This is a genomic window from Clostridium sp. L2-50 (assembly GCF_000154245.1).
Classification (GTDB): domain Bacteria; phylum Bacillota; class Clostridia; order Lachnospirales; family Lachnospiraceae; genus Coprococcus.
Map to the genome: position 1 here is coordinate 57,672 of NZ_DS480321.1, position 57,671 is coordinate 115,342.

The 57,671-nt window shown below is 42.0% G+C and carries 40 protein-coding genes, 1 pseudogene and 1 other annotated feature (1 of these 42 only partly in view); of the genes and pseudogenes, 27 read left to right on the plus strand and 14 right to left on the minus strand.

Features of this window, described 5'->3' with window-relative positions:
- The 6 genes from trpA to CLOL250_RS07650 all read right to left on the minus strand — a co-directional run.
- On the minus strand, positions 1-69 hold the start of the coding sequence (trpA, locus tag CLOL250_RS07625) for a tryptophan synthase subunit alpha (RefSeq protein ID WP_008401720.1). It extends 702 nt beyond the left edge of the window; 69 of the gene's 771 nt are visible here — the first part of the coding sequence; it begins with the start codon at positions 67-69; its stop codon lies off the left edge, out of view.
- Positions 62-1,246, minus strand: a complete 1,185-nt coding sequence (gene trpB, locus CLOL250_RS07630; protein ID WP_008401721.1) for a tryptophan synthase subunit beta — start codon at positions 1,244-1,246, stop codon at positions 62-64. Before trpB ends, trpA begins: the two co-directional genes overlap by 8 nt.
- A gap of 95 nt (positions 1,247-1,341) precedes the next feature.
- The gene (trpC, locus tag CLOL250_RS07635) at positions 1,342-2,172 is read right to left on the minus strand and encodes an indole-3-glycerol phosphate synthase TrpC (protein ID WP_008401722.1); all 831 of its coding nucleotides are present in this window, start codon (positions 2,170-2,172) and stop codon (positions 1,342-1,344) included.
- 70 nt (positions 2,173-2,242) lie between these two features.
- The gene (gene trpD / locus CLOL250_RS07640; protein WP_044945535.1) at positions 2,243-3,253 is read right to left on the minus strand and encodes an anthranilate phosphoribosyltransferase; all 1,011 of its coding nucleotides are present in this window, start codon (positions 3,251-3,253) and stop codon (positions 2,243-2,245) included.
- Between the two features lie 295 nt (positions 3,254-3,548).
- On the minus strand, positions 3,549-4,115 hold the full coding sequence (locus tag CLOL250_RS07645; RefSeq protein ID WP_008401724.1) for an anthranilate synthase component II: 567 nt from the start codon (positions 4,113-4,115) through the stop codon (positions 3,549-3,551).
- Positions 4,112-5,599 carry an anthranilate synthase component I family protein gene (locus tag CLOL250_RS07650; protein ID WP_044945537.1) on the minus strand — a complete coding sequence of 496 codons (1,488 nt, stop codon included), beginning with the start codon at positions 5,597-5,599 and terminating at the stop codon, positions 4,112-4,114. Before CLOL250_RS07650 ends, CLOL250_RS07645 begins: the two co-directional genes overlap by 4 nt.
- A 150-nt stretch (positions 5,600-5,749) precedes the next feature.
- Positions 5,750-5,998, minus strand: a binding site (T-box leader).
- A gap of 236 nt (positions 5,999-6,234) precedes the next feature.
- Here CLOL250_RS07650 and pta point away from each other — a divergent pair.
- The 7 genes from pta (at position 6,235) to CLOL250_RS07685 (ending at position 15,295) form a co-directional block, all read left to right on the plus strand.
- Positions 6,235-7,248 (plus strand): phosphate acetyltransferase, encoded by a 1,014-nt coding sequence (gene pta, locus CLOL250_RS07655; protein WP_021944306.1) that lies wholly within the window; start codon positions 6,235-6,237, stop codon positions 7,246-7,248.
- A 324-nt stretch (positions 7,249-7,572) separates the two neighbouring features.
- Positions 7,573-8,742 (plus strand): hypothetical protein, encoded by a 1,170-nt coding sequence (locus tag CLOL250_RS07660; protein ID WP_008401729.1) that lies wholly within the window; start codon positions 7,573-7,575, stop codon positions 8,740-8,742.
- A 72-nt stretch (positions 8,743-8,814) separates the two neighbouring features.
- The gene (locus CLOL250_RS07665; RefSeq protein ID WP_274922259.1) at positions 8,815-9,669 is read left to right on the plus strand and encodes a DUF6734 family protein; all 855 of its coding nucleotides are present in this window, start codon (positions 8,815-8,817) and stop codon (positions 9,667-9,669) included.
- 10 nt (positions 9,670-9,679) lie between these two features.
- On the plus strand, positions 9,680-10,147 hold the full coding sequence (locus tag CLOL250_RS07670; protein WP_008401732.1) for a GtrA family protein: 468 nt from the start codon (positions 9,680-9,682) through the stop codon (positions 10,145-10,147).
- Positions 10,148-10,377: 230 nt separating this feature from the next.
- Positions 10,378-11,616, plus strand: coding sequence for a beta-ketoacyl-ACP synthase II (fabF, locus tag CLOL250_RS07675; RefSeq protein WP_008401733.1), 1,239 nt, complete (start codon positions 10,378-10,380; stop codon positions 11,614-11,616).
- A gap of 6 nt (positions 11,617-11,622) precedes the next feature.
- Positions 11,623-13,332, plus strand: coding sequence for an acetyl-CoA carboxylase carboxyl transferase subunit (locus CLOL250_RS07680; protein ID WP_008401734.1), 1,710 nt, complete (start codon positions 11,623-11,625; stop codon positions 13,330-13,332).
- 343 nt (positions 13,333-13,675) lie between these two features.
- The gene (locus CLOL250_RS07685; RefSeq protein WP_044945543.1) at positions 13,676-15,295 is read left to right on the plus strand and encodes a DUF2436 domain-containing protein; all 1,620 of its coding nucleotides are present in this window, start codon (positions 13,676-13,678) and stop codon (positions 15,293-15,295) included.
- A 375-nt stretch (positions 15,296-15,670) separates the two neighbouring features.
- Here the strand turns inward: CLOL250_RS07685 and CLOL250_RS07690 are convergent.
- A pseudogene (locus CLOL250_RS07690) lies at positions 15,671-16,078 on the minus strand (iron-containing alcohol dehydrogenase); the annotation flags it as partial.
- A gap of 17 nt (positions 16,079-16,095) precedes the next feature.
- The gene (locus tag CLOL250_RS07695; protein WP_008401737.1) at positions 16,096-16,965 is read right to left on the minus strand and encodes a DMT family transporter; all 870 of its coding nucleotides are present in this window, start codon (positions 16,963-16,965) and stop codon (positions 16,096-16,098) included.
- A gap of 262 nt (positions 16,966-17,227) precedes the next feature.
- Between CLOL250_RS07695 and dnaK the strand changes: the two genes are divergently transcribed.
- The 5 genes from dnaK (at position 17,228) to CLOL250_RS07720 (ending at position 24,010) form a co-directional block, all read left to right on the plus strand.
- Complete coding sequence (gene dnaK / locus CLOL250_RS07700; RefSeq protein WP_008401738.1) at positions 17,228-18,982, plus strand: molecular chaperone DnaK; 1,755 nt, start codon at positions 17,228-17,230, stop codon at positions 18,980-18,982.
- 105 nt (positions 18,983-19,087) lie between these two features.
- Positions 19,088-19,483 carry a hypothetical protein gene (locus CLOL250_RS07705; RefSeq protein WP_008401739.1) on the plus strand — a complete coding sequence of 132 codons (396 nt, stop codon included), beginning with the start codon at positions 19,088-19,090 and terminating at the stop codon, positions 19,481-19,483.
- Positions 19,484-19,497: 14 nt separating this feature from the next.
- Positions 19,498-20,409: a DUF5685 family protein gene (locus CLOL250_RS07710; protein ID WP_008401740.1), complete on the plus strand. Its 912-nt coding sequence runs from the start codon at positions 19,498-19,500 to the stop codon at positions 20,407-20,409.
- Complete coding sequence (locus CLOL250_RS07715; RefSeq protein WP_008401741.1) at positions 20,410-21,210, plus strand: J domain-containing protein; 801 nt, start codon at positions 20,410-20,412, stop codon at positions 21,208-21,210.
- 355 nt (positions 21,211-21,565) lie between these two features.
- Positions 21,566-24,010, plus strand: coding sequence for a glycogen/starch/alpha-glucan phosphorylase (locus CLOL250_RS07720; RefSeq protein ID WP_008401742.1), 2,445 nt, complete (start codon positions 21,566-21,568; stop codon positions 24,008-24,010).
- A gap of 717 nt (positions 24,011-24,727) precedes the next feature.
- Here the strand turns inward: CLOL250_RS07720 and CLOL250_RS07725 are convergent.
- Genes CLOL250_RS07725 through CLOL250_RS07735 form a run of 3 tightly spaced genes read right to left on the minus strand, consistent with a single transcriptional unit; the run spans position 24,728 to position 30,796 of the window.
- Positions 24,728-27,109 (minus strand): right-handed parallel beta-helix repeat-containing protein, encoded by a 2,382-nt coding sequence (locus tag CLOL250_RS07725; RefSeq protein ID WP_008401743.1) that lies wholly within the window; start codon positions 27,107-27,109, stop codon positions 24,728-24,730.
- A 36-nt stretch (positions 27,110-27,145) separates the two neighbouring features.
- Positions 27,146-29,824: a right-handed parallel beta-helix repeat-containing protein gene (locus CLOL250_RS07730; protein WP_008401745.1), complete on the minus strand. Its 2,679-nt coding sequence runs from the start codon at positions 29,822-29,824 to the stop codon at positions 27,146-27,148.
- Positions 29,825-29,845: 21 nt separating this feature from the next.
- Positions 29,846-30,796: a glycosyltransferase family 2 protein gene (locus tag CLOL250_RS07735; RefSeq protein ID WP_008401746.1), complete on the minus strand. Its 951-nt coding sequence runs from the start codon at positions 30,794-30,796 to the stop codon at positions 29,846-29,848.
- Between the two features lie 296 nt (positions 30,797-31,092).
- On the opposite strand from CLOL250_RS07735, the gene CLOL250_RS13370 reads away from it, so the two are divergent.
- Positions 31,093-33,744 carry a glycosyltransferase family protein gene (locus CLOL250_RS13370; RefSeq protein WP_008401747.1) on the plus strand — a complete coding sequence of 884 codons (2,652 nt, stop codon included), beginning with the start codon at positions 31,093-31,095 and terminating at the stop codon, positions 33,742-33,744.
- A gap of 120 nt (positions 33,745-33,864) precedes the next feature.
- Here the strand turns inward: CLOL250_RS13370 and CLOL250_RS07745 are convergent, their stop codons facing one another.
- Entirely contained in the window at positions 33,865-36,348 is a 2,484-nt protein-coding gene (locus tag CLOL250_RS07745; RefSeq protein ID WP_008401748.1) for a GH36-type glycosyl hydrolase domain-containing protein, read from the minus strand.
- 291 nt (positions 36,349-36,639) lie between these two features.
- Between CLOL250_RS07745 and CLOL250_RS07750 the strand changes: the two genes are divergently transcribed.
- On the plus strand, positions 36,640-37,404 hold the full coding sequence (locus CLOL250_RS07750; protein ID WP_044945546.1) for a hypothetical protein: 765 nt from the start codon (positions 36,640-36,642) through the stop codon (positions 37,402-37,404).
- Between the two features lie 299 nt (positions 37,405-37,703).
- Here CLOL250_RS07750 and CLOL250_RS07755 read toward each other — a convergent pair whose 3' ends face one another.
- Positions 37,704-38,705 carry an aldose 1-epimerase gene (locus CLOL250_RS07755; RefSeq protein WP_008401751.1) on the minus strand — a complete coding sequence of 334 codons (1,002 nt, stop codon included), beginning with the start codon at positions 38,703-38,705 and terminating at the stop codon, positions 37,704-37,706.
- 344 nt (positions 38,706-39,049) lie between these two features.
- On the opposite strand from CLOL250_RS07755, the gene CLOL250_RS07760 reads away from it, so the two are divergent.
- Both CLOL250_RS07760 and CLOL250_RS07765 read left to right on the plus strand, forming a co-directional pair.
- A complete protein-coding gene (locus CLOL250_RS07760) occupies positions 39,050-40,054 on the plus strand; it encodes a GDSL-type esterase/lipase family protein (protein WP_008401752.1) in 1,005 nt (334 codons plus the stop codon).
- 66 nt (positions 40,055-40,120) lie between these two features.
- Entirely contained in the window at positions 40,121-40,612 is a 492-nt protein-coding gene (locus CLOL250_RS07765) for a DUF4358 domain-containing protein (protein ID WP_008401753.1), read from the plus strand.
- A 106-nt stretch (positions 40,613-40,718) separates the two neighbouring features.
- Here the strand turns inward: CLOL250_RS07765 and CLOL250_RS13375 are convergent, their stop codons facing one another.
- Positions 40,719-41,066 carry a helix-turn-helix domain-containing protein gene (locus tag CLOL250_RS13375; protein WP_049941097.1) on the minus strand — a complete coding sequence of 116 codons (348 nt, stop codon included), beginning with the start codon at positions 41,064-41,066 and terminating at the stop codon, positions 40,719-40,721.
- Positions 41,067-41,278: 212 nt separating this feature from the next.
- Between CLOL250_RS13375 and recJ the strand changes: the two genes are divergently transcribed.
- From recJ to CLOL250_RS07825, 11 genes are all read left to right on the plus strand, one after another.
- Positions 41,279-43,156, plus strand: a complete 1,878-nt coding sequence (recJ, locus tag CLOL250_RS07775) for a single-stranded-DNA-specific exonuclease RecJ (protein WP_008401755.1) — start codon at positions 41,279-41,281, stop codon at positions 43,154-43,156.
- Positions 43,157-43,247: 91 nt separating this feature from the next.
- Complete coding sequence (locus CLOL250_RS07780; RefSeq protein WP_008401756.1) at positions 43,248-43,772, plus strand: adenine phosphoribosyltransferase; 525 nt, start codon at positions 43,248-43,250, stop codon at positions 43,770-43,772.
- Positions 43,773-43,909: 137 nt separating this feature from the next.
- The gene (locus tag CLOL250_RS07785) at positions 43,910-46,174 is read left to right on the plus strand and encodes a RelA/SpoT family protein (RefSeq protein WP_243104441.1); all 2,265 of its coding nucleotides are present in this window, start codon (positions 43,910-43,912) and stop codon (positions 46,172-46,174) included.
- A gap of 9 nt (positions 46,175-46,183) precedes the next feature.
- On the plus strand, positions 46,184-46,816 hold the full coding sequence (locus CLOL250_RS07790) for an MBL fold metallo-hydrolase (RefSeq protein ID WP_008401758.1): 633 nt from the start codon (positions 46,184-46,186) through the stop codon (positions 46,814-46,816).
- A gap of 24 nt (positions 46,817-46,840) precedes the next feature.
- Complete coding sequence (hemZ, locus tag CLOL250_RS07795) at positions 46,841-48,334, plus strand: coproporphyrinogen dehydrogenase HemZ (protein ID WP_008401759.1); 1,494 nt, start codon at positions 46,841-46,843, stop codon at positions 48,332-48,334.
- On the plus strand, positions 48,331-48,951 hold the full coding sequence (locus CLOL250_RS07800) for an HD-GYP domain-containing protein (protein WP_008401760.1): 621 nt from the start codon (positions 48,331-48,333) through the stop codon (positions 48,949-48,951). Before hemZ ends, CLOL250_RS07800 begins: the two co-directional genes overlap by 4 nt.
- Before the next feature lie 41 nt (positions 48,952-48,992).
- On the plus strand, positions 48,993-50,243 hold the full coding sequence (hisS, locus tag CLOL250_RS07805; protein WP_008401761.1) for a histidine--tRNA ligase: 1,251 nt from the start codon (positions 48,993-48,995) through the stop codon (positions 50,241-50,243).
- Positions 50,244-50,266: 23 nt separating this feature from the next.
- Positions 50,267-52,072 (plus strand): aspartate--tRNA ligase, encoded by a 1,806-nt coding sequence (gene aspS / locus CLOL250_RS07810; protein WP_008401762.1) that lies wholly within the window; start codon positions 50,267-50,269, stop codon positions 52,070-52,072.
- Between the two features lie 215 nt (positions 52,073-52,287).
- Positions 52,288-55,974, plus strand: a complete 3,687-nt coding sequence (locus tag CLOL250_RS13380) for a fibronectin type III domain-containing protein (RefSeq protein WP_008401763.1) — start codon at positions 52,288-52,290, stop codon at positions 55,972-55,974.
- 75 nt (positions 55,975-56,049) lie between these two features.
- Positions 56,050-56,853, plus strand: coding sequence for a hypothetical protein (locus CLOL250_RS07820; protein ID WP_008401764.1), 804 nt, complete (start codon positions 56,050-56,052; stop codon positions 56,851-56,853).
- A 111-nt stretch (positions 56,854-56,964) separates the two neighbouring features.
- Complete coding sequence (locus tag CLOL250_RS07825; protein ID WP_008401765.1) at positions 56,965-57,504, plus strand: DUF4342 domain-containing protein; 540 nt, start codon at positions 56,965-56,967, stop codon at positions 57,502-57,504.
- Positions 57,505-57,671 lie beyond the last annotated feature (167 nt).

Sequence of the window (57,671 nt, forward strand, 5' to 3'; positions counted from 1 at the left end):
AGGGTCACCACATGTAACAAATGGGATGAACGCCTTTCCGTTTTTGAATGCATTTTTAATATTACTCATAGAGATCCTCCCCTCTGTATCTGGCGATGGCGGCAACGTCTTTATCGCCTCGTCCTGAAATGTTAATAACCATGATCTGGTCTTTGTCCATCTGTGGTGCAAGCTTCATTGCATAGGCAACTGCATGAGCACTCTCGATCGCAGGGATAACACCCTCGATCTTGGACAGATATTCAAATGCATCAACAGCTTCATCATCTGTAACAGCGACATATTCTGCTCTGCCGATGTCATGCAGGTATGCATGTTCCGGTCCGATTCCCGGATAGTCAAGACCTGCGGAAATAGAATAAACCGGTGCGATCTGTCCAAATTCATCCTGACAGAAGTAGGACTTCATACCATGGAAGATACCAAGTCTTCCGGTATTGATCGTTGCAGCTGTCTCAAATGTATCAATTCCACGTCCGGCCGCTTCACATCCGATCAGGCGAACGCTCTTATCCGGAATAAAGTTATAGAATGCACCGATCGCATTGGAACCGCCGCCGACACAGGCGAGAACGGCATCCGGTAGTCTGCCTTCCTTCTCCATAAGCTGTTCCTTGATCTCCTTGCTGATAACAGCCTGAAAATCACGAACCATCTCAGGGAAAGGATAAGGTCCCATAACAGAACCCAGAACATAATGAGTATCATCGATTCTGGAAGTCCATTCACGGAAGGTTTCGGAAACGGCATCCTTTAATGTACCTGTACCGGTTTCTACCGGGTGAACCTTTGCTCCTAATAATTTCATACGGTAGACATTTAAAGCCTGACGGATGGTGTCTTCCTTGCCCATGAAGATTTCACATTCCATACCCATCATGGCAGCAACTGTAGCAGTTGCAACACCGTGCTGACCGGCTCCTGTCTCGGCGATAACTCTTGTCTTACCCATTCGTTTTGCAAGGAGCATCTGACCGATAACATTGTTGATCTTATGTGCTCCGGTATGGTTTAAGTCCTCGCGCTTCAGGTAGATCTTTGCACCGCCGAGATCCTCTGTCATTCTCTTGGCATAGTACAGACGGCTAGGTCTGCCGGCGTATTCATTTAACAGTTCTGTCAGCTCCCGGTTGAATTCCGGGTCATCTTTGTATTTCTTATATGCTTCTTCAAGCTCAAGCATGGCGTTCATCAGTGTTTCCGGTATGTACTGTCCGCCATGGATTCCAAAACGTCCTTTTGACATATATGTTTCCTCCTGTATGTGTTGTTTCTATATTATAAAATATCATTAATGCTTTCAAATAAAGTTCGTTGTTCCTGCAGAAACAGGATCCGGTTCTATCCTATAGCTTCACCCCGTAACCATGCAAATGCGGCTTTCTTATCAGGGCTTCGCATAAAGGTTTCTCCGATCAATACTGCATCTGTGCCATTTCCCTTTAAACGGTCGATGTCCTCCGGTGTGCGGATGCCGCTTTCGGATACATAGACGACCGGTTTTCCGTTTATCGAATCCGGGATCAACGTCCGAAGTCTTACACTGTTCATGATGTCAACGATGAAGGTTTTCAGATCACGGTTATTCACACCGATGATATCTGCACCGATCGCGATCGCACGTCTGACTTCCTCTTCATCGTGTGCTTCTACCAGAACGGACAGGCCAAGACTTGTTGCAAGCTCGTAATAGCTTTTGAGCTGTTCGTCGGTAAGGATCGCACAGATCAGAAGGATCGCAGAGGCACCGATCACTTTTGCCTCGTAGATCATATAAGGATCGACGGTGAAATCCTTCCGCAGGATCGGAGTGGATACTGCTTCATGGATCGCTGTCAGATATTCGTTGCTTCCCTGAAAATAAAATGGTTCGGTCAGCACGGATATGGCGGATGCACCGGCGGCTTCATATTCTTTCGCAATCTCGATATATGGGAAATCCGGTGCGATCAGTCCTTTGGAAGGAGAAGCCTTTTTTACTTCGCAGATAAAGGATATTCCCGGCTTTGCCAGATTGTCACGGAAAGGAAAAACGGTATAAGGTTTTGTTCCGTTCTCTGTTTCCTTTTCTACGATTGCAAGAGCTTTTGCCTTCATTTCTTCAAATGAGATCTGCTCTTTGCATCTGGCAATCCGTTCTTTTGTTTTTGCTGCTATTTCATCTAAGATCATATATATTCCTCCATAGCGGTCCGGAGATTAAAGGTTCCGGGTCGGTTATGTGTTTTGCTTTTACAAATAATTAAGCGTTTGTTGCTGCTATAAAGTCTTCCAGCTTCTTCAGACCGCTGCCATTTGCCAGAATATCGGCTGCAAGGGCGAAGCCTTCTTCAAGTGAGATCCGGTTTGTGATATGCAAAGCCGCACCGGCATTTAAGATAACGGCTGTACGCTTGCCATCTGTGATCTTGCCGGATAAGATATCCTTTGTGATCTGTGCATTTTCTTCCGGTGTACCACCGACCAGTTCGGCTTTGTCACAGAGGGTGAAGCCGTATGCGGTTGGGTCTAAGGTATAGGTGTTAAATGTGCCATCGTTGAATTCACATACAGTTGTTGTTGTAACCGCTGAGATTTCATCCAGACCGTCGTTTCCATGAACGACCATACCACGTTTTACACCGAGGTTGCTGAGTACTTTTGCAAGCGAATCAACGAGGGAGGCATCATAGACACCGAGTAACTGAAGATTTGCTTTTGCTGGATTTGCAAGAGGTCCTAAGATATTGAATACTGTAGGAATCTTGATCTCTTTTCTTGGAGCGCCGACAAATCGCATTGCTGTGTGATATTTCTGTGCAAATAAGAAGCAGGTACCAAGATCCTTCAGACAGGCTTCGCTGACTTTACAGTCTGCTGCGATGTTGACGCCAAGGGCTTCCAGGCAGTCGGCTGTTCCGCATTTGCTGGATGCTGCACGGTTGCCATGCTTTGCCACCTTACCACCGCCTGCGGCTGTTACTAATGAGGAAACAGTTGAGATGTTAAAGGTCCCTGCACAGTCTCCGCCGGTTCCTACGATGTCGATCTCCTCATCGACATCCGGTGTAAATTCACCACAGTGTTTTCTCATGATCTCAGCAAATGCTGTGATCTCATCGATTGTTTCACCTTTAATATGAAGGGCTGTTAAGAAGCTTCCAATCTGTGCCTGTGTTGCTTCTCCGCTCATAATTTCATCCATAACGGCCGCAGCCATTTCTTTGTCTAGATTTTCACCATTTACTACTGTTGCAATTGCCTCTGTAATCATATTCATTTCCTCCTTGATATTATCTTTTAATAAGACATTTGCAGGTTATGTATAGAATTGTTATGATTAAAGATTTTGACTTACCAAGACAGGGACATTTGAGTCCGCCGGTACTCACATTTCGTACTTAGTGAGTGCTTGCACGAGCTTAGAACGAAAGCGCACCCCTGTGGTGTGATGGTGCGTTAGCAGCATCTTAGTACCGCTGCAGGTCTCAACGAGCGGAAGCGTCCACTGGTTGGTAATGTCAGGAATGTTTAATCATAGAAATATAGTGCTGATTGCAAATGTTTGATTACGCCTCTAAAAAGTTTCGTAAGATGATCGTTCCTTTTGGTGTCAGAATCGATTCCGGATGGAACTGGACACCATATATTTCATAATCTTTGTGTTTGACTGCCATGATCTCATCATCATCGGTTCTGGCGATAACGGTAAGAACATCCGGGAAGTTTTCTTCGGAAGCGGCAAGGGAATGATATCTGGCAACCTCGATCCTTTTTTGAAGTCCCTTGAACAGTTTGCAGTTGATGTCGACATTTGCAACGGACATTTTGCCATGCATCAGCTTTTTGGCGTATGTGATCGTTGCACCGTAGGTTTCACAGATTGCCTGATGTCCGAGACAGACACCAAGGATCGGAACCTTGCCGGCAAAATAGGAGATGGCTTCTTCGCAGATACCTGCATCGGAAGGTCTTCCGGGACCCGGTGAAATGATGATCTTATCCGGATTCATTGCTTCAATCTCCTGACAGGTATATTCGTCATTTCGTATCACTTTGATGTCAGGATTGATCTTTCCTACAAGCTGATACAGATTGTAGGAAAAGCTGTCATAATTATCGATCAGTAATATCATGCTTCGTCACCTCGTATCTTCTGAGAATTAATCAATGCATCCGTTACGGCTTTTGCTTTGTTGATGCATTCCTGGAATTCGTTTGCCGGTACACTGTCGGCTACAATGCCGGCACCGGAACGGACAAATACTTTATGCCCCTTGCGGTATGCGATTCGGATCGCGATGCAGGTATCCAGATTTCCTGAAAAATCGATATAACCGATCGCGCCGCCGTAAATACCTCGTTTGTTATTTTCAAGCTCGTTGATGATCTCACATGCCCGGATCTTCGGTGCACCGGATAAGGTTCCGGCCGGAAGAACCGCATCGACAGCGGAGATCGCATCCAGATCCTCACGGAGTGTTCCGCGTACGGTGGAGCCGATACGCATAACGTGTGAATAACGCTGGATGGACATATATCGTTCGACTTCGACCGTTCCAAACTGACTGACCTTTCCGAGATCATTTCTTCCGAGATCCACTAACATATTGTGTTCTGCAAGTTCCTTTTCATCTGCCATCAGGCTCTTTTCCAGTTCCAGATCTTCGACCTTTGTCTTTCCTCTTGGTCTTGTGCCTGCCAGAGGAAATGTATGGAGAACGCCATCCTCTACCTTGACCAGAGTTTCAGGGGAAGCCCCGGCAACCTCGATCGTGTCACCGTCAAAGTAGAACATGTAAGGAGATGGGTTTGTGCTTCGGAGCAGCCGGTAGGTATCGAACAGGCTTCCTTCCATTTCGGCTTCCAGTCGGTTGGAAAGCACGACCTGGAAAATATCTCCTTCATATATATAGTGCTTTGCCTTTTCTACCATCCGGCAGTAGGCTTCTTTGTCAAATAATGGTTTGAATTCTGTCTTAAGAACGGGAGCAGGAATATCGGCTTCTGCGCCATGGAGAATGAGTTCTTTCATTTCTTTGATATCTTGTAAGGCTTTCTGATATCCTTCTTCGATATTTGCTGTGCCGGCATTGGCGATCAGGATCAGCTTGGATCTTACATTGTCAAATGCGATCACCTTGTCAAATAACATCAGGTCGACATCCTGAAATCCTTCCTCGTCCTTTGCATCAAGCACCAGCTTCTTTTCACTGTATTTCAGATAGTCATAAGAGAAATATCCAACCAGTCCGCCGGTGAAGGTAGGGAAGCCTTCGATCTTCGGACTCTTATAATCTTTTAAAACCTCACGGATAAAGACTTCCGGATGGATGCCGGAGGCCTCTTTGATGACTGCTCCGTTCTCATCCTTTAATGTCAGTGTTCCGTTCATACAGGTGATATCCAGTTTTGGACTGTATCCAAGGAAGGTGTATCTTCCCCAGAGCTCCTGATTCTCCACGCTTTCCAGAATGTAGCAATGCTCATTTTCCGCTTTCAGTTTCTTCAACAGATTGATCGGAGTGATGATATCAGAGAGCATCTCATAACAGACCGGAACCATGTGATATCCCTGTTTCGCATATTCTTTTGCTTCGTTAAGTGTTGGTCGTATCATATGTTTCACCTCGTTCATAAATAATAGTTTAATAAGTTATTTGAAATTGTTCATGTATGGTGAGGTGCGCTTTGCCTGATCTGCTTTTTATAAAAAGAAAAAGCACCATCAGAAGATTGTATAAAAAAATCTCATCCAAAAGCAAAACGCTTATAGGACAAGATACAAATACAACACTCCTGCGGTGCCACCTATATTCATCAAAATCTGATGCACTCAACCATATACTAACATATATGTACTTTCTATAACGGGAAGTCTCCGTCGCCCCTACTAGATTCGCTCGTTCGGTTTGCCCTCGCAAGTCCATTCACTTAAGAAATCATCACTGCAATCTCACCACCTGCAGTTCTCTGGACATGTTGTTCATAAGCTACTCTTCTTGCTCATTGGTTTGTTTTATTGTATTCATATTGCACTGGTATGATATATTTGTCAAGAGCTAATTTTAAAATTGTTCAAAAAAAGGTACAATTATTTCGATGGAAAACCTTGTTTATTCGTTAAAAATCAATATAATAAAAATAAGATGACTCGCTATGCGCAAGTATAGCTTTTAATACTGAAAATATACGAAACGTGTATATAATGCATGATATATGATTCGTATAAATAATCAATGGAGGACTATAATCGTGGAAGAACGTAAAAATTTTGGTTTCGGTGTATTGATCGATATTTTGAAGAAAAATCCAAAAACAATTGTTTTGACTGAAGGTACTGATCCCCGTATTCTGGAAGCATCTTCAAGACTTCTTGCAAGTAACTTCCTGCATCCGATTCTTGTAGGAGATCCTGATAAGATTTATGAAGTTGCAGAGGAAAGCGGTTTTAATATAAGAGGTTCCGAGATCATTAATCCAAGGAATTTTGATCGTATGGATGAGATGGTCGAGATGTTCTGTGAACTCAGAAAGAGCAAGGGCGTGACACCGGAACAGGCAAGAGAGATCCTGTATCAGAATAACTATTTTGGTACTATGCTTGTTAAGATGGGAATTGCAGATTCACTTCTTGGCGGTGCTACATATTCAACAGCAGATACAGTAAGACCTGCTTTACAGCTGATCAAGACCAGACCGGGCAACACACTGGTTTCATCCTGTTTCATTCTGGTACGTCCATTTGCAACAGGTGGTAATGAAGTGTTCGCTATGGGTGACTGCGGTATCAACATCAAGCCAAACGAAGATGAGCTGGTTGAGATCGCAGAGGAGACGGTTCGTTGTGCAAGAATCTTCGGTGTAGATCCAAAGGTTGCATTCTTAAGCTATTCAACCTATGGTTCCGGTAAGGGCGAAGATGTGGATAAGATGAGAAATGCAGCAAGAAAGACAAAGGAGCGTAACCCGGATCTTCCGATCTCCGGTGAGATCCAGTTCGATGCAGCCGTATCACCTAGAGTTGCAAAGAAGAAATGTCCACAGTCAGAGGTTGCAGGAAATGCAAATACCTTTATCTTCCCTGATATCAATGCAGGAAATATCGGTTATAAGATCGCACAGAGAATGGGTAACTTCTCAGCATATGGCCCGATCCTGTTAGGACTTAATTCTCCTATCAACGATCTGTCCAGAGGATGTACAGCAGATGAGGTTTATTCTATGGCGATCATCACAGCGGCATTAGCAGATAATAAAGATGCATAAATTGTAGATAGATAAAAGCCGGACACGATCTTTGGTTTAAAGAGATTGTGTCCGGCTTTTGTCTATTGTCTAAAGATGATTATTCTATTTGCAGGAATTCTGCGGCTGTTAATATTTGTGGCTTTTGAAGTCCTGATTCTGCTGATTTTTCAGTGCAAGAAAGTGTGATTTTTCTTGAAATAAATGGGTAAATGGTTTACCATAATATCATGAGTATTTAGTATGGGATTGTAGCGCTTTTTTAGCGTGAAGGGCGAACAAATGACGCCTGTGAGACAGAAAAATTGGGACAGCATATTTGTAGGTGTCAGAATGGAGATTTGAATGAGTTTCGTGTATTCATTGTTTTTGCAGAGAGCAGGAGAGGAACTTTCACAATTTGATAACAGAATTTCTAACATGCTTCCAGTGGCTGCCGGTCTGGTTTTTTTTGATATGCGAAACTATCGTAATGATAATGGGGAATTTAATGTTTATATAGAGTGGAATGAGGAATTGAATTCCGTTCTGAACGACAGACTGCCTTCGGGTGGTTATTTTATAAAGGCAACAGGAAAACAGGCAAGACAGTTGGAAGAAAAAACAGGTGGAATTCCTGTTTATATGAAGTTGATCGCGCATGAGGGCAGGCTGTATCCGTATCGCACATATGTGATGTGGAATGGCAGGCCTTTTAGTGTGGAATTTAACGGAAATATATTGATTCCGGTTGATTATAAAAAGAAAGCTGAGACTGTGAAAATACAGGGTTCTCAGAATGGCAGTAAAGGAAATCGTACGGATGTATCTGGCAGCCAGATGAGTAGCAGTCAACGAAGTTTATTCGGTACAAGCCAGAACAAATTGTTAGTAGTCAGTCAGCAGGGAGCTTTTGTTGGTGGTGAGCGTGAGTTTTTGACAGGCAGCAATCGAGAATTCTGGACGAGCAGCAATCGACCTTGGACATATGAGTGGGAATATGAGAATGGCAGCCAGAGAAGTTTATTCGGGGGCAGTCAGAGAAGTTTGTTTGGTACAAGCCAGAATGGATTCTTTTTTGGAAGCCAGAGAGAATTTTTGACAGGTAGTAACCGAGGCTATCTGACGGGCAGTAATCGAGAATTCTGGACGAGCAGCAATCGACCTTGGATGTATGAGTGGGAATATGAGAATGGCAGCCAGAGAAGTCTATTCGGTGGTAGTCAGAGAAGTCTGTTTAGTACAAGTCAACGTGGAAATTTCTTTGGAAGTCAAAGCAGACTTTTTGGCACAAGTCAGCAGAGTTTTCTTTTTGGCAGCCAGCGAGGATCTTTAACAGGCAGTAACCGGGGTTATCTGACAGGCAGCCGGTATACGCCGACTTTTTATCAGGCAACGGATGGCGGGGCAGATGATTATGATATTCCGCATTGGTATTACATGCCACCGGAATGGCAGCTTATAAACCGGTCAAAACGACCATGCAGCAGAAAAGGCGGAAACAGCACATTTGGCTATGGGCTGGATTTAATATAGAGCGGAAGCGTCCCTTGGCTGAGAAGGTCAAGAGCCTGCAGCTAATTAATATTTAGCTGGTTTTGAATTATCTTGAAAGGACAACATATGGACGGATTTCATTCCTTATGGTCAAAACCGTATATGGCGGGAAAACAAGCGGAAGAATATTGGATGCAGGACTATGAAGTCCTTACGATGATTCTTTCGGCATTGATGTGGAGAAAACACAATGGGGGGATCCGTTTGTGTGCGGATGCAGAGGCAAGAGTATTTATCGAGAAGCTGGGACTTGCGCACATCTGGAATCTCGGAATCGAGGAAATTACAGTGCCGGAAGCGGTACCGGAAAAGGTGTTCTGGGCAGCCGGCAAACTATATTCATTGAAAAAAATGCAGATGCCTGCGGTTATGGTGGATCTGGATCTGATCATCTGGAAGGATATACGGAATATTATAAAAGATACGGATATCTGTGCAATACACAGAGAAGGGATATTCCCTGATGTGTATCCGGGAAAAGAGTTTTTCCATATGAAGCAGGAGTATCGGTTTGACCCGGACTGGAGCTTTGAGGTTCTTCCGGTCAATACCTGTATGTTATATATCGCGGATGAAGCGTTTAAGAATTATTATGTTGACAGTTCGATCACATTTATGGAGAATTGTCTGGAGACAGAGGAGAATCTCTGCCATATGGTATTTGCGGAACAGCGGCTTCTTGCGATGTGCGCAGAGAAGCAGGGAAAGCAGATATCATCTTTTTTTCCCGGTTCGGCACAGATCGAGAACCAGGATATCTTCACACATTTATGGGGCTATAAGAACATTCTGAAATTCAATTATAAAGAAAGGGAAGCTTTTAACCATAAAATGTATGATCGCATCGTCCGGGAATTTCCGGAAGAAGAGACGACACTCAAGCAGCTTCCGATATCAGGACTATAGGGAGAATGGTATGAAACTTTTACGCAAAATACCAAAGGAAATATACATATATATCGCATGGGGCATACTCGTAGGGGCAGTGAACTTAGGGTCTGCCTGGTTTTTTATGTACAAATGCGGGATAAATGAGATCTATGCCAATTATATGTCGTGGATTTTGTACAACTATGTGTCATTTGCGACAAACCGCAAATCTGTATTCCACACAAAGGCAGCCACGGTAAAGGCATATTTTATCGAACTGGCATTATTCTATCTGAGCCGGGTATCTACACTTCTGATCGAAACAGGAATTATCTTTGCGCTTGTCACCGGACTGAAATGGAATGCGATGGGTGTTAAGGTGTTTACATCGATCCTTGTGATCTTTTTGAATTATTTCATCAGTAAGAAATTTATCTTTTCCATTCAATACGAAAAGAAAAATAGCGGAGAAATGTTGTCGGAAGACGAAGTATGCCGTGAAATCGTGAGATAATTAATAAAAACTTTACAAGATTTATTTCCATATTTTTGTAAAATGTAGTACAATATCGGCGTAACCATGCATTCTGTGCAGTATGTGTGGTTTATACATAAGCTGACAAAGTAAATTTTTATAGAATTTAACAATGCAGGATTTCTTCTATATCTTTCACAGATAATCTGGATGGTATATATATGGAAGAAAATGGAAATCATACTTTATATTAAGGAGAATTATTGAATATGAGTAGAAGAGTAGTGATTACAGGAATGGGAGCGGTTACTCCACTTGGCTTGAATGTGGATGAGTTCTGGAACGGCTTAAAAGAAGGCAGACATGGTTTTGGACCGATTACACAGTTTGATGCATCAGAATATAAGTGCAAGGTTGTAGGTGAAGTAAAAGGATTTGTAGCAAAAGATTATATTGATCCAAAGGCCGCAAGAAGAATGGCAAGATTTTCACAGTTCGCGGTTGCAGCAGCAAAGGAAGCAGTTGCAGATGCAAAGCTTGACATGACAGCAGAAGATCCATACATGGTTGGTACCTGTGTCGGTTCCGGTGTAGGAAGTCTTCAGGAGCTTGAAAGTGCATATGAGAAGATCATGACAAAAGGACCGAATCGTGTAAGCCCATTTACAGTACCTATGATGATCAGCAATATCGCAGCAGGTAATATTGCGATCCAGCTTGGCTGCAAGGGAAAGAGTATTGATGTTGTTACAGCATGTGCATCCGGTACAAACAGTATCGGTGAAGCATTCCGTACAATTCAGTATGGAGATGCAGATGTAATGATCGCCGGTGGTACAGAAGCAGCAGTTTCACCGATCGGTATCTCGACATTTGATGCATTAACAGCGTTGTCATCATCTGATAACCCGGACAGATGCTCAATTCCATTTGATAAAGAGAGAGACGGTTTCGTTCTTGGTGAAGGTTCCGGTATCGTTATTCTTGAGGAACTGGAACATGCTAAGAAGCGTGGCGCAAAGATCTATGCAGAGATCAGCGGATACGGATGCTCCAGTGATGCATTCCATATCACAGCACCGGAAGATTCAGGCGAGAGCCCTGCAAGAGCAATGTTAAATGCTGTAAAGGATGCGGGCGTATCACCGGAGGATGTTGCATATATCAATGCACACGGAACCAGTACACATTTAAACGATCTGGTTGAGACCAGAGCGATCAAGAAAGCATTTGGCGATCATGCAAAGGACATCAAGATCAATTCTACAAAGTCTATGACAGGACATCTTCTTGGTGCAGCAGGAGCGATTGAATGTATCGTTACAGCAAAGACGATCGAAGAAGGCTATATCCACAGAACCCGTGGACTTCATGAGAGTGAAGAAGAACTGGATCTTGATTATTGTAAAGAGCCATATGAGCAGGAGGTTGACTGTGCGATCAGCAATTCTCTTGGATTTGGTGGACATAACGCATGTATTCTTTTACAGAAATATAAGGAGCAGTAAAAAGAAATGTTATTTATAAAGAAAAAGGCAAAAGAAGCCGAGATGGAAAAAATGAAGGCTGTCGAAGCGGAGCAGCCAAAACCGGAGACTGTAAAATGTCCGAAATGTGGAGCTGAGCTTGATAAGCAGAGAGTTGTAAAGGCAAAATATATCTGTTATGAATGTGGTTCTTATTTCCGTGTTAAGACAAAGAACCGTATCAAGATGGTAACAGATCCAAAGTCATTTGAACCATGGTTTGAAGATATGCCGATGTCAAATCCGTTAAATACAGCCGGATATGAGGATAAGGTTAAGGCTGCGCAGGAAAAGACAGGATTGAAAGAAGCGGTTACAGTCGGTAAGGCTCTGATCAATGGTGAGCCGGCTATGATCGGTATCTGTGATGCCAGATTCCTGATGAGCAGTATGGGCTATGTTGTTGGTGAGAAGATTGCCAGAGCGGTTGAGCGTGCAACAGAAGAAAAGCTTCCTGTATTCATGTTCTGTTGTTCCGGTGGTGCCAGAATGCAGGAGGGTATCATTTCCCTGATGCAGATGGCAAAAACCTCCGCAGCATTGAAGAAACATTCAGAAGCCGGATTGTTATATGTATCGATCCTTACAGATCCTACAACCGGTGGTGTAACAGCCAGCTTTGCAATGCTTGGCGACATCATCTTAGGTGAGCCTGGTGCTCTGGTTGGCTTTGCAGGTCCTCGTGTTATCAAACAGACGATCGGACAGGATCTTCCGGAAGGCTTCCAGCGTTCTGAGTTCCTGGTAGAGCATGGTATTATCGATGGAATTATTACCAGAGATAAGATGAAGGATACCATGTACCAGTTGATCGTTACACATAAGCAGAGAACCGGTTATGCAAACTTCGATAAGGAAGAAGACGAGAAGTTTGATATCAGCGAGATCTTAAAGGAGAGATTGACTTCTGTTGAGAATAAGACTCCTTGGGAGAAGATCCGTGGTACAAGACAGATGACTCGTCCATGCGCACTTGATTATATTGATTATATCTGTGATGATTTCCATGAGATCCATGGAGACAGAACAATGAATGATGATAAAGCAATCGTTGGTGGTATCGGTCATATCGATGGACAGCCTGTAACCGTGATCGCACAGGTAAAGGGTTCCAGCATGACAGAGTGTATGGAGCGTAATTTCGGTATGCCGCTTCCGGATGGATACCGTAAGGCGCTTCGTCTGATGAAACAGGCAGAGAAGTTCAACCGTCCTATCATCACATTTGTAAATACACCTGGTGCATTCTGTGGACTGGAAGCAGAGGAACGTGGTATGGGTGAAGCAATCGCAAGAAACCTTTACGAGATGTCAGCCCTTAAAGTTCCTGTACTTTGTATCCTGATCGGTGAAGGCGGCAGTGGTGGAGCACTTGCTATGGCAGTTGGTAATGAAGTATGGATGCTTGAAAATGCAGTATACTCCATTCTTTCACCGGAAGGCTATGCATCAATTCTCTGGAAGGACAGCAACCGTGCAGAGGAGGCAGCAGAGGTTATGCAGCTTACCGCACAGGATCTTTCAAGACTTGGTGTGATCGAGAAGGTTATTCCTGAGTATGGCGGAGCAGATAAAGAATCTGTCCCATATATCGGTAAATTCATTAAGATGAATGCCAAGGAATTCCTGAAGAAATTCGATGGAATGAGCGGCGAAGAAATTGCTGCTGCAAGATATAAGAGATTCCGTGAGATGTAAATAAAATAAAAAACAGGGATGTAACATTGAGGGCATCATAATATTATGTAGCAAGCCTGTCCGAATGTCGGTCCTTAGTGATCCGCTGATAAGCGGGAGCTTAGTACCGTTACATGAGGATAGAGCGAAATAATATTATGATGCCCTCAATGTTACATCCCTGTTTTTGTAGTGTACACTTTGATTGGTGACATTCAAATATCGTATATGTTATAATTAACATATGTACTGGTTTCAATTATACAAAAGGTTATTTCTGTTGGGGTTATGCAGAGCCTTTTGGTCAGGGAGATTAATACAGTGCGAAGCGGAGGTTTATCATTTAGAAATGGAGGGTAAAGAAATGAGAAAACGAATTGTAAGCAGTTTATTGTTAGGCTGCGCATTATTAACAGGAGGTGTGTCAACTGCTTATACTGTGCATGCAGAAGATTCGCAGACACAGACAGGCACGGCTACAATCATATTGGTTAATAACTGTGATTGGGAAGACAGCTCAGGATTTCAATTTTTGTTGGATGAAGACCATGATACATATGGTGATGTAATACCAGATAGTGGTCCGCTTAGTAGAAATGATGATGTCCCGTCATCTGTGTACGACAGGTTCGAATACAAAATACCTGGAAATGCAGATGGAGCAAGGGATACGCAAAATAGTATCCCATATGGTTCATCAGCCAAAATTACAATTCCGTCAGGAACATATGATTATGTTATTACAAATCCAACACCAGATGATAGAGTTTGGATCGTAGGAAATGGGGGAACAGATAAAGCGCGCATGGATGACTATGTTTTTGAAGCAGGAAAGGTATATACATATACTGTTTCAAAAGTAGGTAGTGGAGATGGAGTATATCTTTCCATACATGAACATAGTTATAGTAACAGTATCTGGAACAGTGATGAAAGCGGTCATTGGCAGGAATGTGACGATACAAATTGTCCGGATAAGGCATCAAGTGTGACTGCCAAGACAGCGCATATATCAAATGATGATGCAGATTGTACGACTGCTGCTACATGTAATGTATGTGGATATACAATTGCGGCAGGCAGATCAGAACATGCATTTGGGGAATGGCAACATGATGATGCTGCTGCAGGAATGCATATCCGGAAATGTGAGACAAATGGCTGTAACGCTTCTGAAACCGCAAAGTGCAGCGGCGGCAAAGCAACTTGTACAGAAAAAGCAAAGTGTGAGGTTTGTGGAGAAAGTTATGGAGATCTGAATCCGAGCAATCATACGGGAACAGAGGAGTGGATTCAGACAGCTGATACACACGAGAAGAAATGGAATTGCTGCAGCCTCGTAAGTGTTGCAAAAGAAAAGCATGAATGGAAAGATGGTGTATGTCAGAAATGCGGCTATAACTGTGAACATAGCGGAGGCACAGCAACCTGTCATGAGAAAGCAGTTTGCACAAGCTGCGGAGCAGAATATGGTGAATATAATTCTGATAATCATGCAGGAGAAACCGAGGTCAGAAAGAAACAGTCAGCAACCTGTACCAAAGATGGCTATACCGGAGATACCTACTGCAAGGGATGCGGGAAAAAGCTTTCATCCGGTTCGGTGGTTAAAGCAAAAGGACATAAAGGCGGTATAGCCACATGTAGTGAAAAAGCAAAGTGTGAAGTATGTGGTGAAGCTTATGGAGAAATAGATTCAGAAAATCATTCAGATTTCAAGCATGTTGATGCTAAGGCTGCTACGAAAAAGTCTGAAGGAAATGTTGAATATTGGTATTGTGATGGTTGCGGAAAGTATTACAGCGATGAAGCCGGAAAGAAAGAGATCAAAGCAGAAGCTGTAATAATACCAAAGTTAAAAGATGAACCGAAGTCTTTACAGACAGGTGATAACAGTGTACCTGTTTTGGCGGTTGTTCTTTTATTTGTCAGTGGTGGAGCTGCCATTGGAGTAATGAGCATTAAAAAAAGGAGAAAAAAGTAAAAGACCGGTTAGCTGTAGGATTATTTTACAGATAGCATAAAAACAGGGATGTAACATTGAGGGCATCATAATATTATGTAGCAAGCCAGTCCGAATGTCGGTCCTTAGCGATCCGCTGATAAGCGGGAGCTTAGTACCGTTACATGAGGATAGAGCGAAAGCGCCTTGCGAAATAATGATTATGATGCCCTCGATGTTACATCCCCGTTTTTATATAAATCCTAGATCAATGACTCGTACAGCTTGGTGATATCCTTTACGCTTGTCTCTTTTGGATTGCCCGGACGGCATGCATCGCCATATGCAGACTGAGCAAGGAAAGGAATATCCTCCGGCTTTACGATATCCTTTAAGTTGGCTGGAATTCCAACATCCTGTGATAACGTAGTTGATCGTAACCTCGGCAGCAGTTCCGGTTGTTGTAGGTACAGCGAAGATAGGTACGGATTTATTCTTGGTAGGAGCAACGCCCTTTGCTGTGTCCATGGATGATCCGCCACCGATCGCAATGATGTAATCAGCTTCAGCAGCCTTAAAAGCAGCAACACCTGACTGAACATTCTCGATGGTTGGGTTTGGTTTAATGTTGGAATAGATCTCATATGCAAGACCAGCGTTGTCCAGAACATCTGTTACTTTCTTAGTAACACCGAACTTAATGAGATCAGGATCAGAGCAGACAAATGCTTTCTTGAAGCCACGGCCGATGACCTCTGTAGCGATCTCTGTGATCGCACCTGCTCCATGATAAGATGTTTCGTTTAATACAAATCTGTTAGCCATATAAATAATATCTAAATTTACTTGCCGGCTGTATCTGCTTTTAATCCTGCGCGCCAGTTCAGATAAGAAATGCCGATGATAACGGCATACCCGATAAAGCTCAGTGCATCCGGTATCTGGCTGAAGAAGATGAAACCAAGGATTGCCGAGGTGATGATCTGCGAATAATCGAAGATCGATATTTCCTTTGCCGGAGCATGTGAATAAGCAGCCGTGATCGAGAACTGACCGACAGCAGCGGAGGCACCTGCCATTAACAGACAGAACAACTGGAAAAATGACATCGGTTTATAAAAGGCGATCACAAACGGCAGCATGACCAGAGTCGAAAATGCGGAGAAAAAGAATACGATCTGTGGATTCTTTGCACCGTGGTTGCTTAGATATCTTACTGCCGCATAAGCAGCGCCTGCACCCATACCGCCGGTAAAACCGATGAGACCCGGAGCAAAATCAGTGAAGTTCAGGGATGGTTTGATAACAAATAAAGCACCGATGAATACACCGATCAGAGCAGCATATTGTTTCAGACTTGCCTTTTCCTTTAACAGGAAGATCGAGAAGATAACAGCGGCAAACGGTGACAGCTTATTTAAGATCGAAGCATCGGCGATGTTCATGTGATCGACTGCATAGAAGTTACACATGATACCGAGTGTGCCGCAGATCGACCGCATAAACAGCATCGGAATGTGCCGTTTCTCATAATGCAGTCCGAGATCACTTCGGATCAGGACAACAAGCGCGATGAATGCTGCGACCAGATTACGGAAAAATGCTTTTTCAATCGTAGGAAGATCGCCGGATAATCGTACGAATACATTCATAAAAGAAAAACCGACACCGGACAGAATTATATAAAGAATTGCTTTTGTTTTCTCTCGCATATAAAAACACCACTTTCTGTTTGTTAGATATTTGCGGAAATAAACAGTATTTTCGCATTATGCCGGTATGTGAAGACACATTCCATAGCAATGCTCATTATAGCATGTTTTCGTATTTGTCAGCAGCCAAAGTTTTATGAAACACTTTATACTTGCTTTATAAACTATACACAATTTATTCAAAAAACTTGTCTATCATACATTCTAGAAAAAGTGTAAGGAAAAATAATTTAAATAATTGATGCAGAATAGGAGATCATACATGAGCAGGGTAATAGGAATAGATTTAGGAACGACAAATAGCTGCGTGGCCGTTCTGGAAGGAGAACAGGCGACGATCATACCGAATGCCGAAGGCAACCGTACCACACCATCGATAGTAGCCATTACGAAAAATGGCGACAGACTGGTGGGGGATGCTGCGAAGAGACAGCTTACGGTAAATGTAGACAGAACCATTGCATCGATCAAGAGAGAAATGGGAACGGCATATAGAAAAAGAATAGATGGAAAAGATTACTCACCACAGGAGATATCGGCGATCATTCTGTCAAAGTTAAGAGCAGATGCAGAAAACTATCTGAGTGAGCCGGTTCATGATGCGGTCATCACGGTTCCGGCGTATTTTGATGACAGCCAGAGACAGGCGACAAAGGATGCAGGAAAGATCGCAGGGTTAAATGTACTTCGAATCATTAACGAGCCGACATCAGCGGCACTTGCCTATGGTCTGGATAACGGACAGGCACAGAAGATTCTGGTATATGACCTTGGTGGCGGAACCTTTGATGTATCCGTGATCGAGATCGGAGATCATGTGATCGAGGTTCTGGCAACTGCAGGTGACAATCATCTTGGTGGTGATGATTTTGACGAGCGTCTGGTGCAGTATGTGATAAAGTCATTTAAGAAAGAAACAAGGATCAATCTGGAGAAAGATATAACCGCGGTACAGCGTATCCGGGAAGCATGCGAAGAGGCAAAGAAAGAATTATCCAGCACGCTGCAGACTCATATCAATCTTCCGTTTATCACGGTCGTAAAGAACGAGCCGAAGCATCTCGATATGCTCATAACCAGAGAGTTGTTCAATGAGCTGACAGATGATCTTGTAAAACGGACAGACGGTCCGGTCAATCAGGCACTTCGGGATGCAGGTATATCAGCCGGAAGTTTAGATAAGGTATTATTGGTTGGTGGGTCAACCAGAATCCCTGCCGTTATGGACGAGGTTAAGAGGATAACCGGAAAAGAGCTTTCGAAGAATCTCAACCCGGATGAGTGCGTTGCGATGGGAGCTGCGATTCAGGGAGGAAAGCTCAGTGGTGGTCTGACCGTTACAAATAAGGTAAATGATATTTTGCTGATGGATGTAACGCCATTGTCTCTGTCAATCGAGACCTTAGGTGGTATTGCAAATGTACTGATCCCAAGAAACTCACCAATTCCGACACGGGTATCTAAGATCTTTACAACGGCCGGAAATTTCCAGCGCGATGTAGAGGTAAAGGTGTATCAGGGCGAACGCAAATATACCAGAGATAATAAGCTACTTGGCAACTTCCGCCTGAGTGGGATCAAGCGAGCACTTGCAGGAGTTCCGCAGATCGAGGTTACATTTGACCTTGATGTAAATGGTATACTAAAGGTATCTGCAAAGGATCTTGGCAGAGGCGTGGAACAGCAGATCGTGATCACATCCAGCACGAATCTTTCAGAGGAAGAGATCCGTCGGGCAAGGGAAGATGCCATGCGGTACGAGAAAGAGACTCAGGGCAACAAGGAAAATATGGATATCTGGAACGAAGCTGAAGCATATGTATATAAAGTAGAAAATCAGTTAGAGGTACAAAGTCAGAATCTGGATAAGGCTCAGATCAAGAAGATTCGGAGAGATTTGGAATACTTAAAGAAACTGGTATGTCGGACGGATGCTGACCGGATCACGGATATAGAAGCGGGCAATATAAAGGATGCTTACAGACAGTTACAGGAATCTGCAATGATCCTTGGATAGGCAGAATATTACGATCGTCGGATCGGAAATATATAAATAGTATACATGATCTGAAGGTGCTGAAATGGCAGCAGATCTGCAGGGTAAAGAAAGAATGGTGCTTATATGAGAGATAAGATTTATAACTTTATGCGAACAAGATATGGGAATGATCAGTTTTCATCATTTCTGACCTGGATGGGCCTGATCCTGATCATCATAGATGTCTGGGCGAAGACAGGAGTTTTGTATTTCCTTGGACTTGCTTCTTTTATCTATGGATATGTGCGCATCTTTTCTAAGAAATACGACAAACGTGCGGCAGAAAATAAGTGGTTTCTAAGCCACACGACAGGCGTTCGAAATGTATTTAAACGGATGAAAAAAAGCAAAGAAGCCGGAAAGAATTATAAGATCTTCACCTGCCCACGTTGTGAACAGATGATCCGGATTCCACGAGGCAAGGGCAGGATCGAGATAAGATGTCCGAAATGTGGGAATACTTTTATTAAGAAAAGCTGATTGGAGACAGGCGCGTGTTTGGATATATAGTAGTAAACCAGCAGGAAATGAAATTTAAAGAATTTGACGAATACCACAGGTATTACTGCGGGTTGTGCAGGGCGTTAAAAGAAGATCAGGGCGCAAAAGGTCAGTTGTCATTAAGCTACGATATGACATTTCTGGTGCTGCTGCTTACCGGATTGTATGAGCCGTCAGAGGAGCGGGGTACAAAAAGGTGTGTGGTCCATCCGATGACAAAGCATGAATATGCCAGAAATCTGTACTCCGATTATGCAGCGGATATGAACCGTATACTTACATATTACAAATGCATGGATGACTGGACAGATGATAAGAAGCTGTTTCGTAAGCTGTATGCGGAGCTTTTAATACCGAAGAAAGAGTTGGAAAAGGAAGACAGCCGATTATATGATTACAGACAAAAGATTGATACTATTGCAGATCGGCTTGCAAAGATCAGCGAGCTTGAGAAAGAAAACAGTGAAGATCTGGATCGGTTATCAGGATATTTTGGTGAAGTGCTGGCAGAGATATTTGCCGTAAAAGCTGATGCATGGGAAGAAAATCTGAGAAAGATCGGTTATTATCTTGGAAGATTTGTATATATTCTGGACGCTTACGATGATATTGAAAAGGACCGAAAAAAACACAGCTTTAATCCATTGATACACAAGCTTACATGTAGTGAAGAAATGAAGACAGAGGACATTCCGGTGGAGGAATGGCAGAAGCTTGCAGACTGGGTAAAAGAAGTCCTGATGATGCAGGCGGCAGAATGTGCCAGAGAATTTGAGAAGCTTCCGATTATAAAAAATGTGGAAATTCTCAGGAATATCGTGTATTCTGGCATATGGAATAATTATTATAAAGCAACTGCCGAAAGATGCGGTAGCAAAGCAGATAACAGGCAGAATGGAGAATAAATGAAAGATCCTTATGAAGTACTGGGATTGCCGCATGGTGCCAGTAATGATGAAGTAAAAAGTGCATACAGACGATTGAGCAGAAAATATCATCCGGATGCGAATATCAACAATCCAAATAAAGCCGAGGCTGAGGAGAAGTTCAAAGAGATCCAGCAGGCATATAAGGCGATCATGGATGGTGATACCGGTTATGGAAATCCATACGGAGCAAGTGGATATGGCAGCCCATATGGAAATGGTTCATATGGTTCGGGCAGTTACCGAAACAGCAACAGCGGTGGAAGAACTACTTATGATGAGTCAGATCCGTTTGGCGGTTTCTATGGCGGTTTTGACCCGTTTGGCGGGTTCGGCGGATATGCCGGCGGAAGACGGGAGGACTATGATCCGAACGATCAGGATTCCAGATATTTTCAGGCGGCAAGAAATTATCTGCGGTCAGGCAGTTATGAGGAAGCAAGAACAGTATTGAACCAGATCCAGGATCATAATGCAAAATGGCATTATTATTCTGGTGTATGCAATGCCGGACTTGGTAATCAGATCCGGGCGCTTGAGATGCTTCAAAGGGCGATACAGCTAGAGCCGGATAATATGGAATACAAGCGTGCATACGAACAGATCAAGAGCGGATCGAAATGGTATATGGATCAGGGACAGGGTTATGGCATGGATATGTCAGGCCGGGATATGACAAAATGCTGTAATACTTTCTGCACTACCTTGCTTTGTCTCTCCTGTTGTGGTGGAAATATGTGCTGTTTCCCTTGTGGCGGCTATTATTCAGGCGGTTATTAGAAGGAAAACCCCTTATGAAACTGTTCAGATATTGGTATGCCCCATAGGGCAAGAGCGTATAAATAACTATAAAAACAGAAAATAATTGAAAAATCATTGTAAAATTGCAAGATTAATTAGACTTTGGTCTAAAAAATATGTATTTTTCTACAAAAAATTAAGACATGTATTGAGAAATACATGTTTTTTTGTTAAAATGATATAGGTTTCTTCCAAAATTTCTCATGGTAAAACTGGATATTATGATGAATTAGGGTGAAAGAGATATAAAGGATGCGAATAATATCGGCATCTGATTATAGAAAAATCGTCAGGGATGCATTCTGGCGTGCAATTTTCAAGGAGGATACGATAAATGAAAAAGTTGATTGATTTCGACAAAGAGGGCTTCAAAAAAGAGGTTATTACAAATGTAAAGACATTGTACAGAAGACCAATCGAAGAGGCAACTCCACAGCAGGTATTCCAGGCTGTCAGCTACGCTGTTAAGGACGACATAATAGACAGATGGATAGCAACACATAAGGAATATGAGAAGAAGAATGTTAAGACAGTTTACTATCTGTCCATGGAGTTCCTGATGGGTAGAGCCCTGGGAAACAATCTGATCAATCTGACATACTATGATGCAGTAAAAGAAGCCTTAGATGAACTTGGATTTGATTTGAATCTGATCGAGGATCAGGAGCCGGATGCAGCACTTGGTAATGGTGGTTTGGGACGTCTTGCAGCATGTTTTCTGGATTCTCTTGCTACACTTGGTTATCCGGCATACGGATGTGGTATCCGTTATCGTTATGGTATGTTCAAGCAGGCAATCAAAGATGGTTATCAGATCGAGTTGCCGGATGACTGGTTAAAGGATGGCAACCCATTTGAGATCAAGCGTCCGGAGTACGCTGTAGAAGTTAAATTTGGCGGTTATGTAAGAGTTGAGAACAGAGACGGAAGAAATTACTTTATTCAGGATGGTTATCAGACCGTTCGTGCCGTACCATATGATGTTCCGGTTGTCGGTTATGGCAACAATGTTGTAAATACACTTCGTATCTGGGATGCAGAAGCAGATCAGGAGTTCTGTCTTGATTCATTTGACAAGGGTGAATATGAAAAGGCTGTTGAGCAGCAGAACCTTGCTAAGACAATTGTTGAAGTCCTTTATCCAAATGATAATCACTATGCAGGTAAGGAATTAAGACTGAGACAGCAGTACTTCTTCATTTCAGCGTCTGTTCAGAGAGCAATCCTGAAATTCAAAGAGAAAAACAGTGATATTCATAAGCTTCCGGAAAAGATCACGTTCCAGATGAATGATACACATCCAACAGTTGCAGTAGCAGAGTTAATGAGAATCCTTATGGATGAAGAAGGTCTTGAGTGGGATGATGCATGGGATATCACAACCAGAACATGTGCATACACTAACCATACGATCATGGCTGAAGCTCTTGAGAAATGGCCGATCGAATTGTTCTCAAGATTACTTCCTCGTATCTATCAGATCGTAGAAGAGATCAACAGAAGATTTGTACTGAAGATCCAGTCTATGTATCCGGGCAACCAGGATAAGGTTAAGAACATGGCTATCCTTTATGATGGTCAGGTTAAGATGGCACATCTTGCTATCGCAGGTTCTTACTCTGTAAATGGTGTTGCAGCACTTCATACAAAGATTCTGGAAGAGAGAGAGCTGAAGGACTTCTATGAGATGAGACCTGAGCAGTTCAATAATAAGACAAATGGTATTACACAGAGACGTTTCCTTCTTCATGGTAATCCGCTTCTTGCAAGCTGGATCACAGATAAGATCGGTGATGAATGGATCGTTAAGCTTTCAAATCTGAAGAAGTTAAAAGTATATGCTACTGATGAGAAGTATCAGCAGGAATTCATGAATATCAAGTACCAGAACAAGATCCGTCTTGCAAATTATATCAAGGAGCATAATGGCGTGGATGTAGATCCTCGTTCTATCTTCGATGTACAGGTTAAGAGACTTCATGAGTACAAGAGACAGCTTCTTAATATTTTACATGTTATGTATCAGTACAACGAGTTGAAGACAAATCCATCATATGATATGTATCCAACAACATATATCTTTGGTGCAAAGGCTTCCGCCGGTTATAAGAGAGCAAAGCTTATCATCAAGCTGATCAACTCTGTTGCAGATGTTATCAACAACGATGCATCTATCAAGGGTAAGATCAAGGTTGTATTCATCGAGAACTACAGAGTATCCAATGCAGAGCTGATCTTCGCAGCAGCAGATGTCAGCGAGCAGATTTCAACAGCTTCCAGAGAAGCATCCGGTACCGGTAACATGAAATTTATGTTAAACGGTGCAGTTACACTTGGAACCATGGATGGTGCAAATGTAGAGATTGTTGAAGAAGTTGGTGAAGAAAATGCAGTTATCTTCGGTTTAAGAGCTGAAGAAGTTATGAAGTATGAGCGTGAAGGTGGATACAATCCAAAGGATATTTACAACAATGATGCAGCAGTAAGAACTGTTCTTACACAGCTTATCAATGGTATGTATTCTTCTGATGATCCGGATCGTTTCAGAGATCTGTATGATTCACTTATCAACGAAGATGTATACTTCATCCTTAAGGATTTTGCTTCTTATGTAGAAGCTCACAGAAAGATCGATACTCTTTACAGAGACGAGAAGAACTGGGCTAAGATGGTTATGTTGAATACAGCATGCTCCGGTAAGTTCTCATCAGACAGAACAATCGAAGAGTATGCAAAAGAGATCTGGAACCTCAAAAAGGTTAAAGTCACATTAGACTAATAATATATGTACGACCCGTGATCGTTATATAGTACATCCATTATTCCGCAAGGCACTTTCGTTCTATCCTCGGTGCAGCGGTACATAAGGTTGCAAAAGACGCAACCTAAGTACCGGCACTCGGATAGGCTTGCTGCATAATGATGTACATATATAATGCTCACGGGTCTGTTTATGTATACAAAAAAAGACATATATACATTTATGCCGCAGAACGCTCGCGCTCTATTTTCACGTAGCGGTACTAAGCTCCCACCATTTGGTGGGTCGCTAAGGACCGACGTGAGTAACTGAGATCTTAACGAGGCTAGCCGAGTTTAGTTCGAAGTTATACAGAGTGAACAGGTCTGATGCATAAAGTATATAGGGGTCTTGTTCTATAAGTGATATTTTTATGACCGGCGGTAAGTATATAATACACATATTATTTCGCAAGACGCTTTCGCTCTAATCCTCGTGCAGCGGTACATAATAGTGTATCTATATACTTACCGCCGGTTTGTTTTATTGTTACTTTAGACAAGAAATGTCTTATTTCTTATAGAGCAGACTTAATGTACAAAATGAGGAAGGTTATACTATTATGAAGCAAGCCTTTTCTCGCGTCAGTCCTTAATGATCCGCCGTGAGGCGGGAACTTAGTACTGTTACGCGAGAATAGAGTGCAAACGACTTGCGTAATAATAGTATAACCTTCCTCATTAGTATAGAAGAGGTTTATTTCTTAAGCTTCACTTTTTTTGTGTCGGTGTAGACCTTTTTTTTGGTGATCTTGGAGATTTTATTTGCATAGACATTGCCTTTGCATTTTTTATCTGCATATACGCCAAATGTAACTTTGGAAATCTTATTTTTGTTGATAAGGATCTTGGCTTTTCTTATGGTGAAGCCGGATCCTTTTTTATTTCCGGTAATTGTGTTGTTTGTAGCGGTAATTTTGTATTTTGTTGTTGCAGGCTGGATATAGATTCCTGCATTTGAACAGCCTGATATTTTATTTTTTTCGATCTTCAAAGTATTTGAGATACTTCCGATCAAGATACCGCTTGTTTTGGCATTTTTGATCGTGTTGGATGCTATTGCCTTGCCAATAGATGACTTATTCAGGGTCTGAATTCCGTATTTGGCAGCAGATGATATCTTATTGCCATTAACACTTCCGGTAACCTGAGATTTCAGAGATACCACGATAGCTGAGTCACTACATTTTTCGATCGTGTTTTTATTGATCGATCCTTTTACCTTGGAAGAATTGTAAAGGACAATTCCACGGTTGGATGAGTATTTTGCGGCACCGGCCAGAATCTTATTTCCCGTCATGGAGCCGGTGGTTGATTTTAAATTGATCTTTATACCGGCCAGATTTGTATGTTTACCGTTTTTTCTGGTATCAGTGATCGTGTTATTTGCGATTTTGCCTGTTGTACAGTTATTATAAACAGAGATACCGCCTTCTTCGTTATAAGATGAAATTTTATTTCCGGTGATATTTCCCGAGGTGCAGTTATTGCTGATAAAGATGCCACCCCGTTTGCAGCTTTTGATCTGATTATCCGATATGCCTTCTGTGCATTGGCTTTTATCATATATCTGGATTCCGCGTCCGCCGCATTTGGAAAAAATATTTTTGGAGATCCTCTTTACGGAAGATGACTTCTGCACGAGAATACCGTTTCTGGTCATTCCGGATATATGGTTATTGTTTATGATAATATTTTTGGAATCCATTTCTACCAGAATGCCATCATGATCGTTTTTGGACGGATCTTTGGAAGAAAAATTCTGCCCAATGATTGTATTATCATATGCACTACATCCGTGAGCATCAAGGAAATGAATGCCATGACCGGAGGTGTGGATTGTGTTGTCGGAAACAGTTACACCACTGATATAGTAGTTTCCGGCAGGAAGAATGAATCCGTCACCGCCCTTTTTTCCACTTTCCTGTTTGTATCCGGAGACTTTGATTCCTTCCGGTGTAATACAGCTAGGAGAATAACGGAGGGAGATATTATTGCCGCTGATAACTGTATTGAGTTTATAGCGGAAGGATGCTTTATATTTATTCTTGCCATCCAGAATTGAGGTGTTGATCGTATTAGCGGCAGCTTTATAGTTTTGAACAAGGATACCGCCACCGCAGTTCTTGATCGTGTTATTTTTAATTTCACAGTTATAATAGTTCAGACCGATAATGCATTCTTCCAGTACGTTATCAAAGGTATTGTTGTTTATCTTAATATTCTCATGGTAAGCGCCGATCAGCATCGTATGGCTTCCGAGACCTCTTGCAACATTTTTAAATGTGCAACCGGTAATCTCGACATTTTTCATCGGAGTGCCGTCTTCGTATATATTCGGGAATACAAACTCACGGCATGGCATATCGAGCTGAAGTGCTTCCTGATTTTCGTGGTTATTGATATCGGTTGCTTTTCCATTGTCCCGGAATGTACAGCCCGTTACATAGAAGCCGTTGATTGCAGCTACTTCCATCTGGTGAAGACAGCCGCCTCCTTTTAAGGTGATTCCGTTTAAATGGACATTGGTTGCATGGGAAAGACGCACGATTGTTGAGTCGTTTGATGGAATGCTGATGAATGTTCCGCCGTTTATGGTTATGTTTTTGAATCCGTTATAGCCGCTACATAATGAACTTGTATTATAGTTGTTCTGTCCTTTGTATGCGCCGTTTGTTCCGGTGGTGATCATGTTGATCGGTGTATCCGCTGTGCATTTGATACTTACACCTGTCAGGTTCAGTGTTGTATTGCTGTAGATATGTAAAGCAATGTCCTGAGTATAACTTCCTGCCGGAACATTGACGGTGATTATGTGTCCGTTGGAATCCGCAAGATCGCGTGCAGCTTTTAATGCGTCATTTAATACTGTTCCAATTTCACTTCCGTTTTTAGCGGAGACCGTAATCGTGTCGCCGGAAACAGAGTATGAATTTGCAAATAGTTCCGGTGAGGTGTCATTTGATGCTGTGCTTTCAGTAGCTGTTAAGTTGGCTGCAAATGTCTGTGTATCTGCTGTATAAGCAACACCGGAAACAAGCAGCAGTCCTGAAGCAAGCAGGATAAGATGTTTTTTCATATATATGTCCCCTTTCAGTTATAAATATGATCCCATTTATCTGAGAATAAAATAGTTCGTCTGGAAATTTCCGAAAATACAGATGTTTTCCACTGTTTTATATGCCCTGATCCGGTAATAAACCGGTTTGTTATTTGGCAGATCGTGTAGGGTATAAGATGTCTGTTTTGCATTCAGGTGGATAACCTGTTTGCTGGAAAAATCTGCATATGTGCTGTATTGTAATTCGTATCCGTCCATTCCCTTTACAGCATCCCATGTGATCGTTGCTTTATTTTTTCCATTATCTGTCGTAGTTTCGACTGTTGATGAAATGACTGTATTCATTTTCTGGGCTTTTTTATCAATGTAGATTTCTTTTTTTGCTATATCACTATATATATTATCATAGATTGACCCTGAAACGGAAGCTGCAGCATGGATTCCGTATTTGAATTTTTCAAATTCATTGGATGCAATCGATACTTTGCATTTGGATAGCCGGATACCACTGATTGAAGCTGAGCCGGATAATATATTTCCTGATATAGTGGTCAGATTCTTTTTTCCTGCGGCAATATTAATAGCAGCGTTCTTATTTTCATTCAGTTCATTGTGGGCAACGGTCAGGTCGTTTTCTATACTCTGGATATTGATGCCATAGTTATTACATTCTGTAATAACATTACCGGCGATGCTGTTCCGGACGGTTGCTTTTTTATCAAGTAAGATACCGTTTGTACCGCTGCCTGAGATATGATTGCTTTCGATATTATCACAGATTATGGAGGAATCGGTAACAGCAATAGCACTTTTTCTGGCAGAGGTGATATCATTACGATTAATCTGACCTGCTATCTTGGAATAGCTTTTAACGGCAATAGAGTATTCGTTTGTATTTGAAATTGTGTTGTTGCTGACTGATTCAGATAATCTGGAATCTGAATCAATCAGAATGCCGTAACCGGAGGAGTATTTAGACTTGGATGCATAGATCCGGTTGCTTTCTATTCCTTTTGAAGTTGATCTGCCGCTTACTACGATGCCCGAGGCAACCTCTTTTTTTCTGTACTCCCCCAGGTCATAAATCTGGTTGGAGTTGATATAACGGACAGTACTCATGTTGCTGATTTTGATGGCGGGATTACCGCTTACCGCTGAGAGTGTATTCCCGATGATATCGGAAGTCGTGCTGTTGTTTTCAACTATCAGACCACCGAAAGAACATTTTTTTATTATATTATTTGTTATATCATTTGCACAGATACTGTGTTCTGTTAATTTGATTCCGGACTTGGAACAGCTTTTAATATTGTTGTTTACTATGCCGGACAGAGAGGAACGATCATATATTACAATACCGTTTCTGGACATATTCTTAATAGAATTTCCTGTTATAGAGATATCGGAGCTTTGTTTATCAACTCGAATTCCGTCTCTGTATCTGGCATATGGATCTTTCTTTGAAAATTTTGCGCCTTTGATGGAATTCCCTGCTATCTCACAATTTCTGGCATCGGATATGGTTATGCCATCACCTGCGGTTATGATCGTATTATCCCGGATAGATATAGAGCTGATATAATGATTTTCTTTAGGCAGAGGATAGCCGTCTCCACCAAGTGCATCATCGGATATATTTTTCCCATATACATAGATTCCGGCTACGATCAGCGTGGTTGGATGGTAGACGATCTGTATGGTATTTCCACTGATCTCGGTATTCAGGTCGTGGATGGTTGCGCCGGCATACACTTTACTTCCGTCCAGTATCGAAGTATTCATGGAACGATCGTAATCTCTTGCATTTTCAACAAGGATACCACCACCGCAGTTTGTGATCGTATTATCCTTGATCTGACAGTTTACATAGTTCAGACAAATGATACATTCCTCCAATACATTTTCAAATGTATTATTACTGATATTAATATTTTCATGATAAGATCCACAAAGCATCGTGTGTGTTCCGACACCGCGGGCAATATTTCGAAAAGTATTATGTGTGATCTCGACATTCTTCATAGGCGTACCATCCTGATAGACACCGGGATATACCAGATTACTGTATGGCATATCAAGCTGGATGGATTCCTGTTTTTGAAAATTAGTTGTGGAGTCTGCGCTCTTGCCATGATCCAGAAAAGTACAGTTGCGGACATAGAAACCATCGATGGCAGCGACCTCCATCTGATGTACACAGCCTCCGCCAATCAGTGTCAAGCCATCCAAAGTGACATTCCTGGCATGAAAGAGCCGGATCATACTGCCGGCATTTTCGGGTGTGCTTTCCCATATTCCACCAAGTACCGTGATATTTTCAAAGGCATCATAGCCGGAACAGCCTTCACTGGAATTGAAATGTTCATAGCCGCGGTATGGGGCATTTGTTCCGCTGATGACCATGTTGATCTTTTTAGTACCCTGATAAGTAAAATGTACATCTGTTACATCAAGGGTTGTGTTGCTATATATGTGCAGGGACTTTGAGAGATAGTAATCTCCCTTTTTTACCTTGACGGTTATGATCTGGCCGGAGCTTTCTGCGAGGTCTCTTGCATTGATCAGAGCTTCACGCAGTTTGTCCGAGATATCACTGCCATTTTTGGCGGATACTTTGATCGTTGTTTCATCAGAGGAACTGTTTTCTGCGGCTGATACGGTTATTCTGGTCTGTGCGGAAAACAGAAGAAAGAACAGAGTCAGGGTAAGTAAAGTAAGTAATATTTTTTTCAATGAATGCGCCTTCTATACAAATTAATTTATTCGATCTATGTGTTCTTTATTTGTTTCGGAAATAATATAATGTGGACGATTTTTTACTTCCAGATAGGTCTTTGCCATATATTTTCCCATAATTCCCATGCAGAGGAATTGCAAACCTGCAATGAATATAATGATACAGGCGAGAGATGGCCAGCCGGCAACCGGATCACCGAATATTGCTTTTCGGATAATGATAAATATGACCATGATAAATGACAAAATGGTCAGAAAAATACCGAGACCGGAGGCAAAGGACATAGGAGTTTCCGAGAAGTTGATAATACCGTCGATCGCATATTTAACGAGTCCCCAGAAGTTCCATTTGGTTTCTCCCGCGATTCTGTTGACGTTTTCATATTGGATCCATTTGGTCTTAAAGCCGATCCACCCGAAAATACCTTTTGAGAAACGGTTGTATTCACACATAGAAACAATGCTGTCAACCATTTCTTTTCGCATCAAACGGAAATCCCTTGCACCATCTACAATATCGGCATCAGAAATTTTGTTGATAAGCTTGTAGAATTTTCTGGCAAAGAAAGAACGGATCGGTGGTTCACCTATACGAGAGACACGTCTGGTCGCAACACTGTCATAATCTTCGGTTTCCAGACAGTTTAACATTTCGGGAAGCAGAGATGGTGGATCCTGCATATCGGCATCCATAACAGCGGCATAGTCACCGTCGGAATTACAGAAACCGGCATACATGGCTGCCTCTTTTCCGAAATTTCTGGAAAATGAGATATATTTATAGTGTGAGTCGGATGCACAGATTTCTTTCATGACAGTCAATGTCTGATCGGATGAACCATCATTGACCAGAAGAACTTCTGTATTATAGTTTGTCAGTTGAACTATGACTTTATTTAGCTCTGCCGCAAACAGAGGAAGGGCATCTGCCTCGTTGTAGCAGGGAATGATCAGTGTTAACTTTTTCATGAAATTTCCCCCAAATAACTATTGATATATGATTAATTTTAAGTTACCGGAATGTAGGTGTCAAGCATTCCGGAGATAATACTGACAGAATTAATATTTGAAAACGGAACGATATTAAAGATATATTTTTTGAATACATGATCCTTCTCTCATTCTTTTGGCAGTGGGCTTTTGAAGGTGGCTTTTGAAAGTGACAGGATGAGTTTGCATAGCAAAGACAGGGTATGCTATAATTAACAATTAAGGAAAAAGATATATAGCAACATAAAATCATAAAATCAGGAGAAAAGATAACTTTGAAAGGAATAAAGAATTTTATCGCAAAACTACCCGGTATCCGGGGATTTCTTCACAAATGGAGAAATGCGCTTGCTGAAATAAAAGCACTTAAGAAAGAAGCTTCAAGTCTGAAAAAACAAATAACTGAACTCAAGAAAAAAAATACTGATCTTTCAGATAAGATCAAACAGCTAAATGCAGAAAAGAAAACAGTGAATGCGGAGCTTGCCAAGGTTAACAGACAGATGAAGAAACTGCGTGAGGATGCAGCCGGAGGATGTCTTATGGCAGATCTTGCAAGATTACAGGAACGGCAGTTTGAACGAAAAACCGAGTGGATGTTTTGGAAGGCAGATCCGTCGCCGGAACAGAACGATGAATTAAAGTATATTCAGGAGATTCGTTTTCTGGAAGAAAAACGACCGCTTGTGTCGATCATAGTATTGAATCAAAATGGGAAAAAGAATTTGGAACGATTGATGAAGTCGTTCGTTAACTGTCATTTTTATAAAAATATAGAAATTATTTTTGTGGATCACGCATCAACAGACGGGTCTGTGGATTATTTGGAGACCTATAGGTCGGTATATGATATGACAATAATTAAGCAAAATGAAAATCTGTCATTTTCCGTTTCAAATAATTATGCAGCAAAACAGGCAAAGGGCGAGTATCTTTTATTTATGAATAATGATACTCAGGTAACGGATGGATGGCTGGATGAATTATTAATTGCCATACAGAAAGCAGATCAGCCCGGTGCAATTGGAGCAAAATTGGTTTATCCGGAGATCCCTGTCGGATCGGCAAATGAGGAAAAATCATACATGCTTCAGCATGCCGGAATTGGGTTTAAGGATGTTATACGGGAAAAGGCACATTTTATTCAACCATATAATCTGAAAAACGGGGAGCCGGATTCGGATATAAGTCTGGAACTTCAGGAACGCGCAGCAGTAACGGCGGCGGTTATGCTGGTTAAAAAAGATGCATTTGATGAAGTCGGAGGATTTGATATAAAATATATATACGGATATGAGGATGTCGATTTATGTTTAAAATTGCATTTAGCCGGATATAAAAATTATTACTGCCCCGGTTCTGTAGTATATCATTATGAATTCGGAACGCAGGAGAAAGATGATGCAAAAGAAAAGAAGCAAAGACGTATTCATAACATGATGGTATTTAAGGGTAAATGGCAGAGATACCTTGCAAAGCAGTTATTCAATGATAAGATCAGTCAGTCACATATGTTCACAGAACAGAAATTGACAATTGCATTTGCCGTGTCGGATGCGAAGACCGGTACAGATGCAGAGGAATATTATCATGCATTATTCTTTGGGGCAGCACTTGAAGCACTTGGCTGTAAAGTGAAGATACTCAGCCGGACTGCGAAGAAGGATTGGTATAACGTAGGGGTTGATACAGATATATTGGTTCCTGTTTGTCCGGATTATGATATCGAAGCAGTGTATAACTGCAAGAATGATCTGATCAGGATATTATGGCAGCAGAAAGATAATACAGTTTGTCTGAAGTTGGAGATGGAAGCCGGACAGGATAAGGCGGCTGATATGGATTGTAGGTTTGATCTGGATTACGATTTGTATGATCTTAGCTGTATGAATGAAAAGACGCCGGCAGAGAAGAAAGAATATCTTGCGGAACAGAAAGCATATGTCATAAAGAATCATATATATGAGGATACTGCGCATGGATTTGTTCAGATGATCAGTGGGTGTTTTGATGTACCTGTCTGTTCGGATGAGATCGATATATGTGGGGCGATGCCGGATGATGAATCAAAAAAATACTGGGGAGACCAGCATTTTGCTGTTGGAATGAAAAAGGAATTTGAAAAGCTTGGGTATAAGGCAAATGTTCTTCCGAGAGACCGTTGGTATGATCAGAGCCGGGCGGGTTATGTGATCGTGCTGAGAGGGAAAAATCCTTATTACAGACCGATGGGAGATAACAGGAAATATATCATGTGGAATATTTCACATCCGGATGATGTGACGATAGACGAATATAATTCCTATGACTATGTATTCTTCGCTTCTCAGAAAATGCATGATGAGCTTGCCTCGAAGCTTCATGTGCCATCGGGAGTTGCACAGCAGTGTGTAGATGACAGTGCGATGGTATATGAAGAAGGACATGATAAGCAATATGAATTGTTGTTTGTAGGAAACTCCCGGCATGTATTCCGGCCGATCTTAAAGGATCTTATTCCAACAGAACATAAGCTGACAGTATATGGAAGACATTGGGAAAAATTTCCGGTTCAGGATTATGTTGTCAGTGATTATATGGATAACAGTAAGGTTGGACAGGCATATCATGATGCAAAGATTCTTCTAAATGATCATTGGGATGATATGAGAGAAAATGGAATTATCTCAAATCGTATCTTTGACGCATTGGCCGTTGGCGCATTCATAATCAGCGACGATATTCCAGAAATACATGAGTTGTTTGGGGATAATGTTGTGACATATCATGGACGAGAGGATCTGAAAGAAAAGATCGATTATTATCTGAAACACGAAGAAGAACGCGATGCAAAGGCGAAAGCCGGACAGAAGATTGCATTGAATGGACATACATTCCGTGATCGTGTTGCGGTTATGGTAAAGGTTATAAGAGAGATGCCGTTATAGACGGAGCACATTTTTACAGAAGAAATAATAAGACCCATATAGTTTATAGCAGAATTGAAATCTGTGTAATAAATCTATATGGGTCTTTATTATATGGTTATATGAAATTTGTTATATGGATTAGCCCATTACTACTTCTACAGCATGAGTCTTGCCATCACCGAATACAGGGAGAACATTGCCTTCAATAGCATTGCCATCTACAGTAACACTCTTGATACCCTTATTTACATGATCCGGATTTGTAACCTTGATATCATATGTAGCACCACGGAACTGACGTGTAGCATTCAGACCATCCCAAGCAGCAGGAATAGATGGATCGATCTTAAGACCATCGAAGTCTGCTGAGATACCTAAGATGTACTGTGAAATAGCTACCATGTTCCAAGCAGCTGTACCTGTAAGCCATGAGTTCTTACCCTGACCAAAGTGGTTGCCCGGCTTTCCGATATCGGAACCGGCATCCTTGCCACCGATCATCTGACCATATACATATGGTTCAGTCTTGTGGATATCAGATGTCTCCTCGGTGAAAGCAGGAGCAATCTCTGAGTAATATTTGAATGCCTGATCGCCGGCGCCTGCGTAAGCAGCAGCACAGATGATCCATGCATTGTTATGTGTGAAGATACCGGCATTCTCTTTGTATCCGCCCGGATATGTTGAGATCTCACCATACTGGATGTAATACTTTGTGAATGCAGGATTGTTAAGTACAAGTCCGTACTGTGTATTCAGACGCTCATCAATAGCAGCAAGTGTCTTCTTGTCGCAGCCCTGATCTTTACCGATGTCTGACATAATAGCGAAGCCCTGTGGCTCGATGAAGATCTGTCCTTCTTTACATTCCTTAGATCCCATCTTCTCACCGTTTGCATCGTATGCTCTTAAGAACCAGTCGCCATCCCAAGCAGATTCCATGATGTTAGCTTTCATCTTATCGATCTCAGCTTGAGCAGCTTCAGCTTCAGCGTCCATTCCGAGGTGCTTAAGAATAGCAACATAGTTAGGACCTGCATATGTAAAGAGTGTAGCAACCATAACTGACTCAGCAACCTTTGAGTATCCGCCTTCAGCAGCGAACTTAGGGTTGGTGTATGTCTGGAAACTTTCACCCGGTGTATCGGAGAAGCATGAAAGGTTGATACAGTCGTTCCAGTCAGCTCTCATTGCAAGTGGAAGTCCGTGTGGTCCAAGGTTGTTTACGATCTTGTAGAAAGAAACCTTTAAGTGGTCAAGCATCGGTTTAGCGATGGACATATCGTTGTCATATGGAACCATCTCATCAAGAATACCCCAGTCGCCTGTCTCCTTGATGTATGCAGATACAGAAAGGATCAGCCATAATGGATCGTCTGAGAAGTCACCACCGATATCTGCATTACCCTTCTTTGTAAGTGGCTGATACTGATGATAGCATCCGCCATCCGGGAACTGTGTAGAAGCGATATCAATAATTCTCTCTCTTGCACGATCAGGGATCTGATGAACAAATCCAAGTATATCCTGGTTGGAATCACGGAATCCCATACCACGGCCGATACCGGACTCGAAGTATGAAGCTGAACGTGAAAGGTTGAATGTAACCATACACTGATACTGATTCCAGATATTAACCATACGATTAACCTTATCATCAGGAGTATTAACATTTAAGATGCTTAAGAGGTTGTTCCAGTGCTCTTTGAGTTCTGCAAGACCTGCTGCAACCTTCTCAGGAGTGTTGTATTTCTCCATCATCTCAAGAGCCTTAACCTTGTTGATTGTCTTGCCATCAGCTTCGAACTTCTGGTCAACAGGCATCTCAACATATCCAAGAATAAATACAAGAGTCTTTGTCTCGCCTGGAGCAAGAGTGATCTTCTTGTAGTGTGAAGCGATTGGTGACCATCCATCTGCGAATGAATCATTTGCTTTGCCGGCTTCAACAGCCTGTGGGTTGTGGAAACCATTGTAAAGTCCGATGAATGAATCTCTGTCTGTATCGTAACCGTCAATCTCGTCATTTACGGTATAGAATGCGAAATGATCACGTCTGTCTCTGTACTCTGTCTTGTGGTAGATTGTAGAACCAACAACCTCTACACGACCTGTACTGAAGTTTCTCTGGAAGTTTGTGCAGTCATCCTGTGCATCCCAGAGACACCACTCTTCAAATGAGAAGAATGAGAAAGTCTTCTCTTCTGAGCTTTCATTTGTAAGAACAACCTGCTGAACTTCTCCGGCATAATTCTGAGGTACGAAGAAAGTAACCTCTGCCTTTAAGTTGTTCTTCTTACCGGTGATCACTGTGTAACCCATACCATGACGGCATTCATATTCGTCAAGCTCTGTCTTAACCGGTGACCAGCCCGGATTCCAGATTGTACCATTCTCGTTAATATAGAAATAACGACCACCCATATCGATAGGTACATTGTTATAACGGTATCTTGTAATTCTACGAAGACGAGCATCTTTGTAGAAGCTGTAACCTCCCGCTGTATTTGAAATCAGTGAGAAGAAATCCTGTGTTCCAAGGTAGTTGATCCAAGGATAAGGAGTTCTAGGAGATGTGATGACATACTCCTTGTTGGCATCATCAAAATAACCAAACTTCATGTAATATATACCTTCCTTTCATGTGTATTAAGATAAGTAGTGTCTGCCGTTATCAGGCAGTATCCGCTGCTTCATGATCTCTCCCTTACAAAGGACATAGCACGCCCTTTATAAAAACAGTCATATGGACATATTATATAATAAAATAGTATATTTGACAACAAAACCCAGGATAAAAGTGGAAAAATAATCATTGTAAAAAGAATCATCATCTGATACACTCAAAATGTGAACAGACATAAAAAGTTCACAAATACTATTTATTATTTTTTACTTTTAGGAGGAGAGATTATGAATTGTCCAAATTGCGGAGCAGAGACAAATGAATCTGTTTGTCCTGTTTGTGGGGCAGCAGTAGGTACAAGTGGTGGTTTTAAACTTGCGGGGAATGACCAGCCACAGCAGCCGGAGGGTGTTACATATGATGCACAGCCACAGCAGGGAATGGGGATGGATCCACAGTATGGTGGACCACAGTATCAGGGAGATCCTATGCAGAACGGTTATGCGGGAAATGCATATGGCACAGATTATCAGCAGCCAACCAAAAAGAAGAAATCCGGCGTAGGAGCAGTTATTGGAATCATTATTGCACTTGTGGTAATTGCAGCGGCAGTAATATTCTTATTTTCCGGTTCAATCGGTGGAGCAAAGAAGAGTAAAAAGCTGGTTGATGATTTCATGACCGGAATCGAAGAAGCAGATACAGCAAAGATTGTATCGCTTGTTGACAAAGAATGCGTTGCGGATAATGATGTAGCAACATTATCCAGCAGCTTCGAGCTTCTGACCTCTATGGGGGTTGAGTATTCTATTGATTACAAGATCACATCAACAGAGAAGGCAAACAGAGCAACTATCAAGAATATGTGCGAAGGTCTGTATGGTGATACATCTGTAGCAAGCAAAGTAAGATGTGCTTATATCTGTGATGTTGATTATACCATGACAATAAACTACCTTGGAGAGACAGAGACAGAGGATGACAAGATGTCACTGATCTGTTACAAGAAGGGCGGAAAATGGTATATCGGCGGAACGGTAGAGAACGAATAAGACCGAGCCTTATATGAAAACATGGCATATGCTATTCCTTACACAGAATACATATGCCGTGTTTTTTAGCTAAGGCCCTGTTTGCATGACGGTCTGACAATAAAAAGAGACATATATCATTCCTTTCGCAGAACACTTTCGTTCTATTTTCACGTAACGGTTCTAAATTCACCGCTTTTGCGGTTCATTAAGTACCGACGTGAAAAGAGGTCTGCTACAGGAATATGTATGTCTTTTTTTACTGTCAAACCTGTGTATGATGATAGATATAAAGTTAATGCTTTATTATAAACTATTTTCTACCGGACAAAGATTCGCTCGGTTACGGTTTTGGATTCGCCAGGAGCCAGTTCGGTGTAGCCGGTTACGGCAGGGTCGCCGGAGAGATTCGGAGCATCAATGTTCCAGCTCATAGGTTCCGGACAGAAGAATTCTTTCATGCCGTGATCATTCCACATGATCCAGTATTTCATAATATCACATACTTCGTAGCAGACACGGACACCTGTAACTTTATCTGTAACGATGACGCCATAGAATGGTTTGCCGTCTAATTCATTCATCTCCGCGGTATAGAGGTCGTTGTCGATATCCTGAAGAACAGGAACCATGTCACCCTCTTTGTACATCATATCATATCTGGTAAGCGGCAGTGTTTTCTCGGTCGGGATGCAGGTGTCGCTGAGTTCCCATTTGTCACCGATTGGAACTTGTAAACGAACATTTGCGCCGCTTCCGCCATTTGTAAATGGTGCTTTGAATGCAATGTGGTTACATACACCATAAGGCATCTGCACCTTGGAAAGGTTGGTCAGTGTAAAGGAATAATCCAGTCCGTCTGATGTCAGTGTAAAGACAAATTCAGCCTTGAAGCTGACAGGGAAAGTCTCGAAAAATTCATCATTTTCATCATATACATAAGATGTCTTTGCAACAGCACTTTCACCTTCTACATACATGTCATCAATTGTATGGCAGCGTTTGTGAAGAAAACCGTGAAGATGGTTTCCGAGTGGATCGTTACAAGGAAAATGATACATGGCATCTGAGGTTTTCAGATTTCCATGAGATAATCTGTTTGGAAGATATAAGGTAGGCATGCCATATACTTCGGCAGCAGCTTTTAATTCTGCCGGAGAAAGTGACAGATCATTTCTTAAAATATCAATATCAAGAGCTGTGTTTTCCAGCTTCATTACATTACTTCCGTTAAAAGGTGCGATCAACGCACGAAAATCTCCTGCGATAAGCTCAATACAGGTTTCGCCTTTAAAATCATAGTTTTTTGCGCTAAAGCTCATAGTTGCCTCCCATATAAAGTGATAAATATTTGAATATAAGATACATAAAATGGAAAAAGTCTGCAAGATAATAATATGTATGTGTGAGTGTGAAAACAGACTCATCTCAAAAATCTAATAGAATAGTAACACTTAAGTTAAAAAGTGTCCATAAAAATGAAACAAGATTTGTTAATTTCAACAATGGGAAAAGTCGAAAAACGACTAAAACTGCGAATTATGTAGAAATTTCAAAATCTGTACACTTATGTAAAGTGGTATGTTATAATGTGAACACTGATTAAATCGGGGTAATAACCCTTTCCTTTTATTAGAATGTAAGATCAAAAGAGGAAGCACAGATAATGGACAATGATAAACGATATAACGCAAAGCAGCATAACGCACAGGTCGACAGATGTAAAATTATTGCGATCGCGGTAATTTTTCTGGCGAGCTCCATTGCGATATTTGCTACAAAATATAGACAGGAAATTATAGATTTCGGCAGGGATGTGAATACGGAAAATGTTGCAACAAAGTCCGATGCAGATCGAACGGAGGAGAAACCGACAACAGAGGATACGGAAGAAGCTACAACAGGAGTAACGACGGAGGCGCCGACAACAGAAGAACCGACAACGGAAACAGTAACGACCGGTGAGGAAGCATCTACTTCGGAAGCAGAAGGCGGAGCAACTTTAAAATATATAAATGATAAAGATCCGGATCTCTCATCAAAGGGAGATGACTGGTATGATAAAAAGCTTTTCAAACCGGCAAATGCGACGGATGATGCTTATTTTGATACAGCAGTTATCATTGGAGATTCCAGGACAGAAGGCTTGAGTTTATATACGGGGATGAGTAATCTGGATGCATTCTGTTCGAAGGGCCTGAATATCGAAAAAGTTATGACGGATTCGATCGTTTCGACAGATAAGGGAATGATAACGACATTAGAAGCTTTAAAGCTTAAGCAGTATGATAATATCTATATATCCTTCGGACTTAATGAGTTGGGATGGGTTTATGATGATATTTTTATTGAGGACTATAAGACATTTATTGATTCAGTCAGAGAGATCCAACCGGATGCAACGATTTATGTAGAAAATATCCTTCCGGTTTCAAAGAAGCTATCGGATGAGGATGAGATCTATAATAATAAAAATGTCAAGAAATTTAATAAGCTGTTAAAGAGAATGTGTAAGGACTATGGAGATATCATATATCTGGATGTAGCAAGCAGTGTTACGGTAGACGGTGTTCTTCCGGCAGATGCAAGTACGGATGGGAGACATTGTAATCAGGAATATTGTAAGAAATGGCTGGAATACATCAGACAGAATGTATATGTAAGACAGTAGATCCGGAATGGATGATATTGTGATATAGAAAAAACAGAAGAACAGACAAGGAGTGTTATTGAGTAGATGAAGAATAAGATTTTAAAGATGTGTGCAATCCTTGGTATTGCAGGTATGCTTGCAGGATGTGGCACAACGGTAGGTGGAAACGGTGATTCGAAGGAAGCGCTGAATATAAACGTGACAGATATGGCAAATGAATTAAAGAACGGATTGACGTTTGAAGATTCTTTGTCCGAGTTAGATACAAATGTGGCGCTTACTTATTATGGGATTGATGCGGATAAGGTAAAGAACAGTGTAGTTGTTGTATCAACAGGTGCAACTGCAGAGGAGATTGCAGTATTTGAAGCAGCAGATCAGAGCTCTGCGGATGCCGTAAAGTCAGCATGCGAAGACAGAAAGGCAAAGCAGACAACATCCTATGCAGACTATAAGCCGTCAGAGACGAGTCGTCTGGATAAAGCGATTATCAAGGAAGATGGCAATTATGTTGTTTACTGTGTTACAGATGATACGGATAAGGCAAATGAGATCATCGACAAATATTTCAAATAATTATAAAAAGAAGCAGTTGGAGGCTGGTATGTACCGAAGGATTCGGATATATTAGATTTCAACTGCTTCTTTTTTAATATAAATACCCGGATGTGAAGATTGTCGGTTATTGTGATTGAGAATTTGAAATAGCATTAAAAATCTCTATATAGTCCCGGAAATGTTGTTTCTTTTCCTCGTCATCAGATGTCATGATCTCCACTACGGTGTGTGGGATATAAGATGGTATATCGTCAGTTTTCTGCACACCGCGGATCAAGTAATCCAGATCGATATTAAAGATATCACAGAGATCGATCATTTTCTCTAATGAGAGACTGGATTTGCCTCGTTCGATTGCGCTACAGTGCTTTACAGAAATATCAAGCATTTCAGCGAGCTGGTATTGAGTTAGATTATTTGCGTGTCGTATCTGCACAATACGTTGTCCGATTTTGGCATATAAATTTTCCATAAAACTACCTCCACTATACATTATATTTAGAATAAAAAATCAAATAAACAACCTGTAAGGTGTATTGGCACATAACCTGAGAGGTGCATAAAATGCGTATATACACGAATAAACAAAACTGCAAAGGTGTTGACGCGTTTTTTAGGGCTGGTGTATAATTCCTTTGCTTTTATAAGGGAAAATACAAGTGAGACGGACAGGAGAAGACAGATATGGCAACAGAGATAAAACCACCGATAAAATATGATATGGAATGGACTGTATATGGAAAACGAGCCGATTTTTTCGGAATCGGGGAACGTTTTCATATCGATCCGGTAACAGTCAGGGTGATCCGAAACCGGGATGTGATAACGGATGAGGATATCGATACCTATCTGAATGGAAGTCTTGATCGCCTGCATGATCCCGGGTTGATGAAAAATATGGAAAAGGGTTGTAACCTTATGCTTGAGGAGATTCGGAACAAAAAAAGGATACGGATCATTTCTGATTATGATGTGGATGGTGTGAGTTCAAATTATATCTTATATAAAGGCTTGCAGCGTGTGTGGGAGCATGAAAATGGTATATCCGCAGGAGATAAGATAGATTATGATATCCCACACCGGATCTACGATGGATATGGAATCAATATCCGTATGGTAGATGCGGCGGCAGCCGATCAGATTAGTACGATCATTACCTGTGACAATGGGATTGCGGCATTTGATGCGGTGAGAAAAGCGAAAGAATATGGTATGCGGGTGATCGTTACGGATCATCATGATATTCCATATGATACAGATGAAAAGAATATCCGGATCTATAAAGTACCGGAAGCGGATGCGGTGATCGATCACAAGCAGCCGGGGTGTGAATATCCGTGCAAGGAGTTGTGCGGCGCTGGGGTGGCATATAAATTTATCCAGCTTCTGTACCGGATGTGCGGGATACCGGAGACGGAATGTGAGGCATTTATTGAGATACTTGGAATTGCAACTGTCTGTGATGTTATGAATCTGGTAGATGAGAACCGCATCATTGTCAGAGAAGCGCTGCGCCGGTTGTCCGATAGCAGCAATTATGGTTTAAAGGCATTGATCACAAACAGTGGCAGAGATGGAAAGAAGCTGTCAGCATTTGATCTGGGATTTATCATTGGACCGTGTATCAATGCGGCGGGCAGACTCGGGGATGCAAAAACCAGTTTGGAGTTCCTGCTCGAAACCGACAGCTATAAGGCAAATGAACGGGCGATTGAGTTATTGAATATCAATAATGCCAGAAAAGATATGACAGAGCAGGGAACGAAGACCGCGATCGAGCTGCTTGAGAAATCGGATCGCCTTCTGATGGGCGCAGTCCCGGAGACGGGGGTTGCGGCATTATCTGATAAAGTGCTTGTTATGTATATTCCGAAGCTTCATGAAAGTCTGGTCGGGATTATCGCAGGCAGGATCAAGGAACGGTATTATCGGCCGGTGCTGTTATTTACGGATGGTGAGGAAGAAGGAATCATTAAGGGATCGGGTCGTTCGATCGAAGGCTATAATATGTATGATGAGATCAATAAATGCAGTGATTATTTCACGAAGTTCGGCGGACATGAGATGGCAGCGGGCTTTTCCATGGAGAAGCGGAATCTTGCCAGACTTCGTGAAAAGATGAATACGAATTGTACATTAGATGAAAAACTGCTTACCCCGAAGCTTCGGATCGATGTACCTATGCCGCTTGATTATGTAAGTATATCACTGACGGAAGAACTGGAGCTTCTGGAACCATTTGGAAAAGGAAATGAAAAACCGGTATTTGCCCAGAGTGGTGTGTATGTAAAAAGTGCGAGGATCATGGGGAAAAGACAGAATGTTCTACGGGTTACGTTCCTGATGGAAAACGGTGGCACGATCGAGGGCATAAGTTTTGCCCCGGAAGTGTTTATTTCTAACATAAAACAGTGGTTTGGAGCAAATGAATGTGATAAAATACTAAAAGGAATGCCCGGTCATGTTGTATTAGATATTGCCTATTATCCGGATATCAATGAATTTGCGGGAAGAAGAACGCTGCAGATTCGTTTGCTCGAATATCGAAAGCATGAGGGTTAAAGATTTAACCGGCCTTTTGATATTATGTGGATGGCGGAAAAGGAAAATGTAAATAAATGTAGAATATACATATATATGTAGGAGGAAGATTATGAAAAAGATAGAAGAATATGTTACAAGTATACCGGATTTCCCGGAGCCGGGAATTATTTTCAGAGATATTACCAGTGTGATCGGAGATCCGGATGGATTGAAGCTGGCGATAGATTCATTAGATGGTCTGCTTGAGGGCGTAGATTATGATGTAATAGCCGGGGCGGAGTCCAGGGGATTTATCTTTGGAACACCTCTTGCATATAAGAATGGAAAGGGATTTGCACTGGTAAGAAAAAAGGGCAAGTTGCCTAGAGAGACGATTGAGGCATCCTATGATCTGGAATACGGAAGTGCTACGATAGAGATGCATAAGGATGCGATCAAGCCGGGACAGAAGGTTGTCCTTGTAGATGATCTGATCGCAACCGGCGGAACCATGGAGGCGGCTGCAAGACTGGTAGAAGAACTGGGCGGCGAAGTGGTAAAGATCATATTCTTGATCGAACTTGCAGGCTTGAAGGGCAGAGAGAAGCTTGCCAAGTATGATGTGGCTTCTGTCATCTGCTATGATGGCAAATAAAAATGATCATCTGATTCACAGATGAAATTGGAATAGAAAAATTCGAATTGGGAAAAGTGGTGAAGATCATGGAAAACGTAAAAGATAAAGCAGAAAGCATGGATGAATTAAAAGAGCTTGCGGCAAAGGCGAGTGCAATGGAGAATAAACCGGTGAGGGAAAAAAGAGATATCGACTTGTCTACACCTGCGGATTTTACTCCGCCGGAGGATCTGTATAAGGAACTGATCAAGAAGATTCTGACCTATCATCCATCCACAGATATTTCGATGATTGAGAAGGCATATAAGGTGGCATCCAAGGCGCATGAAGGACAGCTTCGGAAGTCCGGGGAGCCATATATCATGCATCCACTCTGTGTTGCTATTATTCTTGCAGAACTGGAGCTGGATAAGGAAACGATCGTTGCAGGAATCCTTCACGATGTAGTAGAAGATACGGTTATGACCTCGGAGGAGATCGCGGCAGAGTTCTCAGAAGAAGTAGCGTTTCTGGTGGAAGGTGTTACCAAACTGACCCAGTTAAAGATGACAACGGATAAGATCGAGGTACAGGCAGAGAATCTGAGAAAGATGTTCTTATCTATGGCAAAGGATATCCGCGTTATCCTGATCAAGCTGGCAGACAGACTGCATAACTTAAGAACGTTACAGTATCAGTCACCTGCAAAACAGGTGGAAAAAGCACGTGAAACAATGGATATCTATGCACCGATCGCACATCGTCTTGGTATCAGCAAGATCAAGGTAGAACTGGATGACCTGTCTATGAAGTATCTGATGCCGGAGGTATATAAGGATCTGACAGCACAGATCGATGCGAGAATGCATGAACGGGAAGCCTATATCAAACGTATCGTTGCAGATGTAAAGAAGCATATCGATAATGCGCATCTGGATGCGGAGATAGACGGTCGTGTAAAGCATCTGTTCAGTATATATAAGAAGATGAAGAACCAGAACAAGACGCTGGATCAGATCTATGATATCTTCGCAGTTCGAATTAAGGTAGAGACCGTCCGGGACTGCTATTCAGCACTTGGAATCATCCATGAGATGTATAAGCCGATTCCGGGACGTTTTAAAGATTATATCGCAATGCCAAAGTCAAATATGTATCAATCCCTTCATACGACGTTGATCGGACCGGAAGGACAACCATTCGAGATACAGATCCGTACATTTGAGATGCACCGGACGGCTGAATATGGTATTGCTGCACATTGGAAATATAAAGAGAACATAACCGGTACGGTTATGCAGAAGGAAGAGGAAAAGTTGTCATGGCTTCGTCAGATCCTGGAGTGGCAGAGAGACACTTCGGATAATAAGGAGTTCATGAATTTCGTTAAGACAGACCTGGATCTGTTCGCGGAACAGGTATACTGCTTTACGCCTGCAGGTGATGTCAAGAATCTGCCAAGCGGATCTACGCCGATTGATTTTGCTTATGCTATTCATACGGCAGTCGGTAATAAGATGGTGGGTGCGCGGATTAACGGACGGCAGGTTCCGATCGATACCAAGTTAAATAATGGTGACCGGGTAGAGATCATAACATCCCAGAATTCGGCAGGACCGTCAAGAGACTGGTTGAATATCGTAAAGAGTGCACAGGCAAAGACGAAGATCAATCAGTGGTTCAAGCATCAGTTTAAGGATGAGAATATCAGCCGCGGTAAGGAATTGATCCTTGCATATTGTAAATCAAAGGGGCTTGATTATTCCCTGTATTCCAAGCCGGAATATCAGGAACGTGTTTATAAGAAATATAATTTTGCCGATTGGGAAGCTACGATGGCGGCAGTCGGTCATGGTGGAATCAAAGAAGGTCAGGTTGTCAATAAACTGATCGAAGAATATAACAAGGATCATACAGAACAGCCGGATGATAAGGAGATTCTGGAAGCATATGCATTAAAGCGGACACCTCATTCGTCCCACGGACAGGGAGGAATCATCGTAAAGGGTGCAGATGATGTAGCAGTTCGTTTCTCCAAGTGTTGTTCGCCGGTACCGGGTGATGAGATCATCGGATTTATCACCAGAGGACGAGGTATCTCGATCCATCGTACAGATTGTGTAAATGTGCTCTGCATGAGTGAGGAAGACAGAAACAGGATCATTGATGCAGAATGGCAGCAGGATGCGGTTGCAGATAATACTTACCTGACAGAGATCAATATCTATGCAGATGACAGAAGCGGAATCCTTTTTGATATCACGAAGATCTTAAGTGAGGCTAATATCAGTGTTAACAGTATCAACAGCCGGACAAGTAAGCAGGGTAAGGCGACAATCACGATCAGCTTCTCGATCAAATCGGTCGATCAGTTGAACGCGATCATTGCAAAGATTCGAAATGTTGACAGTATTATTGATATAGAGAGAACAGTGGGATAGGAGATCCGAATGGCAGAATTAGAAGTGAAATTATATCAGTTGGGTGATTTGGGAACCAACTGTTATATCGTAAGTAATCAAGAAACAAAGGAAGCAATCGTGGTTGATCCGGCGGATAATGCAGATTTTATTTATAAGAGTCTGACAGATGCGGGACTTACCTGTGTTGGCATTTTCCTGACACACGGACATTATGATCATATCGGGGCGCTGGATGATCTGAGAAAGCTGACAGGAGTAAAAGCATATGCTTCCGAGGACGAGAAGCAGGTACTTGAGAGCAGGACAGGAAATCTGTCTGCAATGTTTGGTCATCCACTTGAGACGTCAGCAGATATTTATCTGCAGGATGGACAGGAGGTTGCAGTTCTTGGAACTGTAGTACGATGTATCAGTGTGCCGGGACATACGGTAGGTGGAATGTGTTATTATTTTGCAGAAGGACATCTGCTGTTTACCGGAGATACATTATTTGCCTCATCGGTTGGCAGATCGGATTTTCCAACCGGAAATGAACAGGATCTGTTAGAGGCGATCGAGACGAAGCTACTTGTACTGCCGGAGGAAACAGCCGTGTATCCGGGACACAACGGAACTTCAAGGATTGGCAGAGAAAAGAAGTTCAATCCATTTTTTTCATAAATAACGATAAGGAACTAGATTGACATGATTTGTCTGATTCAGAATGTAGAAGATTATAATAATGACCTGAGAGTAATTCTCATGGCGTTTTATATGGGTGTGAAGATTATTACCCCGGAAAATATAGAGAAGAAGCCTGAACTTGGTGCGGATATTACTGCAACACTTGTGGCAGAATTTGCAGAAGATCAGACAAAAATCTGGATGAAGGACGGCGGTCTGGATGTGGAACCGGATATCGTGATCGATCAGGACTATCATGACAGAAAGGTATTCCGTAATATTCTGAAGCGTGCGATGTACCGGATGCTGTCAGAAAGAACCGGAAGGGTTCTTCCATGGGGAAGTCTGACCGGAGTACGTCCGGTGAAGATTGCAATGGAAGCGGTAGAACGTGGATGTACGGATGAGGAGATACGGAAGCTGTATCAGGAGATTTATGTGGCAAGCCTGGAAAAGGCAGATGCCTGTGTGAAGATTGCCAGACGTGAGAAAGCGATCATTGAGACGATCGACGAGCGGAATGAATACTGCCTGTATATCGGCATACCATTTTGCCCGACGAGATGTCTGTACTGCTCCTTTACCTCTTATCCGATCGGTGTTTATAAGGATAAGGTCGATGCTTATCTGGATACAATGGAAAAGGAAATGGAGTATGTCGCAGCAAGTTATACAGAGAAGAAACTGGTATCCATTTATATCGGTGGCGGTACGCCGTCTTCGATCAGTGCGGAGCAGATGGATCGTCTGTGCAGCATGATCGAGAAGCATTTTGATCTGTCGCAGGTTCGGGAATATACGATCGAAGCAGGACGCCCGGACAGTACGACGGCAGATAAGCTGCAGGTGATGAAAGCTCATGGCGTAGGTCGTATCAGTATCAATCCGCAGACGATGAACGGAGAGACACTGAAGCTGATCGGCAGAGCACATACACCGGAGCAGGCAGAAGAAGCATTTAAGAGAGCCAGAGAAGTAGGCTTTGATAATATCAATATGGATCTGATCGTAGGTCTTCCGGGTGAAGATGCAGAGATGGTGAAGCGGACGCTGGAAAAAGTGAAGAAGCTTGCACCGGAGAGCCTTACGGTTCACACCCTTGCGATCAAACGGGCAGCACATCTGAAACAGGAGATGGACAAATACAGCTTTGCAGGTGATGTGGATGAGCAGTTATCACTGGTCGGTCAGGCAGCAGAGGAACTGGGTCTTGCACCATATTATCTGTACAGACAGAAGAATATGGCCGGCAATCTGGAAAATGTCGGATATGCAAGACATGGACTGGAATGTCTCTATAATATTCTGATTATGGAGGAACGGACAGACATTATAGGAATCGGTGCGGGAAGCTCCAGTAAGCTGATCCGCAGGGAAGGTGATTCGGATCCGGTTACTGGAGAGATGATTACAGGAACCCGGATCGATCGTGTGGAAAATTGTAAGAGTGTAGACGATTATATCGCGAGAATTGATGAAATGATTGACAGAAAAAAGCAGGCGTTTGCAAAATGACAGATAAAGTTATAAACTTAGACATAGATAAAGAAATTGAATACTATGAACAGGATCTGAATGATGCCATTCGTCATGGAATGTGTGTCAGCCGGTTGTCGTCGGAGCTTGCCAGAGAACTGGGGCTGTCAGAAGATGAGATCCATAAGATTGCGGTTGCCGGAATGATCCATGATATCGGAAAGCTTCGTATTACACCATATATCTATGGTCGTGGCAATTCCATGAAGATTGAGGAAATGCGTTATGTGAGACTCCATGCGAAGCTTGGAGCGGATATCGTAAAAAAAGAAGGCTACGGAGATGATATTGCGGATATTATCCTGTATCATCATGAGAACTACGATGGCTCCGGTTATCCGTTCTGCCTTCAGGGAGATGAGATCCCGATCGGAGCAAGGATCATTCGTGTATGTGATGTGTTTGTCGCGCTCATAAGTGATCGTGCATACCGGAAAGCATTTGAACCAAAGACTGCATTATTGATGGTGATCGATGAAGTGCGGCATTTTGACATGAATGTATTTCTCGCATTTCAGAGAATTATAAATACAACCGATATTTTAGATGAGGTTCAGTCAATTTTAAAAGGAAGCTATAAATCACAGATCAGTTGATGTATAGTATAAAAATATGAACAATAGATGGAGGATGGAATATGATAACTCAGGCACCAAGAGGAACCAGTGACTGGTTCGGTGACAAGATGAGAACACGTACACAGGTAGAAGCAATGGCAAGAAATCTGTGTGAGAAATTCAATATAAAGGAAGTGATCACACCGGTATTTGAGCATACGGTGTTGTTCCAGCGTGGTGTTGGAGAGACGACCGATGTAGTACAGAAAGAAATGTACACCTTTGTTGATAAGGGTGGAAGAAGTATCACATTGAAGCCGGAAGGTACGGCAGGTGCGATCCGTGCTTATGTTGAGAATAAATTATATGCAGAACCACAGCCGGTCAAGATGTTCTATATCACACCGGCATTCCGTTATGAGAAGCCGGAAAGCGGACGACTTCGTCAGCATCACCAGTTCGGTGTTGAGTTTGTCGGATCTCCAAATCCAATGGCAGAAGTTGAGGTTATGACACTGGTATCAACTCTCATCAGGCAGATCGGTCTGTCAGATGCGAAGCTGCATATCAACAGTATCGGATGTCCAAAATGTAAGAAGGTGTACAATGATGCACTGATCTCCTATTTGAAAGGGCATGAAGAGGGACTCTGCAATACCTGTAAGGAACGTATGGTTAAAAATCCGCTTCGTGTTATTGACTGTAAGGAGCCGGGCTGTAAGGCAATCGTAAAGGATGCCCCAAGAACGATTGATTATCTGTGTGAAGAATGCGATGCTCATTTTAAGGAGCTTCAGAGACTTCTGACAGAGCTTGAGATTCCGTTTGAGGTTGACACCGGAATCGTTCGTGGCCTGGATTACTATACAAAGACAGTATTTGAATTTGTGAATAAAGAGGGCTTCACCTTATGCGGTGGAGGAAGATACGATAATCTGGTATATGAGATTGATGGAAAAGAGACACAGCCATCTGTTGGATTCGGTATGGGAATTGAAAGAATCCTATATTTCCTTGAGAAAGAAAATATCAATCTCGCACCGGAAAAACCGATCGACTTATATGTCGGTATCATGGGTGATTCCGCAAAGGCAAAAGCTTATAAGCTGGTATATGATCTACGTCTGGCAGGTTATATCGTAGAGACAGATTATATGAATCGAAGTGTAAAGGCGCAGATGAAATATGCAAATAAATTAAATGCGAGATACACGATCATTATTGGTGATAATGAATTAGAGACCAATACCGGTCGTATCAAGAATATGGAAACGGGCGAGCAGACCGAGATCGCGCTGGATCAGCTTGCAAGTGTATTAGAAGAAAGATAAGAACCACAGGAGGATATAGAAAAATGGCAGAATCAATGCAGGGACTGAAGCGTTCCCACAGATGTGCAGAGGTTTCAAACGCTCTTGAAGGACAGAAAGTAACCGTAATGGGCTGGGTTCAGAAGAGCAGAAATAAAGGTGGAATTATATTTGTCGATCTCAGAGACAGAAGCGGTATTCTTCAGATCATATTTGAGGAATCCAAATGCGGAAGCGAGTGCTTTGAGAAGGCAACAAAGCTTAAGAGCGAGTATGTAGCAGCAATCGAAGGTACAGTTTGTAAGCGTGCTGGTGCGGTAAATGAGAATCTGACAACCGGAGATATCGAGGTTGTAGCAACTTCCCTTCGTATCTTATCAGAGGCTGAGACACCTCCGTTCCCGATTGAGGAGAACAGTAAGACAAAAGAAGAATTACGTTTGAAATACAGATATCTGGATCTGAGAAGACCGGATCTTCAGAGAAATCTGGTTATGAAGAGCAAGGTTATGACCATTGCCAGACAGTTCATGGCAAATGAAGGCTTCCTTGAGATCGAGACACCTATGTTATGTAAGTCAACACCGGAGGGTGCAAGAGATTATCTCGTACCAAGCCGTATCCATCCGGGTACATTCTATGCACTGCCACAGTCTCCACAGATCTACAAGCAGCTTCTGATGTGTTCCGGTTATGATCGTTATTTCCAGATCGCAAGATGCTTCCGTGATGAGGATCTTCGTGCAGACAGACAGCCGGAATTCACACAGATGGATATGGAATTATCCTTCGTAGATGTGGATGATGTTATAGATGTAAATGAAAGACTCCTTGCAAAGTTATTCAAGGAGATTTTGGATGTAGATGTACAGCTTCCAATCCGTCGTATGACATGGATCGAAGCAATGAATCGTTTCGGATCTGATAAGCCGGATCTTCGTTTTGGTATGGAATTAAAGGATATCAGCGATGTTGTTAAAGGCTGTGGATTCGGCGTATTTACAGGTGCACTTGAAAATGGCGGATCTGTCCGTGGTATCAATGCAAAGGGACAGGGCGCTATGCCTCGTAAGAAGATCGATGCTCTGGTTGAATTTGCAAAGACATACGGAGCAAAGGGTCTTGCATATATCGTAATTAATGAAGATGGCACTTACAAGTCGTCATTTGCAAAGTTCATGACTGAAGATGAGATGAACAATATCGTAGCAGCACTTTCCGGTGAACCGGGAGACTTATTGTTATTTGCAGCAGATAAGAACAAGGTTGTATGGGACACTCTTGGAGCACTTCGTTGCCATCTCGCAGAACAGATGGGACTGCTTGATAAGAATGTATTTGAATTTGTGTGGATAACGGAATTCCCACTTCTTGAGTGGTCAGATGAACAGAATCGGTTTACAGCTATGCACCACCCATTTACTATGCCGATGGAAGAGGATCTGGCGATTATTGATACAGATCCGGGTAAGGTTCGTGCAAAGGCTTATGATATTGTATTAAATGGTAACGAGATTGGTGGTGGATCTGTCAGAATCCATCAGGATGATATTCAGGAGAAGATGTTTGAATGTCTTGGATTTACAAGGGAACAGGCGTATGAAAGATTTGGTTTCCTGTTAGATGCATTCAAATATGGAGTACCACCTCACGCAGGACTGGCTTATGGTCTGGATCGTCTGGTTATGCTTATGGCAAAGCAGGATTCTATCCGTGATGTGATCGCGTTCCCTAAGGTAAAGGATGCATCCTGCCTGATGACAAATGCTCCGGATTATGTGGATGAGGATCAGCTCAAAGAGCTGGGTATTGACATTACAGTGTTAGACGAACAGAAGACGGAAGAATAAAAAATAACAAGACTGCACACTGTATATTCTTATTGTGTATAAACAATGAACCAAGTTTCGTGTTTACATCGGGCTTTGGCGGTTGTATAGGATATATGGGGTGCGGTTTTGTTTTTTAGGGAAACACAATGTGCAATAAGGCACATTGCAGATGCTATGATAGATTGAGAGAAAATGGAGCAGGATGTAATTAGTTTTATAAAGGAGAGAGGCATATGACAAAAGGTGTACAGGGGTTAAAGAAAAGCATCATTGCTGTAGTGACCGGATTTACAGTGGCAGCAGGAATTCTTTCCGGTGGAATAACAGGCCGCCTTGGTGGAGGACAGCAGGTACAGGCGGCAGAGGTTGCTTGTACAACTTATACAGGAGATAATATCGAAGATCAAAACTATGAGTATAGTCAGTGGGCAAAGCCGATCCGATCATATCTTACATATGAGAATGGAACTTATATGCGGGTACAGGCTGGGGCTGATGCCAACGGTTATGTCGTTGAATATTTTGATTCGTCTTTTACGATCACCGGACGGAAGATTGTTCCGCAGGAACTTCCTTTATTTGGTGGATTTTATGAGATGAATGGGAATTATTATATTCTTTCCGGTCAGACCAATAAGAACGAGTCGGATAGTGTAGAAGTGTATCGTATCACAAAATATACAAAGGACTGGAACCGGGTAGCTTCCTGTGGACTGTATGGTGCAAATACGACAGTCCCGTTTGATGCCGGCTCTGCAAGAATGGCAGCCTATGGAAATTATCTGATGATTCGTACGTCTCATGAAATGTATGCTATTGATGGAGTAAATCATCAGGCCAATGTAACGATTCAAGTAGATACATCTACTATGAAGATCACAGATTCATTTACAAAAGTTATGAATATAAATTATGGCTATGTCAGTCATTCATTTAACCAGTTTATTCAGATGGAGAATGGTAAGATCGTTGCGGTTGATCATGGAGATGCAAATCCAAGATCTATCGTTCTGGTAAGGTATCCATCAGTAGTTACATCCAGCGGCTTCACCAGGGGCATTTCTTATTCTTCTGCATGCAAAGCAACAGACATTGTGGCATTTGAGGGAACGAAGGGTGCGAATTATACGGGAGCGACGGTTGGTGGATTTGAGATATCGGACACTGCATATCTGACTGCCGGAAGCGTTGATATTGACAGTACTGCCAAATATTCAGCAGGTCAGGATATATTTGTAGGTGTTGTATCTAAGAGTACAGATGCAGTGACAGTAAATAAGATAACCAATTATACAGCAGGACAGGGTACGACTGACACACCGCAATTTGTGAAGATTGGAACAAACAGTTATATGCTGTTATGGCATAGAGGTTCTTCTGTATACTATACTAAGATTGATGGAAACGGAAATCAGGTTGGAGCTATCTATAGTCTGGCCGGCGATCTGTCAGACTGCGTTCCTGTTCTTGCGGGAGATAAGTTGGTCTGGTATACATGGAAAAATGAAATATTGCAGTTCTATCAGATCAACATAAATGATCTGTCAGACTATACAGTAAAAAATGTTGTGTTAGGGCATAGCTATCAGGTGAGTGCTACAAATGCATCAGATGCATCAGTGGTATTAACATGTTCAAAATGTGGTCAGTCGCATACGGAATATGTTGTTAAGTCTTTTGCCGTTTACTGGTATGGATCTGCAGATAATGGTTATTATTATACCAATTATGAGTCTAGATATGATACAGGTACGAAGCTCAAGTTCCTGTTAAGAAATCAGACCTATTCATCTGAATCTGATTCCACCAATCAGAATAGCGAGATGGTATGGGAATCTTCAGATACAAGTATCGCAACAGTCAGTAATCTGACAGATGAAAGTGGAACCGTTAATATGCTTAAACCGGGTATTGTGAAGATCAGCATTTATCCAAAGTATAATCCTTCCTGTAAGAAAGCTACTACATTCCGCATCGGTAAGGAAGGCGAAGTGAGTCTGGATGACTGCCAGATATCTTTATCACAGGATCAATATGTATATGATGGTTCCAGTAAGAAACCTGTGGTAACAGTAGCATATAAAGGACAGGATCTGATACAAAATACAGATTATACAGTAACTTATACGAATGATACAGGTGTAGGAGATGCTGTTGTAACTGTAACAGGCAAGGGAATCTTTGCAGGGTCAAAAAATCTGAATTATATAATTGAGGCAATAGATATCGGATCATATAAACTGGAAATTCAGCCGGATTCCTATATTTATGATGGCACAGAGAAAGAACCGGAAGTCAAAGTTGTTATATCGGAGACAACAGGAAACAAATATTATTTGGATGCATCAAATTATACTGTTAAATATGAAAACAATAAAAATGCCGGTACAGCAAATGTAACCGTAACCGGAACAGGCAACTATAGTGGTGAATTAAAAGGAACATTTATAATATCACAAAAGGATATTACAGGCGCAAATGTTACAATCCCGCAAGAAAGCTATGAATATACGGGTACAGAGATAAAACCGGAAGTGACTGTAACACTTTCAGATGGAACCGGATTGATATTTGGAACAGACTATACTGTATCTTATGAGGATAATACAGACATAGGAACTGCAACTGTAAATGTAATCGGTCGGGGAAATTATACAGGTAAGGCAAATGGTTCATTTGGCATAGGAGCAGACATAAAGGATGCAGAAATAGTCTTAAGTATGGATCAGTATATTTATAGTGGCAGGAGGAATACACCAAAGGCGACAGTTGTATTTGCTGGAAAAACTCTGGTAGAGAATGTGGATTATACTATTTCTTATGAAGATTGTATTGATGCCGGAACGGCGCGAGTAGTTGTATCCGGAAAAGGAAACTATGGCGGTACGGCAGAGAAGACATTTGAGATTGCACGAAAAGGTATTACAGGTGCAAATGTCACGATTCCACAGGAATGCTATGAGTACATAAGTAAGGAGATCAGGCCAGAGGCAACCGTGACGCTTTCAGACGGAACAGTATTAAAAAATGCTATAGAGTATATAGTTGATTATACAGATAATATTGAGGTAGGAACTGCGACTATAACAGTAACAGGAACCGGCAACTATATTGGTTATGTAACAAAGACATTTACCATAATAGAAGCAAAGAAAGATGACGGAAGTGAGACAAAACCGGGCGACGGAAGTGAGACAAAGCCGGGAGACGGAAGTGAGACCAAGCCGGGAGACGGAAGTGAGACGAAACCGGGAGACGGAAGTGAGACCAAACCGGGAGACGGAAGTGAGACCAAGCCGGGCGACGGCGGTAAGACGGAGCCGGTTGATGTACCTGCAATAATCACGGTAAATAAGACAACTATTTCCAAGGTGGAAAACAAAGCAACAGGTGTCAAACTTACATGGAAGAAGGTTTCTGATGCTACCGGTTATGTTGTTTATCGTAAAAATTCAGGTTCTAAGTCATGGAAAAAGATTAAGATAGTAAAGGGCGCTTCGAAGACTACTTATACAGATTCAACAGTGAAGTCAAAGCATGGCACAGTTTATAGTTATAGAATAGAATCTTATAAATCTGTGAACGGACAGACGGCAAAGGCGGTTAGTAAAGAAAAGAAGATCCTTCGTCTGACTGCACCAACTAAGTTAAAGATTGCGAACCAGAAGGGAAGAAAGCTTTCAGTAACGTGGAAAAAGCAGAAGAAGATTTCCGGTTATCAAATTCAGTATTCTACCGGCAAGACTTTTGCAAAAGGGACAAAGATGACAAATATAGTTAAATCTTCCGATAAAGCAGTAATTAAGAAATTGAAAAAGGGAAAGACATATTATGTCAGAATACGTTCTTATCAGAAGTCAGGTTCGAAAAAGACATATTCTGCATGGAGCAGTTATACTAAGGTCAAAATAAAAAAATAATATGTGAAAAATCGGGGCGCATCAGATAGAAGTGGTGTACCCCGGTTTTGATAGAAATGTGGAGGATGAATTATTATGAAAAGAAGACATTATATTCTGGCAGCTGGCTTGTGTGTATTTGCAAGTCTGTGTGGTTGTGGAAAAAAGGAACAAAAGACAGAATCATCAACAGAAGAGGAGAATGTAACTGTCATTGTGCTAGATAATGACAAAGTGACTCTTACATATACAGGATATGACAAGGAAGCTGATGGTATGATGTTTACTGTTTCCAATAAGACGGGTGATCCTGTTAATATTTATTTTGGGGATGTAGCAATTAACGGAGAGACGATACAGCCATTGTTTGGTCCTGAACTGGAAGCAAATGCAACAGAAGAAGATGTGTGTATGATTGAGTGTGATAAAGCAGTTTCCGTATTGAATGGTATACTTTTTATTGATAACGATGCGGGAGAAACAGTTGGACATTATGAGGTTAAGGATGTTCCTTTATCTGGTAAGGCAGAAGCTTCGGGTGATCAGAGCTTTACATTAAAGGATGGTGCAGTTCAGGTGTTTGATAATGATAAGATTACCATTGCATATACAGGTATAGAGACTGACGGAGAGGGTGAGGATGCAGAGACTTGCCTGGCATTTGAAATCTATAATAAGACAGATGAATTAATTCAGGCAACATTTGACACTATCCTTGTAAATGGAACGGACGAAGAACCATCCTATATGACAGAGGCTCTTGGGCATACATATGGAAAGCTTCTGTGTGATGTAACAGATCCGGCAAGTATAAAAGAGTTAACCGCAAGCGTATCTATCTATACGGCAGAGGATGAGCTGATTGACAGTTATTCCATCGAAAAAGCAGCTTTAAAATAAAATGGTCAGATTTTTAATCTGATTTTAATCTTTCTCCTATTTTAGATTAATTCGTGGTTGGTATAGTAATACCATCAGCTGAGGAGAGAATAGAGAAAGAAGGAAAAAGATATGGATAATTTAGAAAAAGTAGAAAAGTTAAGAGAAAAAACAGGTGTCAGCTATGAGGAAGCCAAGGAGGCATTAGAAGCAAATAATTATGATGTGCTGGATGCGATCATTTATTTGGAAAAGAAAGGTAAGGTAAAAGCACCGGAAGTAACCGATTACACGACGGAACAGGCACAGCAGACATCAACAGAATTCGAACAGGCACAGCAGGAATATACCAGAGACTGCAATAAAAAGACCTTTGGTCAGATGATGGATCAGTTCTTTTCCTGGTGTGGAAGACTTTTGAAGAAAAGCGTTGATTCCAAGTTCATCATAGAAAGACGTGGCAGCACTATGGTGAATGTACCTGTTCTGGTATTGATACTTGCGATTATCTTCGCATTCTGGATCACGATCCCGTTATTAGTGGTCGGTTTATTCTGTGAATGCAGATACCATTTTGCAGGAATCGACAATATCAATGTAGACCTGAACAGTGCCTGCGACAAGGTTGCGGATACGGTAGAAACTATTAAGACAGACATTAACAAGAACTAATGTGAGAGATTAATTTACAATACACAGATTTATTTTAAGGGACATGAAACGAAAATACATTGTCCATGTTCTGATATACTATTATGCAGCAAGCCTTTGCGAATGTCGGTACTTAGCGATCCACGGAGTGGAGCGGTTAGAACCGCTACATGAGCAACAGAGCGAGA

Coding starts and splice junctions, on each gene's coding strand:
- CLOL250_RS07820 (WP_008401764.1), top strand. CDS start 56,050: ATGAAAAGAAGACATTATATTCTGGCAGCTGGCTTGTGTGTATTTGCA.
- trpD (WP_044945535.1), bottom strand. CDS start 3,253: ATGATTACAGAGGCAATTGCAACAGTAGTAAATGGTGAAAATCTAGAC.
- hisS (WP_008401761.1), top strand. CDS start 48,993: ATGATAACTCAGGCACCAAGAGGAACCAGTGACTGGTTCGGTGACAAG.
- CLOL250_RS07725 (WP_008401743.1), bottom strand. CDS start 27,109: ATGAAAAAACATCTTATCCTGCTTGCTTCAGGACTGCTGCTTGTTTCC.
- CLOL250_RS13375 (WP_049941097.1), bottom strand. CDS start 41,066: ATGGAAAATTTATATGCCAAAATCGGACAACGTATTGTGCAGATACGA.
- aspS (WP_008401762.1), top strand. CDS start 50,267: ATGGCAGAATCAATGCAGGGACTGAAGCGTTCCCACAGATGTGCAGAG.
- CLOL250_RS07650 (WP_044945537.1), bottom strand. CDS start 5,599: ATGATACGACCAACACTTAACGAAGCAAAAGAATATGCGAAACAGGGA.
- CLOL250_RS07825 (WP_008401765.1), top strand. CDS start 56,965: ATGGATAATTTAGAAAAAGTAGAAAAGTTAAGAGAAAAAACAGGTGTC.
- fabF (WP_008401733.1), top strand. CDS start 10,378: ATGAGTAGAAGAGTAGTGATTACAGGAATGGGAGCGGTTACTCCACTT.
- trpC (WP_008401722.1), bottom strand. CDS start 2,172: ATGATCTTAGATGAAATAGCAGCAAAAACAAAAGAACGGATTGCCAGA.
- CLOL250_RS07670 (WP_008401732.1), top strand. CDS start 9,680: ATGAAACTTTTACGCAAAATACCAAAGGAAATATACATATATATCGCA.
- CLOL250_RS07760 (WP_008401752.1), top strand. CDS start 39,050: ATGGACAATGATAAACGATATAACGCAAAGCAGCATAACGCACAGGTC.
- CLOL250_RS07785 (WP_243104441.1), top strand. CDS start 43,910: ATGGAGAATAAACCGGTGAGGGAAAAAAGAGATATCGACTTGTCTACA.
- CLOL250_RS07680 (WP_008401734.1), top strand. CDS start 11,623: ATGTTATTTATAAAGAAAAAGGCAAAAGAAGCCGAGATGGAAAAAATG.
- CLOL250_RS07735 (WP_008401746.1), bottom strand. CDS start 30,796: ATGAAAAAGTTAACACTGATCATTCCCTGCTACAACGAGGCAGATGCC.
- CLOL250_RS07800 (WP_008401760.1), top strand. CDS start 48,331: ATGACAGATAAAGTTATAAACTTAGACATAGATAAAGAAATTGAATAC.
- dnaK (WP_008401738.1), top strand. CDS start 17,228: ATGAGCAGGGTAATAGGAATAGATTTAGGAACGACAAATAGCTGCGTG.
- CLOL250_RS13380 (WP_008401763.1), top strand. CDS start 52,288: ATGACAAAAGGTGTACAGGGGTTAAAGAAAAGCATCATTGCTGTAGTG.
- recJ (WP_008401755.1), top strand. CDS start 41,279: ATGGCAACAGAGATAAAACCACCGATAAAATATGATATGGAATGGACT.
- CLOL250_RS07765 (WP_008401753.1), top strand. CDS start 40,121: ATGAAGAATAAGATTTTAAAGATGTGTGCAATCCTTGGTATTGCAGGT.
- CLOL250_RS07715 (WP_008401741.1), top strand. CDS start 20,410: ATGAAAGATCCTTATGAAGTACTGGGATTGCCGCATGGTGCCAGTAAT.
- CLOL250_RS07705 (WP_008401739.1), top strand. CDS start 19,088: ATGAGAGATAAGATTTATAACTTTATGCGAACAAGATATGGGAATGAT.
- CLOL250_RS07695 (WP_008401737.1), bottom strand. CDS start 16,965: ATGCGAGAGAAAACAAAAGCAATTCTTTATATAATTCTGTCCGGTGTC.
- CLOL250_RS07660 (WP_008401729.1), top strand. CDS start 7,573: ATGAGTTTCGTGTATTCATTGTTTTTGCAGAGAGCAGGAGAGGAACTT.
- hemZ (WP_008401759.1), top strand. CDS start 46,841: ATGATTTGTCTGATTCAGAATGTAGAAGATTATAATAATGACCTGAGA.
- CLOL250_RS07755 (WP_008401751.1), bottom strand. CDS start 38,705: ATGAGCTTTAGCGCAAAAAACTATGATTTTAAAGGCGAAACCTGTATT.
- CLOL250_RS07745 (WP_008401748.1), bottom strand. CDS start 36,348: ATGAAGTTTGGTTATTTTGATGATGCCAACAAGGAGTATGTCATCACA.
- trpB (WP_008401721.1), bottom strand. CDS start 1,246: ATGTCAAAAGGACGTTTTGGAATCCATGGCGGACAGTACATACCGGAA.
- CLOL250_RS07685 (WP_044945543.1), top strand. CDS start 13,676: ATGAGAAAACGAATTGTAAGCAGTTTATTGTTAGGCTGCGCATTATTA.
- CLOL250_RS07780 (WP_008401756.1), top strand. CDS start 43,248: ATGAAAAAGATAGAAGAATATGTTACAAGTATACCGGATTTCCCGGAG.
- CLOL250_RS07645 (WP_008401724.1), bottom strand. CDS start 4,115: ATGATATTACTGATCGATAATTATGACAGCTTTTCCTACAATCTGTAT.
- CLOL250_RS07790 (WP_008401758.1), top strand. CDS start 46,184: ATGGCAGAATTAGAAGTGAAATTATATCAGTTGGGTGATTTGGGAACC.
- CLOL250_RS07720 (WP_008401742.1), top strand. CDS start 21,566: ATGAAAAAGTTGATTGATTTCGACAAAGAGGGCTTCAAAAAAGAGGTT.
- CLOL250_RS07750 (WP_044945546.1), top strand. CDS start 36,640: ATGAATTGTCCAAATTGCGGAGCAGAGACAAATGAATCTGTTTGTCCT.